Genomic DNA, 56,623 nt, shown 5'->3' with positions numbered 1-56,623 from the left:
CAGGCGCATCACTTCGGCGGCGATCTCAATCCGGCGCAGCGCCAGCGGCTCGGTGCCCTCGAGCAGCGCGACATGTTCGGGAGTGTCGCGCACGCTGCGCTTGAGATCGGCGAGTGCCGGTGCGATCCGGGCGTGCACCGCCTGGAATTCTTCGCTGAAGCTCGGGTTGCGATAGATCTCGTAGCCGCGTGCGGCGCTCTCGGCACTGCGCATCAGCACGCGCAGGTCGGAGATCTTCTTCAGCACCTCGACTGTATGATTGACCCAGGCCGCATCGGACCGTGACTTGACGTCGAGGCCAATCGAGGCTGCGGTGATGATCAGGAGGATGGCAAGTCCAGCACCGAGAATGACGCGCTGCGTTGGGATCAAGGGGCTTCTTTCTTGTCCTTCGGCTGTGAGCCATCGCCCGGCTCGGCGATGCATTCCCGGATCGTGGTCAGCAGCGCGTCCGGCGTGAACGGCTTGCGCAGGCAGCGGGTCGCGCCGAGCTCCAGCGCCATCCGGAGGAAGTCGGGAGAGGGCGAGGCGGACGACGCGAAGGCGTAGCCGGACATCGCGATCAGCGGAACCGCCGGCGCGCGCTCGTGAAAGATGCGAATGGACTCGAAGCCGCGCATGTGCGGCATGAAGATGTCGACCAACATCACGTCGAAATTCTGAGTTTCGAGCGCAGCCAAACCCGTTTCTCCGCCGTCAGTCAACGTGACGTCGAAGCCCTGACGTTGGAGGAGGACCTCGATGGTCGCACCGACCATCGGATCGTCATCAACCACGAGAATGCGCGGCATGACACTTCCCAGTCATCGAAGTCCCCACAGCCAAGTTGATACAGGTGAATCGCGCGTCGGGTCAATTTGGGATTGGATAAGGGTAGATATGCACGGTGCGGTGAATAGAGGTCCACTCGCATCGATTATGCGCGGCATCGCCGATGACGAATACGAGGCGAGCGACACAGGTGACGTGCCTGAATGAAAAAAGCGCCGCATCGCTGCGACGCCTTCTTCTTCAAGTGCTGCAGGTCGTGTTACGGGCAGGGATGACGCTGGCCGTCATAGCCGAGATAGGTGCCCGACGCCGGATCGTAGGACTTGTAGCGCTGCGCGCAGTAGCCCGCGGAATCGCCACCGCTGTCGGGCACGACTGCCACTGACGGTTCGTCATAGTAGCTGTCGCCATAGTAGTAGGGATCGTCATAATACCCGCCGCCGTAATAGGCGTAGGAGCCGAGTCCACCGATCGCAGCACCCGTTGCGAAGCCGGGCCAGAAGCCGCCGCCGTGACGATGATGCCACGGACGACCACTCCAATTGCCGCTACCGCCCTGCCAGTTGCCCGCAGTCGCGACGCTGCGTGTCCCGCTGTAGGACGGCGAGAAGGCCGGTCGGCTCGCCATGCCGCCTACGAAGCTGCCACCGCCGGGACGTACCGCTGCGCCGGCGGCGAAATTGCCACCGCCGCCGCCGATCCTCGCGCCGCCGAAATTGCCGCCGCCCATGCGGGCACCGCCACCACCAAAGTGAGCCCCGCCACCACCGAAGTGAGCGCCGCCGCCGCCGAAGTGGGCACCGCCACCTCCGCCGCCAAAGTGTGCTCCGCCTCCGACCGCTGCAGCCCGACTCTGGGCGAAGCTCGGCGTCGCCAACGGGAGAACCAACGCCACTGCCGCAGCCGCGCTCAAGACTTTCAGACTTTTCATGATCAAAACTCCTTTTCCCGGAAGCAAACCCCATGAAAGGGCCGGAGTTCCTGGGATCACGGGGGTTTGCGTGCGACGAAAAGTTCTCATGGCGACGCTGTATCCGGCATGAACGGATCGCGTCCGATTTGCGGCAGCGTTCCGTGCCGGTAGACCGCATCTGCAGCGGGGCACCGCCGCCCGCGCCGAACTGGACATTTCGCCGTCCGGATGGCATCAGGACCCGACGAAGCAGGGCCCTTGCCGCATGAAACAGTTCTTCCTCAAGTTTTTCACCTGGTGGAATGGCCAGACGTTTGGCACCCAACTCTGGACCAAGCGCTATGGCGAGCTGGTCGGCCAGGACGAGCAGGGCAACCTCTATTATCGCACCCGTGGCGGGGTGATCGACCCGACGCTCGGCTTCGAGCGGCGCTGGGTGGTCTATAACGGCTACGCCGAGGCCAGCCGTATTCCGCCGTCCTGGCACGGCTGGATGCATCACACCGTCGACGTGCCGCCGACGCAGGACAATTACCAGCCGCGCGAGTGGGAAAAGCCGCACCAGCCCAATCTCACCGGCACGGTCAACGCCTACCGTCCCTCGGGCTCGACGCTCGTCAGCGGCAAGCGGCCGAAGGCGACCGGCGACTACCAGCCCTGGACGCCCAGCTAGGCTTCCGATCCCCTCTGACTCCTTGTCGTGGGAGTGGATGCACCCGCATCCGCCTCGCTTTGCTGTGGACAGCGGGAACAGCGGGGATGAGTCCCGCGCGCTGATTGCAGCCACGCGAGCGATGCGGCTCAATGGTCGCATCTTACGGAGATGGGAGACCATCGCGTTCGGTTCGGGCAACAGTTCGCGACTGTCCCGAAATGCAGCGGCCGCCGACCAGGACTCGATCGGGAGATAGGCCCCCGGTCTGGAAGCTCCGAAATCGCCCGATGAAATGTGCAGCCGCCGTAAGACAGGAAAGGCCGCTCGGGAAACCGGGCGGCCTTTTTCTTTGATCTGCTTTTCGGCTGGCGCGGCCGCTCAAAGATAAAGCCGCGGTGAGTTGCCGACCGGCATCATCTGATAGGGGGCCTTCCAGCCAGGCAATTCGGCGATACGCCGGCGCCAAGCATCAATGGCCGGAAATGCCGTGGCAAGATCAAAACCTGTCTCCTCGGTTGGATAGTATAGGTAACCAAACAGTGAGAAGTCGACGATGGTCAGCCGGTTGCCCAGCATGAAGCTGCGGTCGGAGAGGTGCCTGTCCACGATCGAGAAGGCGCTTTCGGTCCGAGTTCGCAGATAAGCGAGCACTACGGGATGAGCGGGCTCCGGCATGAAGCAGCGCTGAAACCGGTGCTGCGCAAAGCTCGACGTGAATTTGTGGTTGTCAAACAGCAGCCAGCGCGTCGCCTCGAATGCTTCCTCGGGCGTCGGGCCGTACATGTCGTGAGTCTCGGCAAGCCAAGCCAGGATCGCACCCGACTGACTCATTCGCCGGCCATCGACCTCGAGGACGGGGACTTCGCCCATGACGTTGGTCGCGGTCCGCCAGTCCGGTGTGCGGGTTTCGCCGCCGGCGAAGTCGACGCCGACCGGCTCCCAGTCGAGCCCGGCGCAGTTGAGGAACAGTGCGACCTTGAAGGAATTGCCGGAGGCTCCGACGCAGTGCAGCCGGTATCGGGCCATGGTCAGCTCCTCCTGTGCGCGCGGCCTGGGGCGGCCGTGGCTGTCAATCGCAGTCCGGATCGTCGCACCAGGCTCCTGACAGAGTCGTGTCAGCAGTGCCGCGCGCTGGCGACATGACGGCAGAGGCTAGTTCAACCGTTCCGCCGCCCGTTGGACGGCTTCGAGACGGCGGACCTGGTTCGGCGCGATCCGTTGCTTGACCTGCTCCAGCACGCCGGCTGACGCAGTATCCGGCGAACCGGAATTGAACGGAGGCGCCGGATTGTATTCGATCCCGAGCTGGATCGCTTCCGCCGTGGTGCGGTCGACCAGGATCGACACCAGCGTCAGCGCGAAATCGATTCCGGCGGTGACGCCGCCGCCCGTAACGCGATTGCGGTCGATGCAGACGCGCGTCTTGGTCGGCGTCGCGCCGAACTGGCCCAGCATCTCTATCGCGCTCCAATGGGTGGCGGCGCGGTAGCCCTTCAGGAGGCCGGCAGCGCCGAGCGCCAGCGATCCCGTGCAGACCGAGGTGACATACTTGGCGCCTTCGGCCTGCCCGCGCAGGAAATTGAGCACCTCCTCGTCATTGAGCAGATCGTCGGTGCCGCGGCCGCCGGGCACGCAGATCACATCGAGCTGCGGGCAACCGGCGAACGTCATGGTCGGTGTCAGCGTCAGCACGGTATCGCTCGGCACCGGCTCGATCCGTTTCCAGATCAGATGCAGCTTCGCGCCCGGCAGAGACGAGAACACCTGCAACGGGCCGGTGAAGTCGAGCTGGGTGACGCGCGGAAACACCAAAAGACCGATCTGGAGCGGGGACGACATGCGAGCCTCCAATTATGAGCTTGACGGACGCAGCCTCTCATGATGCCCTTCCGTCCAAAATGGCATATTTCCCTCGCTTTCGGACATGACCATGATCGGCATCCTAATCTTCCCGGACTTCCAGTTGCTCGATGCGGCCGGCCCGATCTCGGTGTTCGAGATCGCGGCGCGCTGCACGGGAAAGACGGTGACCGGGATCCGCGTGCTGGCGGTGAACGCGGGGCCCGTGCGCAGCTCGTCCGGCGTGGAGATGATGGCGCGCGATTTCAAGTCGGCGAATGCGATCACGACGCTGGTCGTGGCGGGAGGCGCGGGGGTGACGGATGCCGCGCGCTGCGAGGTCACGCGCGCCTTCGTGCAGCGGCTGGCGCGGCGCGGCGTGCGGGTCGCCAGCGTCTGCTCGGGTGCCTATGTGCTGGCCGAAGCGGGTCTGCTCGACGGCCGTCGCGCCACCACGCATTGGGGACGCACGCGGGATTTCGTCGCGCGCTATCCCAAGGTGAAGTTCGAGCCGGACCAGATTTCACGCGCGACGGCAATGTGTGGACGTCGGCAGGCATCACGGCGGGCATCGACCTTGCGCTCGCGATGGTCACGGAGGATCACGGCGAGCAGATCGCGCATGACACCGCGCGGCAGCTCGTGCTGTATCATCGCCGCAGCGGCGGCCAGTCGCAGTTCTCGTCACTTCTGGAACTGAAGACGCCGAACGGCCGCTTCGGTGCGCTGCTGTCCTGGGCGCGCGAGAACCTCGACGCCCGCTTGACGGTGGAAGATCTCGCCGACCGCGCCGGCATGAGCGCGCGGCATTTTGCCCGCGCCTTTGCCGCCGAGACCGGCACGACGCCCTCGAAGGCCATCGAGCGCTTGCGCATCGAGGTCGCGCGCGAGCGCGTGCAGTCCTCGCGCGAGGCGATCGAACTCGTCGCGGAGGCGACCGGTTTCCGCGATCCCGAGCGCATGCGTCGTGCCTTTATCCGCGCCTTCGGTCAGCCGCCGCAAGCGCTGCGGCGCGCGGCAAGGGCCGGGTAGGGAGAATCCCCCGATTTGGAGAGACCGCTTGAGCGGGTGAGCAGACTTGCATATTGCGCGGCATTCCGCCTTTTGGCCCGGAACGGACCTCGTCAAGCGAATGCACCCGTTGTAGACGATCTGTACAACACGTACCGTCGCCGACACCTATGCAAGGAACTCCAATGACCGATCGAGAAAAGATTCTGATTGCCCTTCGCGAAAAACCTCTGAAGACTTTCGAAGTCATGAAGCGCGTCAACATCAAGAATCAGGACGACTGCCAATCGCTCCTGTTGAAGATGCGTGACGAAGGCGCCGTGAAGTTCGATATTCACAAGGGCCATTGGCGCGCTGCGTGACGACATTCGCTTGGTCACCAGCGGCCTCGCGATGGCAGAGCTGACAAGACTTGCGTGTTGTTCAGCCCGATGCGGCCTTGCCGCCGGTCGCCGCGGCGCCCGAGGCCTGTGCGCGCGCCGTCAAGCGCCGCGCGATCGGCATCAGCATGTAGGGCGCCAGGTGAATGGGAAACTGCGTCATCGCGAAATAGAGCCAGGTGGTGGGCGGCAGCGTGCCGGCGGTCGCGGCGAGCATCAGGCCCAGATTGCGCTGTGACACCATCAGCCCGAGCGCCAGCGCGCGCTCATAGCCGATGCGGCGGAACAGCAGCGTGGTCACGGCGAGCAGCGTGAAATAAATCGCGAAGGCGAGCGCTGCGAAGCCGATGGTGGAGACCGGCCGGGCGACGAGATCGCTCGCGACGTCGCCCATGATCGCGGTCGCGAAGACCAGCAGGATGACGATGTTGAAGCCGTCGATCGGCTGCCTGTGGCGCTGGATCGCGGCCGCACCGAAGATGTGTCGGATCACAGTCGCCGCCAGCAGCGATGCTGCGAGGATGCCGAGCAGCTTCAGCCCCAGCGCAGGCGGCGAGATGCTGAGCATGCCATCGAGGAACAGGCTTGCGAACAGCGATGCCGTGAACGGCACCAGCGCGGTCGCGATCACCAGCGTGACCAGCACCAGCGTGGCGTCGAGGCCCATCAGCGCGGCCAGCGCCGGCGCGGCCATCATCGGCGAGGCCATGCTCTGCAGCATCAAGGCCAGCGCAAGGTCGGGCGCGCGCGCCGTGAGCCCGGTGACGTGGACGATCAGCCCGACGATCACAGGCACGCCGATCATGGTCCAGACGGTCGCGGCCGCCACCAGCGCCGGCCGGCGCAGATGGCCGGTGAGCGCGGCGAGATCGACCCGCATGAAGGAGATGCAGAGCAGAACGAAGATCGCCTCGGTGACGTAGGGGCGCAGCAACGCCCCGAGCGGCGGCACGGCGAGCGCGATGAACACGACGGCCGCCACCGCGCGGGTGCCCTGACCGCCAAGCCATGTCAGCCCGCGCAGGGGGAGGGCGAAGATGCTTTGAAGAGCGGGCGTCATCGGGAATGGCGTCTCAGCCCAATCCTTTCAGCCACGTGCCGATCTCGCTCACGGCGACATTGGCCTCTCGCAGCAATTTTCCCATGGTGAAGAAGCCGTGGAACTGGCCGGGATAATGCTTGGTAGCCACGGGCACACCCGCTTGCCTCAGCCGCTCGGCATATTCGTTGCCTTCGTCGCGCAGGGGATCGGCACCGGCGGTGAGCACATAGGCCGGCGGCAGGCCGGCCAGGTTCGTCGCCCGTGCCGGCGAGGCGCGCCAGTCGTGGATATCGGCGGCGCCGTTGAGATAATGGTCGCGGAACCAGCGGATCACCGAATGTGTCAGCAGCACGCTGGTCTCGGCCTCGCTGTGGGAGCCATGCGTCATGGCGAAATCGGTCGCGGGGTAGATCAGCAACTGGCCCGCGATCTCGGGACCGTTGCCATCGCGCGCGGCGAGCGCGACGACTGCGGCGAGATTGCCGCCGGCGCTGTCGCCACCGATCGAAAGCCGGGAGGCGTCGATGCCGAGTTCGCGCGCGTTGGCAGCGACCCATTTGGTCGCGGCGATCGCGTCATCAATGGCGGCGGGAAACTTGTGCTCGGGCGCGAGGCGGTAGTCCACCGAGATCACGATCAGCGCGCCGGCGTCGGCGAGCTGGCGGCAGACGACGTCATGGGAGTCGAGATCGCCGATCACCCAGCCGCCGCCGTGGAAGAACACCAGCGCCGGGGACAAGCCATCATGCCGGCGCGGCTCTTTCGGAACATAGAGGCGTGCGGGAATGGCGCCGTGCGGTGCCGGGATCGACAGCGGCGTGATGCGTGCGAGGTCCGGTGGCTCGGGATTGGTCGCAAAGCGCGCCTGCGCGTAGTAGGCCCGCGCTTCCGGCGCGGTCAGGCTCTCGTAGGCGGGCGGGCCGGCCTCCTGGAAGGCCTTGTAGACGGCGGCGGCATCGGGATCGAGCACAACGGGCATGGGAAGCGACCTTGCGGGTTTCTGATTGTTCGTTGGACGTCGTTTTCGGGGGCGATGCCCGCCTGACCCCTGGGAGGAGTGCTCGACTATCCCATCCGGCGGCCGATCTGGCCAGACCGGGCCGGGAAGGGCAGGGGTGCCGCCCTTCCCCCGCCGTATTCGCCGTGTTAACCGGATGGCCTGCGAGCGGCGGTATCCCCTGTAGAATGTCCAGCAAGCCCGATTCGCTGTTGAAGCCGCGCGAGATGTTTCGAACATTTACTCTGACAGGTCTTGCGGCGCTTCTGGCCGCCACCGCACTGACGGCTGCGACGCCGGCGCAGGCGCAGATCGGCACGATCTTCTCCGATCCGCCGCCGCTGCGGCCGCCCGGTAACATTCCGCGTGGCCAGCCCCAGCCGCAGCCGCAGATTCCCGATGACGACGAAGAGGTGCCGGAGCTGCCGCCGCAGGGCCGTGTGCTGCCATCGCGTCCGATGGCGCCGCCGCCGGGTCGGCAGGGCAATGTGATGCCGGGGCCTGTCGAGACCCAGCCTCTGGCGCCGCCGCCCGGTTCTAGCGCCGCTCCGCCAAACCAGCCGCCGCCCGTCGCGGTCGCTCCGCCCAATCCGCAAGGCGCCCCGGGTGCGCCCGGTCAGCGCCAGCCACAGCAGAAGGGCGGGCCGGGCGGCGCTGTCCCGCAGACGCCGGCGAGCCTTCAGCCGGGCGACGAGGTCGTCACCGAGCCGCCGGCCCAGAAGATCGTGAACAAGAAGGCGACCTTCTCCGGTCTGGACAAGATCACCGGGCGCATCATCAATTTCGACGAGGAGATCGGCGAGACCGTGCAGTTCGGTGCGCTGCGCGTCAAAACCGACGCCTGCTACACGCGGCCGGCGACCGAGGCCGCCAACACCGACGCCTTCGTCGAGGTTGACGAGATCACCTTGCAGGGTGAGGTGAAGCGCATCTTTTCGGGCTGGATGTACGCGGCAAGTCCGGGCCTGCACGGCGTCGAGCACCCGATCTACGATATCTGGCTCACCGACTGCAAAGAGCCGCAGCAAACGATTGCGACCGCGGCACCGGATCCCGGCACCAAGCCGGCAGCACCGCCGCCGCCCGCGCAGAAGAAGGCCGCGCCCAAGCAGGTGCAGCAGCGTCCGCCGCAGCAATTGCCGCCGATCCAGCAGCAGCAGCCGGCACCGCCGCCGCCACCTCCGCCGCCCGAGCAGCGGCCGGGTCTGTTCGGTATTCCCGGGTTTGGCCGCTAGGCCAAATCCCCAGCGTTTGGTCGCTAGGCCAATCGCCCCGGGTTTGGCAGGCAATTGCTGATTATTGCCGCGCGGCGATGATCTCGAGCGCGCGTGCACCCGGGATCGCTTCACCGGCGGGGAGCCTCAGGAAATCGCCGGGCTCGCCCGCGAGCGCCTTGTCGAGCAGCGCGGTGTAGCGCCGCCGCGAAATCTCGGCCGCGCCGAAACTCTTCAGGTGCTCGGTGACGTACTGGGTGTCGAGCAGCTCGAAGCCGCCATGGATGAGCCGCGCGACCAGATGCACCAGCGCGACCTTGGAGGCATCGCGCACGGTGTGGAACATGCTCTCGCCGAAAAAAGCCCGGCCCAGGCTGACGCCGTAGAGCCCGCCGACGAGGTCTTCGCCCTGCCAGGCCTCGACGCTGTGGCAATGGCCGAGCTCGTACAGCCCGCCATAGAGGTCGCGGATGCGCTTGTTGATCCAGGTGTCCTCGCGCCCGGCCTGCGGCGCGGCGCAGCCGGCGATCGTGGCCTTGAAGGCGGTATTGACGGTCACACGAAATGAATCCGAACGCACGGTGCGTGAAAGCCGCGAGGCCACGCGAAATCCGTCGAGTGGGATGACGCCGCGCAACTCGGGCTCGACCCAGAACAGGGTCGGATCATCGGCGCTTTCGGCCATCGGAAAGATGCCGCAGGCATAGGCGCGCAGCAGCACGGCTGGCGTGATTTCAGATGGGGCAGAGTCGCGCGAAGTCATGGCTCGCGACAATAGCAGGATCGCAATGCGGTTGCGATGGGCGGGAGCGGATCAGTTCGCTGCGGCAGCAGCCGGCTTGTCGGCGGCAGCCGGGACACGGCGGAACCTCAACATGATTCGGGTTCCGGAATGGGTGGGGTCGCGCTCGACCGAAGCGTCGAGCTTGCTGGCCATGGCGGCGACGATACGCTGGCCCATGCCGGTGGAACGCGGATCGGCCTTGACGTTGTCGCCGACGCCATCGTCGCTGATCGACAGCAGGAGATCGTCGCCCTGCGAGGTCAGCTCGACATGGATCGGGCCGGCGCCGTCAGGGTAGGCGTATTTCACCGCGTTCATCACCAGCTCGTTGACGATGATGCCGACGGCGACCGCACGGTCCGGATCGATCTCGATCGGTTCGGCCTTCAGCGTCAGGCGCGACATCCGGTTGCCCTCGGCCGAGCGGCGCAAGTCCTCGAGCAGCGAGTCCAGATACTGGTTCAGGACCACGCTCTTCAGGTCCTGCGAGGTGTAGAGGCGGCGGTGCACCTGTGCGACCGCGGCGACGCGGCCCATCGCATTGGTCAACGCAGCCTTGACCTCGTCCTGCGCGGCGGAGCTGGCCTGCAGGTGCAGCAGGGAGGCGATGATCTGCAGCGAGTTGCCGACGCGGTGGTTGACCTCGCGCAGCAGCAGCTCGCGTTCGGCCGCAAGAGCAGCGTAGCGGTCGCGCGAGGCATGGATCTCGGCTTCGGCTTCCTCGCGGGCTTTCTGCAATTCGGCCTGGCGCAGCGCGCCCTCGGCCGCGACGTGAAGCAGGGGGATGAAGTCGCCCTTGACGTCCTTGACGAGATAATCGGCCGCGCCCGCCTTCAGCGCCGTCACCGCGATGCTGGAATCCTGCGACGCCGTGACGAAGACCACTGGCGGCGCGCCCGGGATCGCCATGATCTGCTCCAGCGTCTCCAGTCCGTCGAGGCCTGGCATGTACTGATCGAGCGCGACGACGTCGATGCCGCCGTCAATGCTGTCCTGCGCACCCGCGCGGCGGATGAGCTCGAGGCCTTCCTCGCCGCTCGCGGCGTGAACGACCTTGAAGCCGCGCCGTGTCAGGCCGCGATCGACCAGGCGCGCAAGCGCCCCGTCGTCGTCGATGTAGAGCAATGTGGGCATGCGCTGGTTCATGAGGCGGCGGGCGGGACCTGGATGACCGAGAAGAACAAGCCGAGCTGCCGGATGGCATTGGCGAAATTCTCGTAGTTCACGGGCTTCGTGATGTAGACGTTGCAGCCGAGCTCGTAGCAGCGTTTGATTTCCTGGGAATCGTCGGTGGTGGTCAGCACCACCACGGGCGAGGCCTTCAGATATTTGTTCTCCTTGATCTGCTTCAGAATGTCGATCCCGGTCATGTCGGGGAGGTTGAGATCGAGCAGGATCAGGAGCGCATTGCCCTTCTGCACGAGCCCGCTGCCATCGGGGCCGAACAGATGTTTCATCGCGTCCGTGCCGTTGGCAAAGGAGATGATCTCGTTGTTGACGCCGGACCTGCGGATGTTCCGCTCGATCAGCCGCGCGTGTCCTTCGTCGTCCTCGATCATGATGATGCTGACGGGTTGGGTCATTGATCCGCGTTCCGGTTGCTGGCGTTCCAGGTGATGGGCAACGTGATGGTGAAGGTACTGCCCGTATTCAGTTCCGATGATACCGACATGGTGCCGCCGAGGCGACGCACAAGTGCACGCACATGCGCAAGACCGATGCCCTGACCGGGCTTGTCCTGGGTTCCGGCGCGGCGAAACAGGTCGAAGATCCGCTGGTGGTCCTTGGGGTCGATGCCGCGGCCGTTATCGCTGATCTCGAAGATAGCGTAGCCGAGCTTGGTGCGCCCGCGAATTCTGATCTCGCCGGCGACGCCGGGCTTGAGATATTTGATGGCGTTGTCGATCAGATTGGAGAAGATCTGCTCCAGCGCTAGGCGGTCGCTGACGAGATCCGGCAGCGGCGCGACATGGATGTCCGCCTGCGCCTCGGCGGCCTGATGCGCCAGCGTCGACACGATCGCTTCGATCAGTTCGCGCGTGTCGATCTTCTGCGGCTGGAACTCGCGCCGGCCCTCGCGGGTGAGATTGAGGATCGCCGAGATCAGGCGGTCCATCTTGGCGATCGACGACTTGATGAAGCCCAGCGCTTCGGAAAAATCCTCTGACAGCTGCTTGTCGGGACCTTCGAGCGCGATCTCGCCGTCCGGCAACGGCGGCCCGTCGGCCGGGACATGGGTGAGGCTGCCGATACGGCGGAAAATGTCGCCGCCGAGCTCTTCGAGCTCGCTGGTGAAGCCCATGATGTTGACGAGTGGCGAGCGCAGATCGTGGCTGACGATATAGGCAAAGCGCTGGATCTCGTTGTTGGCTTCGCGCAGATCGCCCGTGCGTTCGTCGACCACGGCCTCCAGATTGACATTGGCATCGCGCAGGCGTCCCTCGGCATCGTCGCGGGCAAGGGCCGAGCGCCGCACCAGCCAGATCGAGATCAGGGCCAGCAGCACGACGAGGCCGGAGCCGATGCCGGTCATCGACGCGGCCAGGGTCTGGCTGTGGTCCGAATTGACCGTTCGGAGCCGGAACAGCCGTTCTTCTTCCTGGATCATCCCGGTCGCGACATTGGCGATCGCAGCCGTGGTGTCCGTGGAGGCGATCTCGCGGACCAGTGCTGCGGCCTTCTCCGGCTCGCCCTTCCGGATGAAATCCATCTCCTGCACGAACTGGCCGAGCCTGGTCTCGATCGCCGCGCTCAGCTTCTCGATGCTTTGGCGTTGCTCCGGATTGTCGCCGATCAGGCGCGTGAGCCTGTCGAGAGCCGGGATGATCGCTGCCACGGCCTTGTCATGGTCGACCTTGAAATCCTCGCCTTGTGTCAGAAGGTAGCCCCGGGCGGTGCTCTCGGCGCGGCGGATTTCCAGCAGGAGCGCGTTGATCTGGTTCTCCGCCTCGATGGTGTGAATCACCCATTTGCTGTCGTCTCTCGCCTTGTTGACGAGGTAGACGGAGCCGGCGCTGATCACGGTCAGCACCAGCAGTCCCGCTGCGAACAGCAGGATCTGCCAAAATGTACGCCGTCGCTGCGCGTCAGCGATCACGACGGTCTCGCTCGATCAGGATTGCGGACTTCAAAATGCCCCCTCGGAACTGTCCCCATCGTGCCAAACGCGATTGGGGCCAAAGGGTTCCATAGGCAGGGACGGCTACTTCGGGGCGGGTTCCGCCTTGCCGGCAAGATATTGTTCCAGCCAGTGGATGTGATAGTCGCCGTTGATGATGTCGTCTTCGCGCACCAGAGCGCGGAACAGCGGCAGGGTGGTCTCAATGCCCTCGACCACCATCTCGTCCAGCGCCCGGCGCAGCCGCATCAGGCACTCGCCGCGGGTCTTGCCGTGCACGATCAGCTTGCCGACCAGCGAGTCGTAATAAGGCGGGATCGTGTAGCCCTGATAGACTGCGGAATCGATCCGCACACCGAGCCCGCCGGGCGGGTGATATTGCGTGATGCGGCCGGGCGAAGGACGAAAGGTCTCCGGATTCTCGGCGTTGATGCGGCACTCGATCGCGTGGCCGATGACCTGGACCTCTTCCTGCTTCGCCGGCAGGTCGCCGCCGGCGGCGATGCGGATCTGCTCCAGCACGAGGTCGATGTCGGTGATGCTCTCGGTGACGGGATGCTCGACCTGGATGCGCGTGTTCATCTCGATGAAGTAGAACTCGCCGTCCTCGAACAGGAATTCAATCGTGCCGACGCCGAGATATTTCATCTCGCGCATCGCCTTGGCGCAGGTCTCGCCGATCTTGGCGCGTGCAGCCGCGGTCAGCACGGGCGAGGGGCCTTCCTCCCAGACCTTCTGGTGGCGTCGCTGCAGCGAGCAGTCGCGTTCGCCAAGGTGGATCGCGCCGCCGCGGCCGTCGCCGAGGATCTGAATCTCGATGTGACGCGGCTTCTGCAGATATTTCTCGAGGTAGACAGAGGCATCGCCGAAGGCGGATTTGGCCTCGTTGGCCGCCGTCGACAGCGCGACCTGAAGATCGGCCTCGCTCTCGGCCACCTTCATGCCGCGACCGCCGCCGCCTGCCGCGGCCTTGACCAGCACGGGGAAGCCGATCTTCCTGGCGATCGCCATCGCGTCGTCGTTGGGGCCGACCCCTCCGTCGGAGCCGGGCACCACGGGAATGCCGAGCTTCTTGGCCGTCCTCTTGGCCTCGATCTTGTCGCCCATCAGGCGGATGTGCTCGGCCTTCGGGCCGATGAAATGCAGATTATGCTCGGCGAGGATTTCGGCGAAGCGCGCGTTCTCCGACAGGAAGCCGTAGCCGGGATGCACGGCATCGGCCCCGGTGATCTCGCAGGCCGCGAGCAGCGCGGGCACGTTGAGATAGCTGTCCTTGGACGCCGGCGGCCCGATGCACACGCTCTCGTCCGACAGGCGCACATGCATGGCATCGGCGTCGGCCGTGGAGTGCACGGCGACGGTCGCGATTCCGAGCTCCTTGCAGGCCCTGAGGATGCGAAGGGCGATCTCGCCGCGATTGGCTATGAGGATCTTGTCGAACATGGTGTCCTTATTGGACTGACGCGCGGAAAGCGGCGAGGGCGATGAGACCGCCCTCGACCGTCACTCAATGATCACGAGCGGCTCGCCGTACTCGACCGGCTGGCCATCCTCGATCACGATCTGCGTCACCGTGCCGGCGCGCGGCGAGGGGATCTGGTTCATGGTTTTCATGGCTTCGATGATCAGCAGCGTCTGGCCGACCGAGACCTTGCTGCCGACCTCGATGAACGGCTTGGCGCCGGGCTCCGGCGCCCAATAGGCGGTGCCGACCATCGGCGAGGTCACGGCGCCGGGATGCTTCGACAGGTCGGCAGCGGCAGGTGCGGCGGCAGCTGCGGTCGCCGGGAGGGCGGCGGGGGCGGCCGCCGTCTGCATCGGCATGGTCGCGGCGACGCTGATGTTGCGGGCGACGCGCAGGCGCAGGCCGGCACGCTCGATCTCGATTTCGGTGAGGCTGGTCTCATCAAGCAGCAAGGCGAGCTCGCGGACGAGGGCGGAATCCTCGCTGGAAAACTTTGCGGCTGCTTTGTCGTCTGGCTGGCGCGCCATGTTGTTTGATCCGAATGTTCTGTGTGAAGGGGGAGCGTCAGGCTTTGGGCTTGATGCCGAGCTTGGCGGCAAGGCCCTGGATGGCGAGGCGGTAGCCCTCGATGCCGAAACCGCAGAGCGAGGCGAACGCCGCGCGCGCGGTGTAGGAGTGATGCCGGAAATTCTCGCGGGCGTGGATGTTGGTGACGTGCACCTCGACCGTCGGGATCTGCACCGCCAGCAGTGCGTCGTGCAGCGCGATGGATGTGTGCGAATAGCCGCCGGCATTGATGATGATGCCCTTCATCTTGCGGGCGTGTGCCTCGTGGATGAAGTCGATCAGCTCGCCTTCGCGGTTGGACTGCCGGCAGTCGGCCTTGAGGCCGAACGTGGCCGCCGTCTCCCGGCACAGCGCCTCAACGTCGGCCAGCGACGCATGCCCGTACTTCTCGGGCTCGCGCGTCCCCAACATGTTGAGGTTCGGCCCGTTCAGGACAAGGATCGTGTCGGTTGCTGGTTCGGCCATTCCAATCCCGCAAGAGGTGCTTCGGCGTGGCGGGGGTTATAGGTAACAAAGCGCGTGAGGGGAAGCCTTGAAGGACCTCCGAGGTGGCTTCAGATGCCTCATCCGGGGTGCAAAAATCTGTGCGCAAGCTACGGAAATTGCTTGTTAACCAGTCCGAAGCATGGCTGCCGGCCGAACGGCAAAGGGGCGGGCATTGCTGCCCGCCCCCGATGGTTGCCGGGTATCGTCTTACGTGTTCAGGACAGCCACGATCTCATAGGTGTCCGGATTGACGATCACGATCTCGTCCTTGACCAGGACGTAGCGATAGGTCCGCCATTCCGGATAGATCGTCACGACACGGGACGGCAGGGTGTGCAGCTCGACGCCCTCGCGCGGAATGCGAGTGCCGACCGAGATCGAGAAGTTCACGTTCGTCACCGGACGCACATGCTCCTCGCGGATCACCGAGGTGATCTGCGTGCGTTGCTCGGTCGAGAGCTTGGCGCCCGCGCCGGCCTGACCGACCGTCGTGTTGGTGCTGCTCTGACCCTGCGCATTCTGGTTGGTGCTGGTGCCGGTCTGGCCCTGAGCGTTCTGGTTGGTGCGCGTCTCGGTACCCTTCTGGTTCTCGGCATTGTTGGTGCTGCTGGTGCCGCTCTTGGCGCCCTCAGCCTTCATGTCCTTCTGGTCCTTGGCGCCGGTCTTGCTCGAGTCCTTGCTCGTGTCCTGACTCATGCTCTTGGACTTGTCCTGCTGACCCTGCGCGCGTTCGTCGGTGCGCTGGCCCTTGGTAGCGCCGGACTTGTCCTCAGCCGCGTTCTTGTTCATCTCGCGGCCGGAGTGCTCGTCCTTGGTCGCGCCGGAGGATTTGTCCTCGGCGGACGCGCCGGACTTCATGCTGCTGGAGCCGCCGGCCTGGCCGACGGTGCCCTTCTCATGGGCGGATTCCTTACCCATCGAGCCGCCGCGTTCGGCGGCGCCGCCGGAAGGCTGCGAATGCTGCATCTGCGCACCACCGGCGCCGCCACCGCTGTCGCGGTTCATGGTGCCCTGTGCGTTCGCCAGACCGGTGCCCGCGACGAGCGCGAGTGTGGCAACCGAGATCATAAAGCGGTTAGACATGGAATTCTCCTCACGTGTTCGTTTGCGTCATTGCCCGCGCCGACAACGAAAGGAGATTTGAGTTGTTCCGGAACTTCGGTGGTTCCGAGGCTTTTGTTTGTTGAATGCCAGATGAATGCGCGCGCCAGATTTCGGCGCAATGAAAAGGCCGGCGTTTCAGCCGGCCTTTTGCGTGCGTGAGTTGTAGAGCAAATCGCTTATTAGCAAGTCGCTTTGCCGCAGCGGGCCACAGCGATCTTTTCCTTCAGGCTTTCGACACCGACGGCGCCGACAACGATCTGCTTGCCGATGACATAGCTCGGCGTGCCGTTCATCCCCATCGCTTCGGCGAGCTTGAAGTTCTCCTCGATGGTGGTGCGTACCTCGGCGCTGCCGATGTCCTTCTCGATCTTCGCGACGTCGAGGCCGGCTTCCTTGGCCGCCTGAAGTGCGCGCGCCTTGTCGGCCGCACCACGACCGCCGAGCAGCTTCTGGTGGAAGTCGAGGTACTTCTTGCCGGAGGGATCCTGCATGCGCACGGCGACCGCGACCTGCGCTGCTTCGACCGAGCCCTGGCTCAGCACCGGAAACTCCTTCAGCACCACTTTCAGCTTCGGATCGGCCTTCATGAGGTCGAGCATGTCGCCCATCGCGCGCTTGCAGTAGCCGCAATTGTAGTCGAAGAACTCGACGAAGGTGACGTCGCCGTCCTTGTTGCCGAGCACGACCTGGCGCGGCGAGTTGAAGATCGCATCGGAATTCTGGGCGACGCTGGCTTCGTGCTTCTGCGTCTCAGCCGCGGCCTGGCGCTTGGTGAGCTCGGTCATCGCTTCCTCGAGCACCTCGGGATGGGTGACGAGATAGTTCTTGATGATCGCCTCGATGTCCGTGCGCTGGGCATCGGAGAAGCTGTCGGCCGACGCGGGCACGGCTGCGCCGAACATGGCGAGCGCAAACAGCGCGGGAGCAAGCAGGCGCAGCGAAGGCATAGGCAAATCCTCTTATCCAAAGCAGGTTCGGAAAACGTCCCGGCGGACTTAAGCTCGGTGTCGTGACGTCGTGGTGCAAGGCGTCGTAGCGTAAGGCGTCGTTCTGGTCTTGTCAGTTGCGCGGCGGTTTCGACGCCACGATGTCGTCGGCCTTGACCCATCCGGGCGTGCCGACGGCGAAACGGGTTTTCGCGCGCGTCGCAAGCTCGCGGGCGGTCTTGTTGTCGCCGCGCAGATAAGCGGCCTGGGCCGACGCCAGATCGGCCTCGGCATAGTCGCCCTTCCGGCCATAAGCCATCGCGAGCTGCATGTAGCCGAGCACGGCCTCCGGTTCCCGTGCCACCGCGGCCCGGAGAATCCGAACGGCGTCATCGGTGTAGGCCTTATTATCGGACCCAACCAGAGCCTGCCCAAGTAACATCTCGATGAGGGGCGCGTTGTTCGAAAGTGCGACAGCCTTGCGCAGGGCCGGAATCGCCTCGGCCGGCTTGCCGCCCTCCAGCAGGGCCTGGCCGCGCACCTCGTAAAAATACGCATTGTTGGGCTGGACCTGGATCAGCGCGTCGATCTGGGTGAGCGCGCTACGCAAATCCCCGTGCAGATAGGTGCTGATGGCGCGGGCGTAGCGCGCCGGCAGGCTGTCGTTGGTCAGGGGATAGCGACGGTACACCGTCTCCGGCCGCTCCATGAAGGCGGAGATCTTGGCGCGCACCATGTCGTGGCGCAGCTGAAGCGCGGGATCGTCCTTCTTGTCCCAATAGGGGCTGGCGCTGGCGAACTCCTGCAGTGAAGCGACGCGCTCGGCGGGCATCGGGTGCGACTGGAGATAGGGATCGGCGCCCCGTGCTGCGAACAGGCTCTCGCTGGTGAAGCGCTTGAAGGTCTCGTACATGCCCTTCGGCGACTGCTGGGTCGCAGTCAGGAATTTCACGCCGGCGCGATCGGCGTTCTCCTCCTGCTGCCGCTGGTAGGACAGCAAGGTACGGCGGATCATCTCCTGCGGGCCGGCGAGGGCGGCGGCTCCGGCATTGGCAAGGCCATTGTTGCCGGCGCTGCCGCTGCCGCGGGTGCTGCCCACGGCCATCGCACCGGCGCCGAGCAGCATGGCGATGATCATCTGGGTCTGGGCATTGGCGAGCTGCTCGCGCAGCTTGGACAGATGGCCGCCGGCCAGATGCCCGGTCTCGTGCGCGAGCACGCCGATGATCTGGTTCGGCGTCTCCGACTGGAGGATCGCGCCGTAATTGACGAAGATGCGGCGGCCGTCGGCGACGAACGCGTTGAACGAGCCCTCGTTGACGATCACCATCTGGATGTTCTGCTTCTCCAGACCGGCGACGCGCAGGATCGGGCGGGTGTATTCGCGCAGCAGCTGCTCGGTCTCGGTGTCGCGCAGGACCGGCGGCCCCTTGGCCTGCGCATGCGCGGCCGAGAACGGCGTCAGCGCGATCGCAGCCGCCGCGAGGAGGGAGATGAGGGCGGTGGCCTTCTTGCGCAATGCGATCTGGAACAACATCAAGCGGTCTGGGTCAAAGGGTCTTGTCAGCAGGCTGGTCGAGCAGTTTCGTGATTGGTTTTGACGATTGGCGGCGGACCGGATACGCGATATGCCCTTTTGAGCCGTTCCCCTTATGAGCCGTACAATGCGGCCAGTCTGGGGCGCAAGAACCCCGTTCTCAGGCCGGACGGATCAGTCCGCCAGCGAATAGCAGAAATCGATGCACGATGCGACCTTGAGGAACCGGTTGGGGCAGTGGCTTGAGCCCTCCCGCCGTAGCGATGTTCCCCCGTTCATGGTGATGGACGTCATGGCCGCGGCGGCCCGGATCGAGGCGGCCGGGGGCCATGTCATCCACATGGAGGTTGGCCAGCCCGCCGCCGGCGCGCCGAAGACCGCGATTGCGGCCGCCCATGCGGCGCTCGAGGCAGGGCGGATCGATTATACCTCCGCGCTGGGCATCCCCTCCTTGCGCGCGCGCATCGCGCGGCATTATCGCGATGCCTATGGCTGTGACGTCAGCCCCGAGCGAATCGTGGTGACCACCGGCTCCTCCGGCGGGTTCATTCTGGCTTTCCTGGCGATGTTCGAGCCGGGCGACCGCGTCGCCGTGACGGTGCCGGGTTATCCGCCGTACCGTCATATTCTCACCGCGCTCGGCTGCGAGCCGGTGCTGATCGAGACTACGAACGAGACGCGCCATGCGCTGACCGGCGAGGCGCTGCTGGTCGCCCATCGCAAGGCGCCGCTGAAGGGCGTGCTGGTCGGCAGCCCGGCCAATCCGACCGGGACCATGATGTCCCGCGAGGCGCTCGCAGGCCTGATCGCTGCGGCGGAAGACGCGGGCATCCGTTTCATCTCGGACGAGATCTATCACGGGCTCGACTACGCGTTTCCCGCGGTGACGGCTGCGGCGCTGTCGGACCACGCGCTCGTGATCAACTCGTTCTCGAAGTATTTCTGCATGACCGGCTGGCGCGTCGGCTGGATGGTCGTGCCCGAGATTCTGGTGCGGCCGATCGAGCGGCTGCAGCAGAACCTGTCGATCTCGGTGCCGTCGCTGTCGCAGATCGCAGCCGAAGCGGCCTTCGACGGCGCGGCCGAGATGGAGGAGATCAAGCACGGCTATCAGGAAAACCGGCGCATCCTGATCGAGGGATTGCCCAAGGCCGGCCTGACCAGGTTTCTGCCGGCCGACGGCGCGTTCTATCTCTATGCGGACGTCTCGGACTTCACCTCAGACAGTTTCGACTTCGCCAAGCAGATGCTCGAACAGGCCCATGTCGCGGTCACGCCGGGGCTCGATTTCGATCCCATCCATGGCCGTTCATTCATACGGCTCTCTTATGCGCGTTCGGCTGCGGAGATGCGGGAAGCAGTTGACCGGATCGCTCACTGGCTTAAATAGCCGCCAGTTTTCGACAGCCTTCTGGAGTGCAACTTGTCTGACCGTTCCGTCCCGTCTACCGCCACGCATTCTCCTCTCGCCGCATTGATGTGGCCAGTCCGGCCCGGTGAAACCGTCGGCGCCTTGCGCGCTGTCGTGCTGATTGCGCTCGGCACCGCCTTGATGGCGCTGTCAGCCAAGGTGAACCTGCCGCTGCCTTACGTGCCCATGACATTGCAGACGCTGGTCGTGTTGATGATCGGCGCCGCCTATGGCTGGCGGCTTGGCAGCGCAACCATGATTGCCTACCTCGCCGAGGGCGCAATGGGCCTGCCGGTGTTCGCCGGTCCCGTTGGTGGAATCGCACCGCTGGTCGGCCCGACCGCGGGCTATCTGTTCGGCTTCATTGGCGCCGCCTTCGTCACCGGCTGGCTCGCCGAGCGCGGCTGGGATCGCAGCGTCATGCTGCTGTTTGCGGCCATGGCCGTCGGCCACATCCTCATTCTGGCCGCGGGCTTTGGCTGGCTGGCCTTCGGCCTCGGCCTTGGCGCCGCAAAGGCTTGGCAGGTCGGCCTGATGCCGTTCGTTGCGGCGTCGTTGGTCAAGAACGCGCTGGGCGCGACGTTGATGCCGGCGATACGCCGGGTGGTCGATCGCGGGTAAAGCGCGCAATAACGAGCAGTTCCGATTGACAGGGCCGGCCAAGTTGATCTTGGCTGGCCCGGCGTTTGAGGGGGAGTGAAACAATGACGACGACAACGATGGTGGGGGCGCCGGTCGCGCCGCCCGCCGCCAAGCCGTGGTACAAGGTACTTTATATCCAGGTGCTGATCGCGATCGTGCTCGGCGCCATCGTCGGCTGGCTCTGGCCGTCAATCGCCACCAACGAGTGGATCAAGGCACTCGGCGATGGCTTCATCAAGCTGATCAAGATGGTGATCGCGCCGATCATCTTCTGCACCGTGGTCTCGGGCATCGCCCATATCCAGGACGCCAAGAAGGTCGGCCGCATCGGCGTCAAGGCGCTGGTCTATTTCGAGATCGTCTCGACCTTCGCGCTGGTGATCGGACTCATCATCGGCAATCTGGTGAAGCCGGGTGCGGGCTTCGGCGGCGCCGCCGCCAACGCGCAGGCCGTCGCCAACTACGCCAAGCAGGCCGAAGGCCAGAAGTCGGTCGACTTCGTGCTGCACATCATTCCGGACACCGTCGTCGGCGCCTTCGCGCAAGGCGAGATCCTGCAGGTGCTGCTGTTCTCGGTGCTGTTCGGCTTCGCCATCATGGGGCTCGGCGAACGCGGCCACACCATCCGCAGTTTCATCGACGACGCCGCGCATGCGGTGTTCGGCGTCATCTCCATCGTGATGCGCGCGGCGCCGATCGGCGCCTTCGGCGCGATGGCCTACACCATCGGCAAGTTCGGCACCGGGGCGATCCTCAACCTGATCGGCCTGATAGCGACATTCTACCTGACCGCGGCGCTGTTCGTGTTCGTCGTGCTCGGTATCATCGCGCGCTTCGCGGGCTTCTCCATCTTCAAGTTCCTCGCCTACATCAAGGACGAGCTGCTGATCGTGCTCGGCACCTCGTCCTCGGAAAGCGCGTTGCCGTCCTTGATGGAAAAGCTCGAGCGCCTCGGCTGCTCGAAGTCGGTGGTCGGCCTCGTGGTGCCCACGGGCTATTCGTTCAATCTCGACGGCACCAACATCTACATGACGCTGGCGACCTTGTTCATCGCGCAGGCGCTGGGCTTCGATCTCACCTTCGGCCAGCAGCTCACCATCCTGGTGGTGGCGATGCTGACCTCGAAGGGCGCCTCCGGTATCACGGGCGCAGGCTTCATCACGCTGGCGGCGACGCTCGCCGTGGTCGATCCGCGCCTCGTGCCGGGCATGGCGATCGTGCTCGGCATCGACAAGTTCATGAGTGAGTGCCGCGCGCTGACCAATCTGTGCGGCAACGGCGTTGCCTGCGTGATCGTCGCCTGGTGGGAGGGCGAACTCGATCGCGACAAGCTCAACGCCAACCTCGCCAGGCAGATCGATCCGACCGACATGGAAACGGCTGTCACGACGGACTGATCTGCATTTGACGGTGCCGGGCGCCGTCAGATCTTGAAGTAATAGGGCTGGTCGAGATCCTCGATCAGCCCTTTTTCTTGCGGCGACCAGCCGAGAGCAGCACGCGTCTTCGCGCTCGAGGTCGGAACGTCGGCGCCCGCGAACTGTGCGAACCAGCCGAAATGCGCGGTCGCTTCCTCGGGCGATTGGGACACCACGGGCACGCCGAGCCGCCGGCCGATCACTTCCGCAATCGCCTTGAACGGCACGCCTTCCTCGGCGATCGCGTGATAGTGCTTCGCGGTTGCGCCTTGCTCCAGCGCCAGCCGGTAGACGCGCGCGGCATCGAAGCGGTGCGCGGCGGGCCAGCGGTTGCTGCCATCGCCGACATAGACCGATACGCCTTTCTGGCGCGCGAGGTTGATCAGGATCGGAACGAAGCCGTGGTCGCCCTCGCCATGCGTGGAGGGCGGAAGACGCACAACGGCGGCGCGGACGCCGGCCAGGGACAGCGCGGTCGCTTCCGACACGCGCGGAAAGCGCTGCGCCGACACATCGTCCTCGGTGGCGAGGCGGCCGGGCGCAAGCAGCGCGACGCCGGAGGTGACGATGAGAGGGCGACCGGAGCCCTTGAGCTCCTCGCCGATCGCCAGGATCGCGTGGCGGTCGAGCTCGCAATTGTCCAGAAACTTCGAGAAGTCGTGGTTGAAGCCGAGGTGCAGGACGCCGTCGGAGGCGGCCGCGCCGCTGCGCAAGGACGCGTGATCCTCCAGCGAGCCGCGGTGGATCTCGGCGCCCATCGCGGCGAGCGTCGCGGCTCCCGCGTCGGAGCGGGCGAGGCCCGTGACCCGGTGGCCGGCAGCGATCAGGTCGCGAACGACGGCGGAGCCGACGAAGCCGGTGGCGCCAGTGACGAAAACACGCATGAGTATCTCCAGGGTTGGTGGAGACGACCATCCGCGCTAGGATTATCCGGGTAAAGTAGTGACATTATCGGGGTATAATAGCTAACAGGATGAGCGAGACCGCTTCAGCCGAAAACCTGCTCGGGGCCTACCTCAAGGACCGCCGCACCCGGCTCGATGCCACCGCGTTCGGCTTCGCGGGTAGCCGCAGGCGTACGCCGGGACTCCGCCGCGAGGAGGTGGCGCAGCGCGCCAATATCAGCCCGACCTGGTACACTTGGCTCGAGCAGGGCCGCGGCGGCGCGCCGTCGCCCGATGTGCTCGACCGCATCGCGCGAGCGCTGATGCTGACCGATGTCGAGCGCGAGCACCTGTTCCTGATCGGCCTCGGCCGTCCGCCCGAGGTGCGCTACCAGGCGAGCGAAGGCGTCTCGCCGCGGTTGCAGCGGGTGCTCGATGCGTTCGCGTTCAGCCCGGCGCTGGTGCGGACCGCGACCTGGGACGTCGTCGCCTGGAATCGTGCCGCAAGCGCCGTGCTGACCGACTACGGCGCGATCCCGCCGGGACAGCGCAACATCCTGCGCTTCATCTTCTGCGATCCGCGCGTGCGCGCCGCGCAATACGATTGGGACAGCGTGGCGCGCTTCGTGGTCGCGGCTTTCCGGGCGGACGCCGCGCGGGCCGGCGCAGTCTCGCATGTCGCCGATTTTGTCGACGAGCTGTGCCGGACCAGCCCGGAATTCGCCGCGCTCTGGCGCGACAATGACGTGCGTTACCACGGCGACGGCACCAAGCGGCTGCGGCACCCCGTTCACGGCACGATGTCGTTCGAATATTCGAGCTTTATCGTCGAGGGACGCTCCGATCTCAGCATGATCGTCTACAACCCCGCGACTCCCGACGACGCCGAACGCATCAGGACACTGCTCGCCGAGCGCGCCGACTGACGGAAGTTGCGAACTCGCGCGTTCAACCTGCATCTGGCGACGCGCACGCGGTGCTTGCCGTCAACCCTGATCTAGAACCGCTCCGGCCGGTACGGCGTCGGATCGATCGCCGGTGTTTCGCCGCTCATCATCTCGGCGAGGAGGCGCCCGGTCGCGGGTCCCAGCGTAAAGCCCTGGTGGCCGTGGCCGAAGTTCATCCAGAGGCCGGGATGGCGTGGGGCGGGGCCGAGCACCGGCAGCATATCGGGCGTGCAGGGGCGGGTGCCGAACCATGGGTCGGGCTCGACCCGCTTGCCGAGGTCGATCAGCTCGCGCGCGGAGGCTTCCGCGCTGGCGAGCTGCACGGGCGTTGCGAGCGCGTCCAGGCCGGTCAGCTCCGCGCCGGTGGTGATGCGAATGCCTTTGGCCATTGGACCCATGGCGTAGCCGCCGGCCTTGTCGACCAGCGGCAGATCGAGCGAGGCGCCGCCGCTGTAATGCATGTGGTAGCCGCGCTTGCGCACCAGCGGGATGCGATAGCCGAATTTGAGCAGGAGATCGGGCGACCACGGCCCGAGCGTCACGACGGCGTGGGCGGCGTCGACGCGCCCATGGTCTGTCTTGACCGACCAGCCGGTGGCGGTCTGCTGCAGGCTTTGGGCATCACCGAGCACGATGGTGCCGCCGAGGCGCTCGAACAGATCGGCATAGGCCGTAACCAGAGCGCCGGGATCAGACACAGTCCAGGTGTCGAGCCAATGGATCGCGCCGGGCAGGTCGTCGCGCAGGACAGGTTCGGCCTTGGCAAGCTCGATGCCCGAGAGCGCACGAAACCTCACGCCGAATTCGCGCTGGTCCGCTTCCGCCGCCTTGACGGCGAGATCGAACGAGGCAGCGTCGCGATGCAGGTGCCGGTATCCCGCGCGGCGGATCAGATTGTCGGCATGGGCTTCGCGAATGAGGATGTCGTGCTCCGCCGTCGCGTAGGCGATCAGCCGCGCCCAGGCGTCGATCGCCTCGCGATGCCGCTTCGGCGCCGAATGCCACCAATAGCGGAGCAGGGGTTCGATATGAAGATGAAGAGATGACAGGCTGTAACGCACGTCGTTGGTGCGGCCGGTCGCGATCTTCAGGAGCGTGGCGAGGTCGCGCGGCATCGGATAGGGGCGCACCGCTTCCGCCTGGATCATCCCGGCATTGCCGTAGCTGGTCTCACGGCCCGGCTCCCTGCGGTCGATCAGCGTGACGGACCAGCCGCGCTGCTGGAGGTGCAGCGCCGCGCTGACGCCGATCATGCCGCCGCCGAGGACGATCGCGCTTTGCATCGGAAGAAATTCTCCTGTCAGGCCGTCTGCGGCATGAGCTTCGGCTGGGCCGTGTTGATGGTTGCGGCGACCACGACTGATAACGCCGTCATCGCCACGAGAAAGCCGAAGGCTGCATCGAACGATCCGGTTCCGGTCACGATGAAGCCGATCGCGACGGGGGCGACGAAGCCCGCGCTCTGGCCGCCGAGGTTGACCATGCCGATGCCGGATCCGATCTGGTCGTCGCGGAGCAGCTTGGTCGGGAGCGCAATCACCGAGGCCAGCACGAAGGATTTGAAGAAATAGACCACCGACTGGTAGGTGATCAGCATCGCGATCGTCTCCGCCTTGTACATGGCGTAGAGGAAGATGCCGGTCAATGCGGAGGCGCCGATTAGCAGATATTTTTCGCGCTCGGCGAAGAAGGTCGTCATCACCCAGCCGCCGATCGCGGTCGCGATCGTCGCCATCACGAACGGGATCGGCGCCACGATGCCGACGGTCTTGAGGTCGAGCCCGCGCTGCTGGAGCAGATAGAGCGGCATCCAGGAATCCAGGCCCTTGTTGACGCAGCTGAGGCCGAACCACACCACCATCAGCTGCCACAGCAGCGGATTCTTCATGAGCTCGCGCATCGGTGCACGGTTCTCGGCTTTCGTCCCGGACAGGTTCGGATCGTTCGCGCCCGGGCGGCCCAGATACGGGACGAAGACGAAATAGGCGACCGCGAAGACGATGCCCGCAATGCCGATCGCGTTGAAGGCATGGCGCCAGCCGAGCCAGAGGATCAACGGCGCCATGATCAGCGGCGCGATCATGCTGCCGGCATAGTTGGATGACAGCAGCAGCGCCGACATCTTCGGCCGGCTGTCCTTCTTGAACACCTCCGCGACGGCGCGGATGCTCGCCGGCGGGAAGCCGCCCTCGGCGATGCCGAATAGGAAGCGGATCGCGATCAGCGAGGTGAGCGACCAGGCCAGACTCGTGAACGCCGTGAACAGCGACCACATCACGATGGTGATGATCACCACATATTTCGATCCGAAGCGGTCGGAGAGCCATCCGCCCGGCACCTGCATCGCGGCGTAACCGAGGAAGAACGCGCTGATGACGATGCCGAGATCTGCGGCCTGGAGGTTGAAGTCCTTGCCGATCTGCGCCAGCGCCAGCGAGATCGCCGCGCGGTCAACATAGGAGATGCAGTAGGCGACGTAGAGCAGGACGAATGCGATGACGCTGGTCTTCCTCGGCAATTCCGTCATCCTCGTCTCCATCGCGCCGCCAGGGCTGGTATCGGTCGTTGCCGAGTTCAGGTCATGCCCGAGTTCTGATCATTCCCACGTTCTTCATTCCCAAGTCAGGAAGCCGGGTGCAGCCGAGAGCGGCGGCGCCACGGCAAGCCGGGCCAGATCGGGCGCCGGCCGGCACAATTGCGCGTCGCCGGCGAACGCTGCTTCGAGGCTCGCGGCCACCGCGAGCACGGCGGCGTCGCCGCCACGCTGACCGACGATCTGCAGGCCGAAAGGCAGCCCGGCTTCATCGAGGCCGAGAGGAATGCTGATGGCGGGATGGCCGGGAAGCGTCACGGCATAAGCGAGCGCCAGCCAATGGAAGTAGGATTTCGTTGCTACCCCGTCGATCTCCGCGGGATGCGGCTCCGACCACGGCCGCGGACTAAGCGTGATGGTGGGGCTGATCAGCACGTCGCAGCTTTCGAAGAAGCTTTGCCAGGCGCGATAGATCCGCGTCTGCGTCGTTGCGGCGCGCGCGTGATCTTCGAGCGTGTAGCCGAGGCCTTCCTCGACATTGGCACGGACATTGGGCCCGAGCATCTCGGGCCGCTCCTTGTAGTTCTTGCCATGCGTCGCCAGGAACATGCCGGCGCGCAGCACGGCGAAGGCGTCATCGGCGCCGGAGCAATCCGGCGTCGCCTCGCGGCATTCGGCGAAGAGAGGTGCAAGCTTGCTCACGTGCTGACGGAACACGCGCCGGATCGCCTGCTCTGTCGGGGCAAAGCCGAAGTCTTCGGTGAAGGCCAGGCGCAGCCTGCCGAGTTCTGCGGGGCGCGGCGCGGCCCAGCGTTCGGCATGCCCGCGCACGGGCTCGCCGGGCAGCGTATAGGCGAGCGGATCGCGGGCATCGTCGCTCGCCATCACCGACAGCATCAGCGCGGTGTCGGCGACATTGCGCGCCATCGGCCCGTCGGTCGACAAATTGGACCAGCCGAACACGCGCTTCTCGCTGGCGACGAGGCCGAAGGACGGGCGCATGCCGACAATGCCGGCGAAGCCGGCCGGATTGCGCAAGGAGCCGCCGGTGTCCGAGCCCGAGGCGAGCGGAGCCATGCCGCAGGCGAGCGCCACCGCCGAGCCGCCGGAGGAGCCGGCCGCCGAGCGCATCGGATCGAACGGATTGCCGGTCGCCCCGAACACGGGGTTGCGGGTGTTGCCGCCGGCCGCCCATTCCGGTGTGTTGGTCTTGCCGAAGATGATGGCGCCAGCCGCGCGCAGCCGTGCCACCGAGCCCTGGTCAGCGAGTGGGACGTTGTCCCTCAGCAACGGACTGCCATAGGTGGTGCGCAGTCGAGCGGTGTCCTGGGTGTCCTTGATGAGAACGGGGAGCCCGTGGAGGGCGCCATGATCCTCGCCGCGCAGGATGGCGGCCTCGGCTTCCTTGGCAGCGGCGCGAGCGCCAGGCTCGTCCAGTGTCACGACGGCATTGACGGCGGGATTGACGGTGGCGATCCGCGACAGGCACGACTCCAGCAGCTCGACGGGCGAGATGTCCCGGGCGGACAGGCGGCGGCGCAGCTCAACGGCGCTGGAATCGCAAAGGTCGGACAATGCCAATCCCTTTCAAAATTTGAAAACGATTTAGCATATCGGAAAGTGGAGGCCGCGCACCAATATTCGTCAGAACCGGCCATTTCATGCACAAATGCTGGTTTGCCTGCCCAAACGGCGACCAGATGCGGAACCCAGGGCCGGCTTCAGTCGAAAAGATTAGGTGGATCGATCAAACATTTTTCTGCCGCCGTGATAGCCTCGCTGGATGAGCGAGATCGTGACGACGCCGGAGGGCGCCAACTCCCAGCTGGGCCAATGCCTCAAGGCTGCCCGCCAGGCGCGGGGGCTGACGCTCAAGCAGGTGGCGGAGCGGACCGGCATGGCGCTGTCGACCCTGTCCAAGGTCGAGAACGGTCTGATGTCGCTGACCTACGACAAGCTGCTCCAGCTCACCTCCGGCTTGAAGATGGAGATCGCCGAGCTGTTCAATCCGGTGCCCCCGCGTCCCGAGCAGAGCAGACCGGTCACGGCGCGACGGAGCATCAGCCGCGCCGGGCAGGGGCAGGTGATCACGACCGGATTCTACACCTACACCTATCAATGCACCGATCTGATCGGCAAACGCATGGTGCCGATCCTGGCCGAAGTCAGGGCGCGCTCGCTGGAGGAGTTCGGTCCGCTGCTGCGCCACGCCGGCGAGGAATATTTCGTGGTGACGAGCGGACGCGTTGCCGTCCACACCGAGTTCTACGCGCCGGAGATCCTGGGCGAGGGCGACGGCATTTATCTCGACAGCACCATGGGCCACGCCTACCTCAACGCCGGCGAAGGGCCTGCTGCGACAGGCGTCTGCCTTTGCACCAGCGAGGCGCCTGACCTCTACGATCAGCTCCGCAGGATCGCATCGCGCGACGTGGCGCCGATCGAAGGCGATCCACCGTCGCTCTGAACAGCAAAGAGAGCGTGGAACGAAAAACGCCCGGCCGAAGCCGGGCGTTTTTGATTGGGGCTCGTCTATTCGCCGCCGCCGAAGCGGCGCGACCACCAGCCGGCGCGACGCGGTGCGGCCGAGGTTTCGCTTGCCGCTGCGGGCGCGGGCTCCGGAGCCGGTGCGGGCGGGGCAACCGGCTCGGCCGCCTGCGTGACCGGTGCCGGTTCACTCTGGCTGCTCGACAGGAAGCTCACCTTTTCGCGAACCGTCGAACGGCGTCGTGCGGCCTTGTCGTCGGCGTGCTCTTCGTCCGCGGCAGCAGGAGCCGGCTCAGGCCTGGCCGTTGCCTCAATCCGTGCTTCGGCCCGCGGCTCAGGCTGGGTGACCTGAGGTTCCGACGTGTGCTCGGCCTGCGCGATCGAGGGCGCAGCCTCGCCGCTAAAACCGTCGAAATCGGCGACTGCATCGGTCGCTTCCGACGGCGCACTGGCCGCGAGCTCGTCGCCGATGGAGCCGGCGAGACCTTCCTCGCCAGGACCACGACGCCGACGTCCGCCACGGCGACCACGCCGGCGACGGCGATCGGCGCTGCCCTGCTGCTCGCCACGGGCTCCCTGTTCCTCGCCTTCCTCGCCATCCGGCTCGGCCTCGGCATCCTCTTCGCCTTCGCCGGCCGCCATGGCCGTCTCGGCAAGAGCGGGAGCGCCATCCTCGCGCGTCTCCTCGTCGCGCGGGCCACCGCGACCGCGGCGGCGACGGCGACGCTTGCGGCGCTGGCCGTCCTGCTCGGTAGCGGCGTCGCCTGCGGTTTGCTCCTCGGCGAGACCTTCGGTCTCTTCGGTCTCGACCTCGGATTCGGTCTCCGGATCGAATTCCTCGTCTTCATAGGCCTCTTCGACCAGGGGCGGCGGGCTTGCGGCCGCCTGCGCCGCCAGCAGAGCCTTGGCGGCTTCCAGCGTATGCACCTGCTCGCCGCGGTCGATGACATAGGCCTGCGGCCCGTTGACGCTCGGGTCGGCGATGACCGACAACGTGACCTTGAAGCCGTTCTCGAGGTCGCGCAGATGGCCGCGCTTGTGGTTCAGCACATAGAGCGCGACGTCGGTGCGGGTGCGGACCACGAGGTTGTGGGTCGCGCCCTTCATCAGGATCTCTTCGAGGCCGCGCAGCAATTGGAGCGCAACCGAGGACACCGAGCGCACATGGCCGGTGCCGCCGCAATGCGTGCAGGGATCGGTCGAGGACTCCAGCACGCTGGCGCGGATGCGCTGGCGCGACATTTCGAGCAGGCCGAAATGCGAGATGCGTCCGACCTGGATCCGCGCGCGGTCCTGCCGGAGGCAATCGGACAGCTTGCGCTCGACCGCGCGGTTGTTGCGCTTCTCGTCCATGTCGATGAAGTCGATGACGATCAGACCGGCGAGGTCGCGCAACCGAAGCTGACGCGCAACCTCCTCGGAGGCTTCGAGATTGGTCTTGAGCGCGGTGTCCTCGATATGATGCTCGCGCGTCGAACGACCGGAGTTGACGTCGATCGAGACCAGCGCTTCGGTCTGGTTGATCACGATGTAGCCGCCGGAGCGCAGTTGCACGGTCGGCGAGAACATCGCATCCAGCTGGCTTTCGACGCCCATGCGCGAGAACAGCGGCTGGCCGTCACGATACTGCTTCACCGCGCTCACATTCGCCGGCATCAGCATCTTCATGAAGTCGCGCGCTTCACGGTAACCGGATTCACCGGCAACTGAGATCTCGTCGATCTCCTTGTTGTAGAGGTCGCGCAGCGAGCGCTTGATCAGCGAGCCTTCCTCGTAGACGAGGGTCGGGGCCTGCGACTTCAGCGTCATATCGCGCACCGTCTCCCACATCCGGATCAGGTACTCGAAATCGCGCTTGATCTCGGGCTTGGTGCGGGCGGCACCCGCGGTGCGCAGAATGATCCCCATGCCCTCGGGCACGTCGAGATCCTGCACCACTTCCTTCAGGCGCGAACGGTCCTGCGCGCTCGTGATCTTGCGGCTGATGCCGCCGCCGCGTGCGGTGTTCGGCATCAAGACGGCATAGCGGCCGGCGAGCGAGAGGTAGGTCGTCAGCGCCGCGCCCTTGTTGCCGCGCTCTTCCTTGACGACCTGCACCAGCATCACCTGGCGGCGCTTGATGACTTCCTGGATCTTGTATTGGCGGCGGGGACGGAAGGTGCGCTCCGGCACTTCTTCCAGCACATCGTCGCCGCCGACGGATTCAACGACGTCCTCTTCGGCTTCCTCGTCGTCCTCGTCTTCGTCGTCATCCTCGGCCGTCGCTTCGGATTCGTGATGCGGAGCCTGCGCATTCTCGCCGGAGGCGTATACGGCGTCGGCAGGTTCAGTAGCCGACGTCACGGCCTCGGCAAGATCGTCGGCGTGTGGGTCGGAGGCAAACTCCTGCGGCTCGGCAACGGCTTCGGTGGCGACCGCGGGCTCGGCGCCGATCGCTGCGACAGGCGCCGGTGTCTCGTCGGCATGATCATGGTCGTGATGGTCGTGCTCGCCATGATGATCGTGGTCGCCATGGTCGTGGGCGTGATGATCGTCACCATGGGCATGATGATGGTCGTCGTGGTCATGCCCTTCGTGGTCATGTGCTTCGTGGCCGTGATGATCGTGGCCTTCGTGCTCGCCGTGATGCTCTGCGCCGGCGTGCAGGTGCTCGCCCTCGTGCGAAGCGCCTTCGGGCAGGGCCTCGCCCTGGACCTGCCGGGCCGCGGGATCGGTGCCTTCGACGATTTCGCTGCGGACGCGCTCGCCATGGCTACGGCGGCGGGAATTGCGGTGGCGGGAACGGCGGCGGCCCTGAGAGCGGTTCTCGCTCTCTTCCTCGGCCTCGCGATGGGCCTGCTCTTCGGCTTCGATCAGAGCCTGCCGGTCGGCAACCGGGATCTGGTAGTAGTCGGGATGGATTTCGCTGAAGGCGAGGAAGCCGTGGCGGTTGCCGCCATATTCGACGAAAGCGGCCTGGAGCGAGGGTTCGACCCTTGTGACCTTGGCGAGGTAGATATTCCCGCGCAGTTGCTTGCGTTGCGCGGTCTCGAAATCAAACTCTTCGACGCGATTGCCGCGGACCACGACGACCCGGGTCTCTTCCGGGTGGGTGGCATCGATCAACATCTTGTTGGGCATGTCTTAACTCTTGGCGGCGGCGGGCGCGATTCACCGGGGGCGCCATCAGCGCTGCCGGGTGACGCGACGGTCCACCTGATTCGGGGGTGAGGGGAAGGCCGAAACGCCGTCTCTCGCGCCTTGCCGAACCGGAAGCCGGAGCACCAAAGTGGCGCGCGGAATTTTCACTCCGCAGCGTCGCGAATGGTCCTTCAGAATTGGTCGGCACAGTCTGGCGCATCAAGCGTCGGCCCGTATGAAACATTGGGCGGCGGGGCCGCCCCTCAATCAGTTGCTGTTGGCCAGGCATGGCGCGAGCGCGCTCGCCTTGGGTATTACGAACCGCTCCCTTGGGATTAAGGGACCGGGTAACGGGTCGCGCCGCTGTCAGAACCGTCCCGGAAACGTGGTGGTAACCGGGAACCGTCCGCCGCCGGGGCTTGCCCCGCTCCACCTTGCTGCCGCGCACCGCGCTGGACTTAGAGGGGAACGGAAAAACGCTGGAATTCCCAAACCTTGAGAGTTCCGGCGCTGCACCGGGAGGCTGAATGCGACACAACCGGAAATATCGGCCGTCAGCATTCCGTACATACGTGGATTGGGCCATCCGTGCAAGGAGCGTCGCACGGCGGTCACAGTCAGCGAGTTTCGCGTGTCCGTCATTAAGGATCGTTTAACCCTGTGGTTCTATTGCGTTAAAGAGGCTGCTCGGAGGCACGGAATCGGTGGCGAGCCGCGCAAATCAAAGGATCTTGCTGGGATGCGTGCTGCTCTGCGCGGCAGCATTGCCCTGTGCTGATTCCTCGCGCCTGAAGGCTGCGGAAAGTCAGCCTCAACCCGCTGTTGCATCAGCGAATTTTCCGACGGCCTCGGCCGCCCGGCTGGCCGGTGACGGCAGGCAAACCCGCTTTGTCCTCGACATCGACCAGACCGTTAGCTTCCGCGCCGTCACCTTGGCCGACCCGTATCGGGTGGTGGTCGACGTTCCCCAGGTCAATTTTCAACTCCCCGCCGGCACCGGGTCCGGCGGACGGGGACTGGTCAAGGCCTTCCGCTATGGGCTGGTGATGCCCGGCGGCTCCCGAATCGTGTTCGACCTGACGGGCCCGGCCAAGATCGCCAATTCCTACGTGGTGGAGGCTGCCAACGGTCAGCCCGCGCGACTGGTGCTCGAACTGGAGGAGGTCGAGCGCACCGCCTTCGTACCGTCGCTGGCTCCGGAAAACCGTCCTGAGCTGCGGCCGGCAATTGCCGATCCGCCGCCCGCGACGGTTCCCGCATCTGCACATCCTGAAGCCGGGCAGAAGGCCGATGGCCGCGCGGTGGTCGTCATCGATCCCGGCCATGGCGGCATCGACAACGGCACCCAGTCGAGCGGCGAGAGCGAGAAGAATCTGGTGCTGGCCTTTGGCCTGGCTCTGCGCGAACGGCTGGAAAAGACCGGCAAATATCGCGTGGTGATGACACGCGACGACGACACCTTCATCCCGCTCAACGACCGGGTCAAAGTCGCCCGCAGCCTCAAGGCGGCGTTGTTCGTCTCGATCCATGCCGACGCGCTGCCGCGCGCCGAGGGCGATGCGCAGGGCGCGACCATCTACACGTTGTCCGACAAGGCCTCCGACGCCGAGGCGCAGCGGCTGGCGGACGCGGAAAACCGGGCGGACGCCATCGCCGGCTTCAACCTCGCGGAGGAGCCGACCGATGTCGCCGACATCCTGATCGATCTCACCCAGCGGGAAACCCGCACCTTTTCAAGTCGTTTTGCCCACCTGTTGATGGGCGAAATGAAGTCGACCGTGCGGATGCACAAGCATCCCCTGAAATCGGCCGGCTTCCGGGTGCTGAAGGCGCCCGACGTGCCGTCGGTCCTGGTCGAGATCGGCTATGTCTCCAACAAGGGCGACCTCGAGCATCTGGTCTCCGAGGGATGGCGTTCGCGTGCCGTGGGCTCGATGGCACAGGCGATCGACGGGTTTTTGGCGAAGCGGATGGCCACGGCCGGATCGTCAAATTGACGACCGGGGGATCGCCGAACTGACGATCGGGATCATCCAATTGAGAGTGATTTTCCGTCCCGCCGCAAAAGCCCTAGTTTGGCCACAGCGGGCGCTCTATAAAAACGCCGCAGGGGGTTCCGGAATCGGCGAGAATCCCGCTCGGCAAGCGTCTTGGGTCCGGCACTGATAGTATTGAGTAAGGCCGGTGAATTCGCGATGGTTTGGCGCCTGTTTCGGGCGCCAGGGCTGATCTTTGGGCTGATCCAGAGTTTGAACGGATAAACAGATAATGCGCTTGCTGGTGCGGTTCATGGGCTTCCTGTTCGCCGCGGGAACGGTGTTGTTCCTTGTCGGGGTCGGTGCCGTCGCAGGCCTGATCTGGCATTTCTCCAAGGACTTGCCGGACTACTCTCAGCTTCAGGATTACGAGCCGCCGGTGATGACCCGCGTGCACGCGACCGACGGCTCGCTGCTCGGCGAATACGCCAAGGAGCGGCGGCTGTACCTGCCGATCCAGGCGGTGCCGAAACTCGTGATCAACGCCTTCCTCGCGGCCGAGGACAAGAATTTCTACGAGCATGGCGGCATCGACTACACCGGCATGGCGCGCGCCGGCGTGGTCTACATCCAAAACTACGGCTCCAACCGCCGGCCGCAGGGCGCTTCGACGATCACCCAGCAGGTCGCCAAGAACTTCCTTCTGACCAACGAGGTCTCCTTCGCGCGCAAGATCAAGGAAGCCTTGCTGGCCATGCGGATCGAGAAGACCTACTCGAAGGACAAGATCCTCGAGCTGTATCTGAATGAAATCTATCTGGGTCTCGGCGCCTACGGAATCGCCGCTGCGTCGCTGGTTTATTTCGACAAATCAGTGAACGAGCTGACGGTGGCGGAAGCGTCCTATCTCGCGGCGCTGCCGAAGATGCCTGCGACGCTGCATCCCGTCCGCAACCGCGACCGCGCCATCGAGCGCCGTAACTACGTGATCGATCGTCTCGTTGAGAACGGCTGGGTCAAGCAGGCCGACGCCGACAAGGCGCGCAAGGAGCCGCTGGTCGTTACCAGCCGCTCCAATGGCGCCCACACCTTCGCCGGCGAATATTTCGCCGAGGAAGTGCGCCGCGACATCTTCGAGCGCTATGGCGAGAAGAAACTTTACGAGGGCGGCCTCTCGGTCCGCACTACGCTCGATCCCAAGATTCAGGTCATGGCGCGCAAGACCATGGTCGCCGGTCTCGTCAACTATGACGAGCAGCAGGGCTATCGCGGCGCCATCAGCAAGCTCGACATTTCGGGCGACTGGGGCGTGAAGCTCGCCGAGATCAAGTCTCTTTCCGATATCTCGCCATGGCGCATGGCCGTGGTGCTGGAGACCAGCGATCAGTCGGCGCGCATCGGCTTCCAGCCGAGCCGCGAGCTCGGCGGCGCCATCAGCAAGCAGCGCGAGACCGGCCTCATCACGCTCGACGGCATCAAATGGGCAAGAGCGGCCTCCGGGGCAGCGAAGGGTAGGGCGGCAAGCGCAGTGTCGCAGGTGCTCCAGCCCGGCGACGTGATCTACGCCGATCCGCTGTACAAGGACGCCCAGCCCGTCGAAGGTCAGTACCGGCTGCGCCAGATCCCCGAAGTGTCCGGCGCGATGGTGGTGATGGACCCCTGGACCGGTCGCGTGCTGGCGATGGTCGGCGGCTTCTCGTTCGACCAGAGCCAATTCAACCGCGCCACGCAGGCCTATCGGCAGCCCGGTTCGTCGTTCAAGCCGATCGTCTACTCGGCCGCGCTCGACAACGGCTATACGCCTTCGACTGTCGTGCTCGACGCCCCGATCGAAATCGACCAAGGCCAGGGCGCGGGCGTGTGGCGGCCTGAAAACTTCTCCTCGGGCAAGTTCCAGGGGCCGGTGACGCTGCGCAACGCGCTGCGGCAGTCGCTCAACACGGTGACGGTGCGCCTCGCCCAGGACATCGGCATGCCCCTGATCGGCGAATATGCCCGCCGCTTTGGCGTCTATGACGAACTGCCGAACTATCTGTCCTACGCGCTCGGCGCCGGCGAGACCACGGCGATGCGCATGGTCACGGCCTATTCGATGCTCGCCAATGGTGGCCGCCGGGTGAAGCCGACCCTGATCGACCGCATCCAGGATCGCTACGGCCACACCATCTTCAAGCACGACCAGCGCGAATGCCGCGGCTGCGACGCGCCGGGTGGTTGGAAGAACCAGAACGAGCCGCAGCTGATTGACCGCCGCGAGCAGGTGCTGGATTCCATGACCGCCTATCAGATCACCGAGCTGATGGAAGGCGTGGTCCAGGCCGGTACCGCGACCGTGGTCAAGCAGGTCGGCAAGCCGATCGCCGGCAAGACCGGCACCACCAACGAGGCCAAGGACGCCTGGTTCGTCGGTTTCTCGCCCGACGTCGCCGTCGCCATCTACATGGGCTACGACAAGCCGCGTCCGCTCGGCAAGGGTAACGCCGCGACCGGCGGTCATCTCGCAGCTCCCATCGCACGCGACTTCCTCCAGCTCGCGCTCGCCGACAAGCCCGCGGTCCCATTCAAGGTGCCGGCCGGCATCAAGCTGGTGCGCGTCGTCGCCAAGACCGGCATGCGCGCCGGTCCGGGCGAGACCGGCGGAACCATCCTCGAAGCCTTCAAGCCGGGCACGGCGCCGCCGGATAATTATTCGGTCATCGGCGTTGCCGATGCCGACGGCCGGATGCCGGCGTCGCAGCAGCAGCAGCCGGATTCCGGTTTCTTCATGCGGCCGGGCACCGGCGGGCTGTACTAAGGCTTAGGACAAGACAGACGTTCGTCGCCGCGGCGGTTGCGCTTTTCAGCCGCCGCCGCTACATCCCGTTGTCATTAGACGCGGAACAATTCCGCGAGACCAGAGAACCACATGCGCGCCGAAATCGAACGGTTGGTAGAAGAGATCAAGCAGTCGGTCGGGCTGCTGAGGAGGCATCTTTGACGTCGAGAAATCGACGGCGCGCCTCGCTGAGCTGAACAAGCTCGCAGAAGATCCCAACCTCTGGAACGATCCCCAGAAAGCCCAGAAATTGATGCAAGAGCGCACCTCGCTTGAGGACTCGCTCTCCGGCATCGGTAAGGTCGAGCAGGAGCTCGAAGACGACATCGGCATGATCGAGCTCGGCGAAGCCGAGGGCGATGAGGGCGTCGTCAAGGAAGCCGAAGCCGCACTGAAGAGCCTCAAGAAGGAAGTCGCCCGGCGCGAGCTCGAGGCGCTGCTGTCGGGAGAGGCCGACGGTTTCGATTCCTATCTCGAAGTGCATGCCGGCGCCGGTGGCACCGAGAGCCAGGACTGGGCGCAGATGCTGCTCCGCATGTACTCGCGCTGGGCCGAAACCCACGGCTTCAAGGTCGAGGTGCTGGAAGAGTCCGAGGGCGAAGAGGCCGGCGTCAAGTCCGCGACGATCCAGGTCTCCGGCCACAATGCCTATGGCTGGCTCAAGACCGAGGCGGGCGTGCACCGCCTGGTGCGGATCTCGCCATTCGATTCCAACGCGCGGCGGCACACCTCGTTCTCGTCCGTCGCTGTGTTTCCGGTGATCGACGACACCATCAAGATCGACATCAAGGAATCCGACGTCCGCGTCGACACCATGCGCTCAGGCGGCGCCGGCGGCCAGCACGTCAACAAGACCGAGTCCGCGGTACGGCTGACACACATTCCGACCGGCGTCGCGGTGGTCTGCCAGGCCGGCCGCTCGCAGCACAAGAACAAGGCGCAGGCCTGGGACATGCTGCGCGCACGGCTTTACCAGATCGAGCTGAAGCGGCGTGAAGAGAAGGCCGCCGCCGACCAGGCCGCCAAGACCGACATCGGCTGGGGCCACCAGATCCGCTCCTACGTGCTCCAGCCCTACCAGATGGTGAAGGATCTGCGCACCGGTGTGCAGACCTCCGATACATCAGGCGTGCTCGGTGGTGATCTCGACGACTTCATGGCCGCGACCCTGGCGCAGCGCGCCTTCGGCACTCCCGGCGCCGACATCGAGGACGTCGACTGATGCCCCGGATCGCCTTCATCGGGCTTGGGCGGATGGGCCATGGCATGGCCGGCCGCTATCTCGATGCCGGCTTCACGGTGACGGTTTGGAATCGCAGCAAAACAAAAGCGGAAGACCTGATCGCGCGCGGCGCGCTGTGGGCGACCTCGCCTGAGGACGCGGCGATCGACGCCGACGCGGTCGTGACGATGGTCGCCGATGACGAGGCCTCGCGCGCGGTCTGGCTCGGGCCCGAGGGCGCAGCCAAGACGGCGAAATCAGGCACCATCGCGATCGAATGCTCCACCGTTTCCTATGACCACGCCCGCGAGATGGGCCGCGAAATGAATGCGCGCGGGCTAATCTATATCGATTGCCCCGTGACGGGATTGCCGGATGCGGCAGCGAGCGGAAAGCTGACGCTGCTCGTTGGCGCCGATCCCGCCGATCTCGAACGCGCGCGGCCCTATCTGACACCGATCGGCTCGACCATCCGCCATTTCGGCGCGGTCGGTGCCGGCACCGTCTACAAGCTGATCAATAATCTGATGGGCGCGATCCAGATCGCCGGCCTCGCCGAGGGACTCGCCATCGCCGAGCAGGCCGGGCTCGACATGAATCTGGTGCTGGAATCAATTCAGGCGGGCGTCGCCGCAAGCCCGCAGGTGCAGCGCCACTCCAAGCGCATGGTCGCCCGCGATTTTTCCGGCGCAACGTTCACGGCGGCGCTGCGGCACAAAGATGCCGCCTACGCAGTGAAGCTCGCCGAGAGCCTGCTGGCCGACAAGCCGTTGGTCGCGCGCGCCGCCGTCGAGGCCTACGCGCAGGCGAAGGCTGCGATGCCTGACGACGATGAAGGCAAGATGATCGAGCTGGTGTCGCGGCCGAAGAAGCCGTCCTAACTGGCCGTATCACATGGGGCAGCCTCGATCAGAACGCGGTCTCGGCATTGCTCTCGTCGTCGCCGCCGCCATTGCCTGGAGCACCGCGCCATTCTTCACACGTCTGTTGCCGTTCGATCCCTGGACCATCCTGTTCTGGCGCGGCCTGTTCGGCGGCAGTCTGATCTCGGTGTTTCTCGTTGTGATGCAGGGACGCGGCGCGCTGCGGCAATTGGTGGCGCCGGGGCGCGGCGGCTTGCTCGTCGCCTCGTTGTCCACGCTTGGCATGGTTTCCTTCATCCCTGCGCTTCAGATAACCAAGGTGATGAACGTGGCCGTCCTGATCGCCACGCAGCCGTTCGTCGCCGCGGCGCTGGCGTGGCTGTGGCTTGGCGAAGCCGCGACATGGCGTACCCTGGTCGCAAGCCTCGTTGCCTTTGCCGGCGTTGCCATCACGGTCGGAGGCATCGAAGCCGGGCCTGATGTTGGAGGCGTGGCGCTGAGCTGCCTCATGGTGCTCGCCATCTCGGCTATGACGGTTGTGATCCGACGCTACCGGGAGACATCGATGGTGGCAGCGGCGGCGTTGTCGAATTTCCTGGGAAGTCTCGTCAGCCTTCCTTTCGCGCACGACATCGCCCGTGTCGACGGCGCCAACCTCGCGATCCTCGCGATGTTCGGCTGCTTTCAGGTGGCGCTGGGGCTGACATTCTACATGCTCGGCTCGCGCCTTCTGCCGTCGAGCCAGGCTTCCCTGGTCGCGACGCTGGAAACGCCGCTGATGCCGTTCTGGATCTGGGTTGCCTTTCGGGAGGTACCGCTCGTGCATGCGCTCGTTGGCGGGGCTCTCGTGATCGGCGCGGTCGTCGCCGATATTGCCGGCGATGCACGTTCGCGCGAGCGGTCGTAAACGCGTCGCGTCGCGCAAGTTCCCGGTCCACACTTTCACTCCACGGAATATTGCGCGGCTTGCCAGCCGCCGCTCCCCTTGCGACACTCTCGGCAAAACAAGACTACAAAACAGGGGAGAGAACGATGCCGGGTCGTCGCGAAAGCCTTGCTGCCCTCGCCATTCTTGTTGCCGGAGTGCTCGTCACGACACCAGCCCTGGCGCAGAAGAAATACGATCCCGGCGCCACCGATACCGAAATCAAGCTCGGCAACATCATGCCCTATAGCGGGCCGGCGTCGTCCTATGGCGTGATCGGCAAGACCGAGGCCGCGTTCTTCAAGATGATCAACGACCAGGGCGGCATCAACGGGCGCAAGATCAATTTCATCAGCTATGACGACGCCTATTCGCCGCCAAAGGCGATCGAGCAGGCGCGCAAGCTGGTCGAGAGCGACGAGGTGTTGCTGATCTTCCAGCCGCTCGGCACGCCTTCGAACTCCGCGATCATGAAATACATGAACGCCAAGAAGGTACCGCAGCTCTTCGTCGCCTCCGGCGGCACCAAGTTCGGCGACCCCAAGAATTTCCCATGGACCATGGGATTTCAGCCGAACTACCAGAGCGAGGGGCGGATCTACGCAAAATATATCCGTGACAACTTTCCAAACAGCAAGATCGCGGTGTTCCGGCAGAACGACGACGCCGGCAAGGACCAGTTCAAGGGCCTGAAGGATGGGCTCGGCGACAAGGCCAATATGATCATCGCCGACAAATCCTATGAGGTCAGCGATCCCTCGATCGACTCGCAAATCGTTGCGCTTCACGATTCCGGCGCCGACATCTTCTTCTCATGGGCTGCGCCAAAGGGATCGGCACAGGCGATCCGGAAGGTCGGCGAGCTCGGCTGGAAGCCAAAATTCTTCCTCGCCAATACGGCTACGTCGATCGCCTCGGTGCTCAAGCCCGCCGGGCTCGACTACTCCAAGGACATCATCTCGACCGCATATTTGAAGGATCCGACCGACCCGACCTGGGACAAAGATCCGGCGGTCATCGCGTGGCGTACCTTCATGGACAAGTACTATCCCGAAGGGGACAAGACCAACGCCAACAATCTTTACGGCTACGTGCAGGCCGAGGCGATGGCGCAGGTGCTGAAGCAGTGCGGCGACAATCTCACGCGTGACAACGTGATGAAGCAGGCCTCGAACCTGAAGGATTTCCACACCGACCTGATGCTGCCCGGCATCATGGTCAACACCTCGGCCGACGATTATTTCCCGATCGAGCAGATGCAGCTGATGCGCTTCAACGGGCAGGCCTGGGAGCTGTTCGGCGACGTCATCACAGGAGAGGTCGGCCACGAGCGCGGCCAGTAGAATGCGAAAAGCGCGGGCCTAGCCCGCGCTGAGCCGCACGCCGGCGCGCAGGAATTTCTGCGGATCGACCGCTTCGCCGTCGATCCGGGTTTCGTAGTGTAGATGCGGGCCGGTGGAACGGCCGGTCGAACCGACGAGACCAACGACCTGGCCGATTCTCACGATCTCGCCGACCCTGACGTTGATCTCGGAGAGATGGCCGTAGCGAGTCGCAAGGCCATTGCCGTGATCGACCTCGATCATGCGGCCGTAGCCGCCGGACCAGCCGGCGGAGACGACCTTGCCGTTGGCGGTGACGCGAACGGGATCGCCGCTCGCGGCGCGGAAGTCGAGCCCGGTGTGCATCGCGGGCCGGCCGAGGAACGGATCGCTGCGCACGCCGAAGCCGGAGGTGAACTCGACCTCGCCGATGACGGGCTTGCGATAGGGCACGAGTGCGAGGGTGCGATTGAGCCGGTCCATCTCGGCGCGGGTGCTGTTGATGCGATAGAGCTGCTTTTCGAACGGCCCCGAACTGGCGGTGAGTTTTACGGGTACGAAAGGCCCGCCCATCGCCGTGCGCGGCACGGCGGCTTCGAGATTTGCGAGGTTCAGGCCGAGATCGCTGACGACGCCGCGCATCCGGCGCATGCGTGAGTCCATGCCTTCCTCGACGGCGTTGAGCGCCGCCATCTGGCGACGCTCGACCTGGTCAAGCGAGGTCGTGAGCCGAACGACGACGTTGTCGAACCCTTGATTCTTGGCGAACTGATTGACGGGCGGAGCTGCGAGGATCGGCGCGCGCGATTCGAGCCGCGCTTCGCGATCCGGCGGCGCCACGAAGATCACGGTGTCGCTGATCGGCGAGGGTTTTGGCGTCGTCTGGCTGGCATCGCCACGCTGCGGGGTGGAGCGGGGAATCGATCCGGTCACGTCCGGCATGGACCCGAGCGCCGTGGCACGGGACTCCAGCGCCGTCTGGCGCTTCATGATCTGGTCGAGCTTCTGGTCGAACTGCTCCTGGTCGAGCAGTTGCCGGCTGGTGGTGCGGTCCACCTTGGCGCGCAGCTCGGCGATGCGGTCCTCATAGGCGTATTGCATCTCGGCCTGCCGGGCGATCAGCCGGGTGAGGACGTCGTCGCGGAAGGCGAAATAGGTCGCGGTTGCGGCGGACCAGAGCCCGAGCAACACGACGGTGCCGACCACGATCCAGAACACCACAGGTCCCAGGCGAACCTGCTTGCCGTGATGCACGATGGTGTAGGCGTCGTCGGTATCCGGAAGGGGAAGCGCTGTTGCCACAGCGGCGGCACGGCGATGAAAGGCTCGTCCGTGGTCGTGGGGGTGATGTTGGGGGTACTGCGAGAATTGGGCAGAACTTTTCGACATCGGCACTCCCGCGCCGGTCGGATGAGTCCGTACGGCCTAATTGCCGCGGCAATCTGGGCCAGTCATGGTTAATTTTCCGGAAACGGAACCGCTTGAATTTAAAGGATTGGTTAAAGGCTTCTTGCGGCCTCCAGCACCTCGTCGGCGTGGCCGTCGACCCGGACATTGCGCCAGATCCGGGCGATCTTGCCGTCGGCGCCAAGCAGCATCGTGGTACGAAGAACTCCCAGGAAGCTCTTGCCATACATGGACTTTTCGCCCCAGACGCCGTAGGCTTCCAGCATCTCGTGTGTCTCGTCCGAGATGAGGGGCACTCCGAGACCATGCTTGTCGCGGAACTTGTCCTGAGCCTTGACTGGATCAGCGGAGATACCGAGCACGGCGGTGCCAGCCGTGGCGAAGGCGCCGGTCAGCCGGGTGAAATCGATGGCCTCCCTGGTGCAGCCCGGCGTGTCGGCGCGGGGGTAGAAGAACAGGACCAGCTTCTGGCCGGTATAATCCGACAGCGCGACGACACCGCCACCGTCGCGGGGCAGGCGGAAGGCGGGAGCCTTCTGCCCCTCGGCCAAGCCGGCCTTCGCCGCCGTTTCGGGCGCGGACGCCGATTTGGAAGAATTTAACCGTTTCGATGCGGCCTTATGCGATGCTGTCTTTGCTATGGTCCCAGTTGATTTGCTCGCCGGTGTCCGCTGTGTTTTCGCGGACTTGGTTTGAGTCGCAGCCCGCGCTTTCACGGGCGTCTTTTTAGCCGTCGGACTGCCGGAGGGCGTTTTGGACGATTTCTTTCGGGATTTCTTGGACATACGCCTTCCTTTCGTCGCTTTCGGCGGGTCAACCAAAGCGGTATTGCAGCCCTCTTCCGGTCTACCGGAATCGTGCCCTCGGCTGGGCGAGTCTGACGACGCCGGAGTCTGGTTACAAGGAATTCCACGCACCACCCCACTGCTCGTTGAACGCGCTCCCGGGGCGACATGACGAACAGAAGGAATATTCGAGGTATGGCGGCAATGCCGGCGCAGGGAGCTTCGCTTCCCGTCGACGGCTGCGGCCCCGGCGGCGCTCAATCCCACGACGGGCGCCTGTATCGAGAGGCAATGGCAAGGAATACGTCGCCCCAGGATTACAATCGGGATTTGGATCGGCGCGGCAGCCAACCAGAGCAGCAGCAATGGGACGACGCCGATTGGGATCCGGATCAGGAAGCGGCGGCGGGCCATCGAGCGCGCCGGCTGTTGTCGCGTTCCAATTCGGGCTTCCATCGGTTCGCTGACGGGTTTGGGCCGCTGCGCCGCTGGATGGGCGGCGGTCGCTGGCTGAAGCGCGTGGCCGTGGTCGTCGGTGCCCTGGTTGTCATCTTCGTCGGCTGTTTCGGCGCACTGTGGTGGCGGCTCGGTGCCGGTCCCATCAATCTCGACATTGCGACGCCGTGGCTCGCCGCCGCGATCGAGGACAATATCGGTCACGGCAACACCGTGGAGGTCGGCGGCACGCAGATCGAACGGGCCGGGCGGATCCGCATCGCCGTGCGTATCCGTGATATCGTCGTGCGCGACCACGATCACGTCATTGTCGCCACCGCACCGAAGGCCGAGGTGAAGCTGTCGGGTGCAGGCCTGCTGATGGGGCATCTGCGCGCCGAAAGCCTCAACCTCGTCGATGCCGAGCTCGCGATCCGGATCGCGCCTGACGGGACGGTCACAGTGTCGGCTGGCGACACCGCAAAGCCGCTCGCCACCGGCGTCGCCTCCAAGAAGGACGCGGGGCTGCCGCCGACTTTCCCGCGCAACGGTGTCCCACCGCCGCCATTCGCAACCGAGCCTGCGACCCCCGACACATCGCAAGCCGCGACCCAGGTCACGGCCCCGACCGGCATTCTTCAGGGCCTCGACTGGCTCGACAGTCTGAGCATGACCGGCCTCGACGGCCAGAACCTCAATGAGATCGGTCTGAAGAACGGCAATCTGATCGTCGACGACCAGCAGCGCGGCAGCAAATGGACATTCGAGAACATCACGCTCAGCCTGCGCCGGCCGAGCCATGGCGGCGTCGCGCTCAGCCTCGGCGAGGAGGGCGCGCGTCCGTGGTCGCTGCGTGCCACGATCGGACCCACCGAGAACGGCGTGCGCTCGGTCGATATCCGCGCCGACAAGGTCTCGACCGCCAACATCCTGCTGGCGCTGCGGGTGAAGGACCTCACCTACACCGCCGACCTGCCGCTGACCGGCGAGCTCAAGGGCGAGCTCGGCCGCGACGGCGTGCCGACCTTCTTTCGCGGCAAGATCACGGTGGGTGCGGGCAACATCATCGACACCGATACGCCCGACTATCCGATGGCGATCGACTCGGCCGAGATCAATGTCGAGTGGGACGCCAATCGGCGCGTGTTGGTGGCTCCGTTCAAGATCCTCTCGGGTGCGAACCGCCTGACGCTTCTGGCTCATGTCGAGCCGCCCAACGGCACCGTCAACGACTGGCAGCTCGGTTTCAGCGGCGGTTCGATCCTGCTCGGCGGCATCGACAACGAACCGCCCCTGGTCTTCAACCGTATTGCGATCGGCTTCCGCTTCGATACCGACCACAAGAGGCTGCTGTTGACGCAGGCCGATATCTCCAACGGAGAGGTCGGCGTCGCCGGCACCGGCGCTATCGACTATTCGGGCGAGCCGCGGCTGACGCTGGGCTTTGCGGGAACGCCGATGTCAGCCTCCGCGCTCAAGCGGATGTGGCCGACGCTTGTGGTTCCCGAGTTGCGCGAATGGGTGATCGAGCGGATCGAGCGTGGAACGCTCCAGCGCATCGAGATCGGCGTTAATTCGCCGACGAAGAATCTTCCGCGCAAGGGGCCCCCCATTCCCGACGACGGTCTGTCGGTCAACATCGTGGCGAGCGGTGTCACGGTTCGCCCCGTCGATGGCCTGCCGGTGGTGCACGATGCAGATTTGAAGGCGCGCGTGACCGGCCGCACCGCGACCGTGAATATCGGGCAGGGCATCGCCGATACGCCAGCGGGCCGCAAGATCACGATTTCCGACTTCGTCTTCGAGGTGCCCGATATGGCGCCCAAGCCGTCGCCGTCGCGGACCAGGTTCCGTGTCGAAGGCCCGGTGCCTGCTGCCGCCGAAATGCTTTCCAACGATCGCCTGAGCGATCTGTCGTCGACCGTCATCGATCCCAATACGAGCAAGGGGACGTTCTTGGCGAACGTCCAGCTTGGGCTGCCGGTCAAGGGCGAGCTGACCAAAGCCGACACTACCTACAGCGTTACCGCCGATCTCAACGGTTTTGGTGCCGACAAGCTGGTGATGAACCAGAAGCTGGAGGCCAACAACCTCAAGATCGTCGCGAGCAACCAGGGCTATCAGGTCAAGGGCGACGTCAAGATCAACGGGCAGGCGGCCTCGCTCGATTATCGCAAGCCGGCCGAGGGCGATGCGGACGTCAAATTGCAGACCACGCTGGACGATGCGAGCCGCGCGCGCCTCGGGTTCGATCTGGGCCCCGCCGTCAGCGGATCGGTGCCGATCAAGCTGTCAGGCAAGATCGCCGGGGGACCCGACCAGACGACGAAGCTCGGCATCGAGGCCGACCTGACCTCGGTCAAGCTCGACAACATCCTGCCCGGCTGGGTCAAGCTGCCGGGCAGAGCGGGCAAGGCCAGCTTCAAGGTGGTGCCGACGGCGCAATCGACGCGCCTGGAGGACATCGTCATCGAAGGCGGCGGCGCCTCGATCAGGGGGGCTCTCGAGGTCGATGCCAATGGCGATCTCATGAACGCGAACTTCCCGACCTACGCGCCGTCCGACGGCGACAAGGCGTCGCTGAAGGTGGAGCGCAGCCAGGAGGGCGTGCTGAAGGGCACGATGCGCGGCGACGTATTCGACGGCCGCGGCTTCCTGAAGTCGGCAATCTCCGGCAATTCCAAGGACGATGCCAAGAGCAAGACGAAGAACGTCGATTTCGACATGGACGTGAAGCTCGGCGCCGTCATGGGGTTCAACGGCGAGGCGATGCGCAGCGTCGAGGCCAAGATGTCGCGGCGCAATGGCGCGGTCAAAGCCTTCACGCTGAGCGGCAGGATCGGAAAAGACACGCCTGTGGCCGCCGATTTGCGCGGCGGCCGCGCCCAGGGCAACCGCGAGGTGATCTATCTCCAGACCAGCGATGCCGGCAACTTCCTGCGCTTCACAGACACCACCAACAAGGTCTTCGGCGGCCAGATGGTGGTGGCCATGGAGCCGCCGACGTCAGAGCCTACGACGCGGGAAGGCCTGATCAACGTGCGCGACTTCTCGGTCAAGGGCATGGATCAACTCGATCGCGTCGCGGCGGGCGCTCCCAACGGCGCGCAGAGCGGCGTGGCCTTCACGGCGTTGCGCGCGGAGTTCACGCGGCAGAACGGCGCGCTCACGATTCGGGATGGCGTGGTCAAGGGCCCCATGATCGGCGCCACCATCGAGGGCTCAATCGACTTTCCCGGCAATCAGGTCTGCATGAGCGGCACCTTCGTGCCGATGTATGGCGTCAACAACATCTTCGGCCAGATCCCGTTGTTCGGCATCTTCCTCGGCGGCGGCAACAATGAAGGATTGATCGGCGTGACCTACGAGGTCGTCGGCACGCCGGCCGCACCCGTGATGCGCGTCAATCCGATTTCGGCGATGGCGCCCGGTCTGTTCCGCAAGATCTTCGAATTCAACACCGGCAAACAGAACTCGCCGTTCGAGGAATTTCCGTCGCAGTCGAGCGATGGCTCGACCGGAACGACGCGCCAGCTCTCGAGCGGCTGCACCCTCGCGCGGCGATAGCGGCGAGCTACGCCCTTCACGTCTCCGAGAATGAATGCGGATGGTGGTTTGCGCGCGGCCATCCTTCGAGACGCCCGCTCCGCGGGCTCCTCAGGATGAGGTCCTGTTCCACGGATAAATCTTGGATCCTCATGGTGAGGAGCCCGCGGAGCGGGCGTCTCGAACCACGAGGCCCGTGCGCCGCCTTACGCCGCGCGCACGCCTGCCAGGAAGGTCCCGACTTCGCCAGAGAGCTGCTCTGCCTGCTTGGAGAGGTTCGAGGCTGCGGCGAGCACCATGCCTGCGGCATTGCCGGTCTCGTTCGCTGCCGTGCTGACGCCGCCGATATTGGTGGTGACCTCCTGGGTCGCCTCGGCCGTCTGCGAGACACTGCGGGCGATCTCGGCGGTGGCGGCGCCTTGCTCCTCGATCGCGGCGCCGATCGAGGTGGCGATCCGGCTGACCTCTTCGATGGTGGCGGTGATGCCGCCGATGGCGTCCACCGCTTCCTTGGTCGCGCCCTGGATCTGGGCGATCTTGTCGCCGATCTCGCGGGTGGCTTCCGCGGTCTGGCTCGCCAGCGACTTCACCTCCGAAGCGACGACAGCAAAGCCGCGGCCGGCTTCACCGGCGCGTGCGGCCTCGATAGTGGCGTTGAGCGCGAGCAGGTTGGTCTGCGCCGCGATGCTGGAAATCAGCTCGGCGACATGCTCGATCTGCTGGGCGCCGTCCGAGAGCGCGCGGACGATGGTGTCGGTGCGGCGCGCGCTGTCCACGGCGCGGCCGGTGACCACGGCGGACTGCGCGACCTGACGGCTGATCTCGGTGATGGAGGAGGACAGCTCCTCGGCGGCGGCCGCGACCGTCTGGACGCGCTGGCTGGCTTCGGTGGCGGCCGAGCCGACGACGGCGGCGCGGCGGTTGGTCCCTTCCGCGGTCGACGACATCGACTTGGCGGTGACCTCCAGCTCGCCGGAGCCCGAGGCCATCAGGCCGACGAGCTGGCCGACGGAGGCATCGAACCGGTCGGCAAGCGAGATCAGCGCGTCGCGCTTCTCCTGTTCGCTGCGGGACTTGGTGGCGACCTGCTCGGCCTCCAGCTTGCGCGCCGTCAAGGCGGTCTGCCTGAGCACTTCGAGGGTCTCCGCCATGCGGCCGATCTCGTCGCCGCGACCGGTCTCCTCGACCGCCGTGTCGATCGCGCCTTCGGAAATGGCCTGCATGCGGTTCTTCTGGCGGTCGAGCGCGCCGAGCACGTCGCGGGCGATCAGCCAGGACAGGGTCGCCATCAGCAGCATCAGGCCGATGCCGATCGCCCCCAGCTCCAGCGTCAAGGCTCGCACGTCGGCGTCGATGTCGTCGACATAGAGGCCGTAGCTGATCGTCGCGTTCCAGGGCGCGAATTTGCGCGCGAACACGGTCTTGCGGACGGGCTCCGTCTGCCCGGGACGGGGATAGAGATAGGAGGTCACGCCACCCTGTGCGGTCTCGGCGCCGGCCTTGATAATGGCGTCGGCAATCAGGACGCCATTGGAGTCCTTCGCACCGGTGATCTTGCCTTCGAGCTGCTGGTTGGCGCCGTTGACGATGAGGGACGTATCGGCGTTGTAGACCACCGGATAGCCTTGGCCGCCATTGAAGCTCATGCGGCGACCGCGCTGGTGGAACTGGATTTTCGCTTCGGCCTGCGTCAGCTTGCCGGCGCCGACTTCCTCTTCAAGTGATTGGGCGAAGTTGTGGAGCATATCGACCGCGGTCCGCATCTGCTGGACACGGTCCTCCAGCATGCGGCTCTTGCTGAGCACGGACGACACCCCGATGATGGCCGTGACCGTGAGTGCCGAAAGACAGACCATGCTGGCGAGCTTGGTGCGGATCTTGAGGTGACTCAGCAGCTTCATCACGGCCTCGACGGAATGATTATTGTTGCTCGCGTCGGTAGCATGAAATTCTTACCAATCATGAATGGACGCGTGCGACGGCTGCCGCGCAAGCGGCGTCCGCGAGCTGCATGCGCAAACATCCATGCGGAAATGCGCCGCGTGGGCGCATGGCAAGTCAACTGGGAGAAAGATTGTGTGGGTCTTCAGTCCCGACCGAATCCGGTGGGAGCGGACATGAACCGATTCGTCCACCGCCTCATCATGTCGATGCTGCTGGTCGCGGTCCTCGTCCTCGTCTGGAACGTGCTGGGCTCGCGCTGAGATGGCACCCGCAAATGTACGGGTGCCATCTCTTTATTCGCGGATCAATTGCTGACGCCTCAGCGCCGCGCGAACGCGCCGCCGGTTGTGCCGCTAGTCCTTGCCTATCGCCGCATCGGCGCTGACCGAGCCGCCGCCGGCTGCCGAGAGGTAGAGGCAGGCGAAGCAGAACAGGATCGCCGCGGTGCCACCATTGAGCAGCGGCAGGAACACCGGCGTTTCGCCCTTGAACATGTGCCCCATGAAATAGGCGAAGGCCATCTCACCCGAGAGGATGAATGCCGCGAGGCGGGTGAACAGGCCGATCATCAGCAGCGCGCCAAGCACGAGCTCAAGCGTACCGGCTGCGTAGATAATCGGCGGGATGTTTGCGAAGTAGGGAAGCACCGGAAACTTGAACAGCTTGGCGATGCCGTACTGGAACAGCAGCAGGCCGGTGACGAAACGAAACAGGCTCAAGAGAACCGGTTGAAAGCGAACGAGATAGGGAAAGTTCATTGGTTTGTGCCCTCCATCCAATGCTGCGACTAGGACCGCATTCAGTTCTGCGCTGCAAGCCGCCCAAGGGCAATTTGCGCTGACATTTTTGTCATGTCGGACAAAACACCGCGGGAGGGACTTTCAGCCGCGCGCCATCCACATCTTTTGCAGCTGTTCGCGCCATGCCCATCCGTAATTTCCCGGTGACGCGAATGCCCGCAGGTTACCTCTGAGACACCTACCGCCGCAAGGCGGGCACGACCAGGAACGGGATCATCCCGAGCACCACGCTCGCAAGCGCGAAGGCGAGCAGCGCGTTGTAGCCGTGGGTCGCGTCGTGGATCAGGCCGCCGCTCCAGGAGCCGAACGCCGAGCCGAGTCCGCTGCCGATCGAGATGGTGCCGTAGATGGTGCCGACGCGCTTGCCCCCGAAGATCTTCATCGCAGTCGCCGTGATCAGCGGTCCACGTGAGCCCATCATGCTGCCGAAGCAGACCACGAATCCGGTGAGCAGGAGGAGATTGGCGGAGTATTGCAACAGCCACAGCAGGAAGATGCCGAGGATCGAGACCGCGTAGCTGAGCAGCACCGACGGCCGGCGTCCGATCAGGCCGTCGAGCGCTGACACGCCGAGCATGCCGAACACCAGCACGACGCCGGAGAAGCCCCAGGCCGTCGCGGCCTGCAGCGGTGGAAAGCCGGCGTCGATCAGATAGGCCACGATCTGTGCGGCGATCGCGTACATGCCGACCGCGGTGAAGAAGAAGGTCGAGAACAGCGCCCAGAAGGCGTGATGGCGCATCGCGCTCGGAAGGGTCCAGCCGTGATCGACGAAATCCGGATCGGTCTTCTTCGCGATATGGGGCGAGCCCGAGGCGAACAGCCGCCATGGCAGCAGCATCAGCGGAACCAGCAGGCCGAGCGCGGCGAAGCCGAACAGCTGGTAGGTTTCGCGCCAGCCGAGATGATCGATCAAAAGCTGCGAGGCCGGCAGCAGCGCCAGCACGCCGCCCCCCATGGCCGAGTAGACCACCGCCATCGCGGTCGGCAGCTTTGGGCCGAACCAGCGGCCCAGCAGGATCGAGTTCGGCACATTGCCGATGAAGGCGACACCGATGCCGACGCAGAGTCCGATCGAGAGCTGGAACTGCCAGAGTGACTGCGCGTGGCTTGCGATCAGGAAGGCCGAGCCGAGCAGCAAAAGGCCCAGTGCATAGACGATGCGCGGTCCGGAATGATCGAACAGGCGCCCGACCAACGGCGCCATCAGTCCGCTGACGAGCCAGGTCAGCGAATAGATCGAGACCACCTGGGCGCGATCCCAGCCAAAGTTTTCCGAGATCGGCTTCAGGAAGACGGTGAAGCTTTCGCTGAGGCCGCGGCCGAGCACGGCGAGTGTGAAGCAGAGCGCGAGCACCACCAGCGCGGTGCGCACGACGCCCTGCGGCGTCGCCGTGACGCGTTCCCTGGTCGCTTGCTTGGACTGTTCCTCTAGCGCGTTCTGGTCCATTGCCGATCAGGGAGCGCGCTTCAGCGCGCCCTGACAAGCAGCGAAAAGCTCATACGCCTATGCAGGCCTGAGGAGGATGTGCTTCTTCTTGCCGAACGACAGTTTGACCACGCCTTCCGGCGTCAGGTTGGCCGCCGACAACGCCATCTTCTCGTCCGTGACAGGCTCGTCATTGACGCGCAGGCCGCCGCCCTTGATCTGGCGCCGTGCTTCGCCATTGGAGGCAACGAGGCCCGCCTTGACGAAGGCATTGAGCACGCCGAGGCCGGCGTCGAACTCGCCGCGCGGAATTTCCACGGTCGGGAGACTCTCGGCCAGCGCGCCTTCCTCGAAGGTGCGGCGCGCGGTCTCGGCCGCCTCGTTCGCGGCGTCGCGGCCATGCAGGAGCGCGGTCGCCTCGGTGGCGAGTACCTTCTTGGCCTCGTTGATCTCGGAGCCTCCGAGCGCCTCGAGCTTCCTGATCTCGCTCATCGGCAGCGTCGTGAACAGCTTGAGGAATTTGCCGACGTCGGCATCCTCGGTGTTGCGCCAGTACTGCCAGAAATCATACGGCGAGAATTGGTCGGCGTTGAGCCAGACCGCGCCTTGCGCGGTCTTGCCCATCTTGACCCCCGATGCCGTCGTCAGCAGCGGCGTCGTCAGCGCGAACAGCTGATGGGTGCCCATGCGGCGGCCGAGATCGACGCCCATGATGATGTTGCCCCACTGGTCGGAGCCGCCCATCTGCAAGTTGCAGCCGGTCCGCCTGGCGAGTTCGACATAGTCGTAGGCCTGGCAGATCATGTAGTTGAACTCGATGAAGCTCATCTCCTGCTCGCGTTCGAGGCGCAGGCGCACGGAGTCCATGGTCAGCATACGGTTGACCGAGAAGTGCCGGCCGACGTCGCGCAGCATCTCGATGTAGTTGAGCTTTGTCAGCCACTCGGCATTGTCGAGCATGATGGCGTCGCTCTTGCCGTCGCCATAACGCAGCACTTTTGCGAACACGCCGCGGATCGATTCCTTGTTGGCCTCGATCTCGGCGACAGAGCGGATTGCACGCGTCTCGTCCTTGCCGGAGGGATCGCCGACCATGGTGGTGCCGCCGCCCATCAGGGTGATCGGCTTGTTGCCGGACTGCTGCAGCCAGTGCAGCATCATCATGGTCAGGTAGTTGCCGATGTGCAGCGAGCGGGCGGTGCAATCGTAGCCGACATAGCCGGTCACCTCGCCCTTGGCGGCGAGTGCGTCCAGCCCCTCGAAATCGGAGCACTGATGGACGAATCCCCGTTCCTGCAGCGTGTTGAGGAAATCCGATTTGAATGCAGTCATTTGTCGGCGCGCCTGACAATTCTTGGTTTACTGTTTTGGGAGCAATTTAAGGGTCTTCTATGGGAACTCGATTGCTGCCCGCCACTTTGGCCTGTGGCATTATAAGATGTGTCCCTCTGGCACAAGATCGGCATGCCGGAAGGGTCTCTTGAGGACGCTGATCCATGATGTTGACGGCACTCGGTTTGATGAGCGGCACCTCGCTGGACGGGGTGGATGTCGCGCTGATCGAAACCGACGGAAAGCAGGTGAAGGCATTCGGGCCCTCCGGCTACCGGCCGTATAGCCCGGCGGAGCGCAACCTGCTGCGCCAGGCGCTGAGCGAGGCGGTGCACCTGCCGCAGCGCGATGCCCGGCCGGGGATTTTGGCCGAGGCCGAGCGCGCGGTGACCCAGGCGCATGCTGAGGCGGTCGCCGCCTTTGTCGCCCAGAATCGGATGAGGCCGGAAGACATCGACATCGTCGGCTTCCACGGCCAGACCGTGCTGCATCGCCCCGAGAAACGGCTGACGGTGCAGATCGGCGATGCGCCGGCGCTGGCCAAGGCGATCCACATCCCCGTGATGCATGATTTCCGCGCCGCCGACGTCGAAGCTGGCGGGCAGGGCGCGCCATTCGTGCCGGTCTACCACAGGGCGCTCGTCCAGTCGCTGGAGCGCGAAGGGCCGATCGTTGTCGTCAATATCGGCGGCGTCTCCAACATCACCTATATCGACGGCAACGACACGCTGATCGCCTGCGATACCGGGCCCGGCAACGCGCTGCTCGACGATTTCATGTACCGCACCATGAACCAGGCGTTCGACGCGGACGGAAAGTTCGCCGCCCTCGGCAAGGCGGACGAAGCGTGTATCGCGCGGGCGCTGGAGTTGCCGTTCTTCGCAAGCCCGCCGCCGAAATCGCTCGACCGCAACGATTTTGCCGCACTAAAGCTCGGCGAGGTGCAGCCGGCCGACGGCGCCGCGACTCTGACCGCCTTCACCGCGGCGGCCATCGCCCGCATCATCCCGCTGCTGCCACGCAGGCCGCGAAGCTGGATCGTCTGCGGCGGCGGCGCCCGCAACCGGACCATGCTCCAGATGCTGCGGGAGCGCGTGGGGTCCGCCACTGTCGAGGCCGCCGCGACAGTCGGCTGGGCCTCCGATGCCATCGAGGCGCAGGCCTTCGGCTTCCTTGCCGCGCGCGGCCTGAAGGGCCTGCCGCTGTCTTATCCCGCGACCACGGGCGTGCCGATGCCGATGACGGGCGGGGTGATCGCGCGGCCTTGAGGTAATCCTGAGATCGAGACCGGTCGATGCAAATGCATTGAACTTGACGAGTGCATGCAAATGCATCTATCTTGGATGCAGTTGCATCCAACTACCGGGATCGTGCCATGACCGCTTCCCTCAAACTGATCAGCCATAAGCTTTGCCCATACGTGCAGCGCGCGGTGATCGCGCTCAAGGAGAAGGGCGTTCCGTTCGAGCGGGTCGACATCGATCTCGCCAACAAGCCGGACTGGTTTCTCAAACTGTCGCCGCTTGGCAAGGTGCCGGTGCTGGTCGTGACGAGCGAGAAGGGCGAGGTCGCGCTGTTCGAGAGCAACGTGATCTGCGAGTACACCGAGGAGACGCAAGGCGGTGTGAGGCTGCATCCGGCGGATGCCTTGAAGCGTGCCGAGCACCGGGCGTGGATGGAGTTTGGTTCAGCAGTGCTCGGCGACCTCTGGGGTCTGGAGACCACGACCGATCCGGCGACGTTCGAGAGCAAGCGCCAGGCGCTCGTTGCAAAATTCGCGCGGGTCGAGGCGGCGCTCGGCGCCGGTCCTTATTTTGCCGGCGAAGCGTTCAGTTTGGTCGACGCAGTGTTCGCGCCCGTCTTCCGCTATTTCGATCTGTTCGACGAGCTGACCGAGCACGGCATTTTCCGCGATGTGCCGAAGGTCCGCGCATGGCGCGCCGAACTGGCGAAGCGTCCGAGCGTCCGCACCGCGGTCGGCGCGGACTATCCGCAATTGCTGCGCGCCTTCCTGGTGCGGCATGACGCGCATCTGCTCAAGCTCGCGGCTTGAGCCCTCGCCGATGTCGCAATCCATGGCCTGGCTGATGCTGGTGATCGCCGGCCTCCTCGATGTCGGCTGGGCGATCTCGATGAAATATGCGGAGGGCTACACGCGTGTGAGCTGGAGTATCGTCTCGCTGGTGCTGCTCGCCGCCTTTGTGTTCCTGCTCGGACGCGCCTTGAAGGTGCTCGAGGTCGGCGTCGCCTATTCGGTGTGGACGGGCATTGGCGCCGCCGGCACCTTCATCATGGGCGTCGTGCTATTCGGCGAGACCCTGAGCGCGATGAAGATCGCGGGGATCGTGCTGGTGCTGACGGGGATCGCGGCGCTCAAGCTGGCCTAGAGCTCTGCGGCCATTTTCGCGAGCGTCGCGATCGTGTTCATGTTGCGCGCGGTGCCGGTCTTGGCGGCGGGGATGACCAGCTTCGACGTGCCCATGCCGTCGCCGTAATGCACGTAGATCTCGCGGTGGCCGAGGCGGACCTCCTCCTTGTTCTGGCCGCGAATGCCGGCGAGCGCATCCGCCGGCGGCGCCTTGTCGAGGAAGATCGCGACGGTGCGGTTGGGTGCGGCCTTTGGAAACGGATTATCGGCCAAGACCTGCGCCATCTCGGTGGCGCTGCGCACGAGCACGCCGACCGGCGCGCCGGCATAGGCGTGCAACCGCTTTTCGAGTGCGGTCTTGATCGCAGATTGCGACTTGCGGCTTGTGAAGACGACGTTGCCGCTTGCAATATAGGTGCGCACAGCGGCGTAGCCGAGCTCCTCGCAAATGGCCTTGAGTTCGCTCATCGGCAGTTTGCCGGTGCCGCCGACATTCACGGCACGCAGCAATGCGATGAACGCGCCCACGGAAAGCTCAGCGCACGTTGGCGAGGCGCATGTCGAGATAGGCGGTGATGGTTTCCATCAGCGGCTCGAGCTTGGCGTCGAAGAAGTGGTTGGCGCCGGGGATGACCTGCTGGTCGATCACGATGCCCTTTTGCGTCTTCAGCTTCTCGACCAGCGTGTTGACGTCCTTGGGCGGCACCACCGCGTCCTTCTCGCCATGCACGATCAGGCCAGAGGACGGGCAGGGCGCGAGGAACGAGAAGTCGTAGAGGTTGGCGGGCGGCGCGATCGAGATGAAGCCCTCGACCTCCGGGCGGCGCATCAGCAACTGCATGCCGATCCAGGCGCCGAAGGAGAAGCCGGCAACCCAGCAGGCGCGCGCTTCGGGATTGATGGTCTGCGCCCAGTCGAGCGCCGCGGCCGCGTCCGACAATTCGCCGGTGCCGTGGTCGAACGAGCCCTGGCTGCGGCCGACGCCGCGGAAATTGAACCGCAGCACGGAGAAGCCGCGATGCGCGAACGCATAGTAGCACTGGTAGATGATCTGATGATTCATCGTGCCGTGGAACTGCGGATGCGGATGCAGGACCATCGCGATCGGCGCGTTCTTCTGCTTGGCCGGATGGTAGCGGCCTTCGAGACGGCCGGCGGGGCCGGTGAAAATAACTTCAGGCATGATGATCTCTTGATTGATCC

At 65.0% G+C, this 56,623-nt stretch carries 49 protein-coding genes and 1 pseudogene (1 of these 50 running past the window's edge); 20 read left to right on the top strand and 30 right to left on the bottom strand.

The window, feature by feature from the left end:
• The 3 genes from ABIB91_RS08110 to ABIB91_RS08100 all read right to left on the bottom strand — a co-directional run.
• Positions 1–372, bottom strand: partial view of a CHASE3 domain-containing protein gene (locus ABIB91_RS08110; protein WP_354167561.1) — the 5' end (the start) only. Its footprint begins 1,881 nt before the window's first position; the window shows 372 of its 2,253 coding nt (coding positions 1–372); its start codon is at positions 370–372; its stop codon lies off the left edge, out of view.
• Positions 369–791: a response regulator gene (locus ABIB91_RS08105; protein ID WP_007591637.1), complete on the bottom strand. Its 423-nt coding sequence runs from the start codon at positions 789–791 to the stop codon at positions 369–371. Before ABIB91_RS08105 ends, ABIB91_RS08110 begins: the two co-directional genes overlap by 4 nt.
• A 239-nt stretch (positions 792–1,030) precedes the next feature.
• Positions 1,031–1,702, bottom strand: a complete 672-nt coding sequence (locus ABIB91_RS08100) for a BA14K family protein (protein ID WP_354167565.1) — start codon at positions 1,700–1,702, stop codon at positions 1,031–1,033.
• Positions 1,703–1,949: 247 nt separating this feature from the next.
• On the opposite strand from ABIB91_RS08100, the gene ABIB91_RS08095 reads away from it, so the two are divergent.
• Positions 1,950–2,357: an NADH:ubiquinone oxidoreductase subunit NDUFA12 gene (locus ABIB91_RS08095; RefSeq protein WP_354167568.1), complete on the top strand. Its 408-nt coding sequence runs from the start codon at positions 1,950–1,952 to the stop codon at positions 2,355–2,357.
• Positions 2,358–2,717: 360 nt separating this feature from the next.
• Here ABIB91_RS08095 and ABIB91_RS08090 read toward each other — a convergent pair whose 3' ends face one another.
• Together ABIB91_RS08090 and ABIB91_RS08085 are read right to left on the bottom strand one after the other, a co-directional pair.
• Positions 2,718–3,365, bottom strand: a complete 648-nt coding sequence (locus ABIB91_RS08090; protein ID WP_354167571.1) for a glutathione S-transferase family protein — start codon at positions 3,363–3,365, stop codon at positions 2,718–2,720.
• 126 nt (positions 3,366–3,491) lie between these two features.
• A complete protein-coding gene (locus ABIB91_RS08085) occupies positions 3,492–4,178 on the bottom strand; it encodes a DJ-1/PfpI family protein (RefSeq protein WP_354167574.1) in 687 nt (228 codons plus the stop codon).
• 91 nt (positions 4,179–4,269) lie between these two features.
• On the opposite strand from ABIB91_RS08085, the pseudogene ABIB91_RS08080 reads away from it, so the two are divergent.
• A pseudogene (locus ABIB91_RS08080) lies at positions 4,270–5,210 on the top strand (GlxA family transcriptional regulator).
• Between the two features lie 164 nt (positions 5,211–5,374).
• Entirely contained in the window at positions 5,375–5,551 is a 177-nt protein-coding gene (locus tag ABIB91_RS08075; protein WP_018454491.1) for a hypothetical protein, read from the top strand.
• Positions 5,552–5,612: 61 nt separating this feature from the next.
• Here ABIB91_RS08075 and ABIB91_RS08070 read toward each other — a convergent pair whose 3' ends face one another.
• Together ABIB91_RS08070 and lipP1 are read right to left on the bottom strand one after the other, a co-directional pair.
• On the bottom strand, positions 5,613–6,629 hold the full coding sequence (locus tag ABIB91_RS08070) for a Na+-dependent transporter (RefSeq protein ID WP_354167577.1): 1,017 nt from the start codon (positions 6,627–6,629) through the stop codon (positions 5,613–5,615).
• A gap of 13 nt (positions 6,630–6,642) precedes the next feature.
• On the bottom strand, positions 6,643–7,590 hold the full coding sequence (gene lipP1, locus ABIB91_RS08065; protein ID WP_354167580.1) for a LipP1 family hormone-sensitive lipase: 948 nt from the start codon (positions 7,588–7,590) through the stop codon (positions 6,643–6,645).
• 206 nt (positions 7,591–7,796) lie between these two features.
• Between lipP1 and ABIB91_RS08060 the strand changes: the two genes are divergently transcribed.
• Positions 7,797–8,843: a DUF2155 domain-containing protein gene (locus ABIB91_RS08060; protein WP_354167583.1), complete on the top strand. Its 1,047-nt coding sequence runs from the start codon at positions 7,797–7,799 to the stop codon at positions 8,841–8,843.
• A 61-nt stretch (positions 8,844–8,904) separates the two neighbouring features.
• On the opposite strand, the gene aat is transcribed toward ABIB91_RS08060, so the two are convergent.
• The 10 genes from aat to ABIB91_RS08010 form a co-directional block, all read right to left on the bottom strand.
• On the bottom strand, positions 8,905–9,585 hold the full coding sequence (gene aat, locus ABIB91_RS08055) for a leucyl/phenylalanyl-tRNA--protein transferase (RefSeq protein ID WP_354167586.1): 681 nt from the start codon (positions 9,583–9,585) through the stop codon (positions 8,905–8,907).
• Positions 9,586–9,636: 51 nt separating this feature from the next.
• Positions 9,637–10,752 (bottom strand): sensor histidine kinase, encoded by a 1,116-nt coding sequence (locus tag ABIB91_RS08050; RefSeq protein ID WP_354167589.1) that lies wholly within the window; start codon positions 10,750–10,752, stop codon positions 9,637–9,639.
• The gene (locus ABIB91_RS08045) at positions 10,749–11,189 is read right to left on the bottom strand and encodes a response regulator (RefSeq protein WP_007591617.1); all 441 of its coding nucleotides are present in this window, start codon (positions 11,187–11,189) and stop codon (positions 10,749–10,751) included. The genes ABIB91_RS08050 and ABIB91_RS08045 overlap by 4 nt, the downstream gene beginning before the upstream one ends.
• On the bottom strand, positions 11,186–12,703 hold the full coding sequence (locus tag ABIB91_RS08040) for a sensor histidine kinase (protein ID WP_007591615.1): 1,518 nt from the start codon (positions 12,701–12,703) through the stop codon (positions 11,186–11,188). Before ABIB91_RS08040 ends, ABIB91_RS08045 begins: the two co-directional genes overlap by 4 nt.
• Before the next feature lie 105 nt (positions 12,704–12,808).
• Positions 12,809–14,167, bottom strand: a complete 1,359-nt coding sequence (gene accC, locus ABIB91_RS08035; protein WP_007591613.1) for an acetyl-CoA carboxylase biotin carboxylase subunit — start codon at positions 14,165–14,167, stop codon at positions 12,809–12,811.
• Between the two features lie 60 nt (positions 14,168–14,227).
• Positions 14,228–14,716 carry an acetyl-CoA carboxylase biotin carboxyl carrier protein gene (gene accB / locus ABIB91_RS08030; protein ID WP_354167593.1) on the bottom strand — a complete coding sequence of 163 codons (489 nt, stop codon included), beginning with the start codon at positions 14,714–14,716 and terminating at the stop codon, positions 14,228–14,230.
• 37 nt (positions 14,717–14,753) lie between these two features.
• Entirely contained in the window at positions 14,754–15,221 is a 468-nt protein-coding gene (gene aroQ / locus ABIB91_RS08025; protein ID WP_007591609.1) for a type II 3-dehydroquinate dehydratase, read from the bottom strand.
• Positions 15,222–15,449: 228 nt separating this feature from the next.
• The gene (locus ABIB91_RS08020) at positions 15,450–16,325 is read right to left on the bottom strand and encodes a DUF1236 domain-containing protein (RefSeq protein ID WP_354167596.1); all 876 of its coding nucleotides are present in this window, start codon (positions 16,323–16,325) and stop codon (positions 15,450–15,452) included.
• A 200-nt stretch (positions 16,326–16,525) separates the two neighbouring features.
• Positions 16,526–17,293, bottom strand: coding sequence for a DsbA family protein (locus ABIB91_RS08015; RefSeq protein ID WP_354167599.1), 768 nt, complete (start codon positions 17,291–17,293; stop codon positions 16,526–16,528).
• A gap of 112 nt (positions 17,294–17,405) precedes the next feature.
• Complete coding sequence (locus ABIB91_RS08010; RefSeq protein WP_007591606.1) at positions 17,406–18,809, bottom strand: M48 family metalloprotease; 1,404 nt, start codon at positions 18,807–18,809, stop codon at positions 17,406–17,408.
• 202 nt (positions 18,810–19,011) lie between these two features.
• On the opposite strand from ABIB91_RS08010, the gene ABIB91_RS08005 reads away from it, so the two are divergent.
• The 3 genes from ABIB91_RS08005 to ABIB91_RS07995 all read left to right on the top strand — a co-directional run bounded on the left by ABIB91_RS08005 (position 19,012) and on the right by ABIB91_RS07995 (position 22,259).
• A complete protein-coding gene (locus ABIB91_RS08005) occupies positions 19,012–20,199 on the top strand; it encodes a pyridoxal phosphate-dependent aminotransferase (RefSeq protein ID WP_219682597.1) in 1,188 nt (395 codons plus the stop codon).
• An 87-nt stretch (positions 20,200–20,286) separates the two neighbouring features.
• The gene (locus tag ABIB91_RS08000; RefSeq protein ID WP_063992558.1) at positions 20,287–20,841 is read left to right on the top strand and encodes a biotin transporter BioY; all 555 of its coding nucleotides are present in this window, start codon (positions 20,287–20,289) and stop codon (positions 20,839–20,841) included.
• Positions 20,842–20,924: 83 nt separating this feature from the next.
• Complete coding sequence (locus ABIB91_RS07995; RefSeq protein ID WP_354167604.1) at positions 20,925–22,259, top strand: dicarboxylate/amino acid:cation symporter; 1,335 nt, start codon at positions 20,925–20,927, stop codon at positions 22,257–22,259.
• 26 nt (positions 22,260–22,285) lie between these two features.
• Here the strand turns inward: ABIB91_RS07995 and ABIB91_RS07990 are convergent, their stop codons facing one another.
• Positions 22,286–23,164, bottom strand: a complete 879-nt coding sequence (locus tag ABIB91_RS07990) for an SDR family oxidoreductase (protein ID WP_007591600.1) — start codon at positions 23,162–23,164, stop codon at positions 22,286–22,288.
• An 89-nt stretch (positions 23,165–23,253) separates the two neighbouring features.
• On the opposite strand from ABIB91_RS07990, the gene ABIB91_RS07985 reads away from it, so the two are divergent.
• Positions 23,254–24,090 (top strand): helix-turn-helix transcriptional regulator, encoded by an 837-nt coding sequence (locus ABIB91_RS07985; RefSeq protein ID WP_354167607.1) that lies wholly within the window; start codon positions 23,254–23,256, stop codon positions 24,088–24,090.
• Positions 24,091–24,161: 71 nt separating this feature from the next.
• On the opposite strand, the gene ABIB91_RS07980 is transcribed toward ABIB91_RS07985, so the two are convergent.
• From ABIB91_RS07980 to ABIB91_RS07970, 3 genes are all read right to left on the bottom strand, one after another.
• A complete protein-coding gene (locus tag ABIB91_RS07980; RefSeq protein ID WP_354167610.1) occupies positions 24,162–25,394 on the bottom strand; it encodes an NAD(P)/FAD-dependent oxidoreductase in 1,233 nt (410 codons plus the stop codon).
• 17 nt (positions 25,395–25,411) lie between these two features.
• On the bottom strand, positions 25,412–26,638 hold the full coding sequence (locus ABIB91_RS07975; protein ID WP_354167613.1) for an MFS transporter: 1,227 nt from the start codon (positions 26,636–26,638) through the stop codon (positions 25,412–25,414).
• Positions 26,639–26,722: 84 nt separating this feature from the next.
• Positions 26,723–28,219, bottom strand: coding sequence for an amidase (locus ABIB91_RS07970; protein ID WP_354167616.1), 1,497 nt, complete (start codon positions 28,217–28,219; stop codon positions 26,723–26,725).
• A 208-nt stretch (positions 28,220–28,427) separates the two neighbouring features.
• On the opposite strand from ABIB91_RS07970, the gene ABIB91_RS07965 reads away from it, so the two are divergent.
• Complete coding sequence (locus ABIB91_RS07965) at positions 28,428–29,111, top strand: helix-turn-helix domain-containing protein (protein WP_007591591.1); 684 nt, start codon at positions 28,428–28,430, stop codon at positions 29,109–29,111.
• A gap of 65 nt (positions 29,112–29,176) precedes the next feature.
• On the opposite strand, the gene ABIB91_RS07960 is transcribed toward ABIB91_RS07965, so the two are convergent.
• Entirely contained in the window at positions 29,177–32,251 is a 3,075-nt protein-coding gene (locus ABIB91_RS07960; RefSeq protein ID WP_502916954.1) for an Rne/Rng family ribonuclease, read from the bottom strand.
• A gap of 704 nt (positions 32,252–32,955) precedes the next feature.
• Between ABIB91_RS07960 and ABIB91_RS07950 the strand changes: the two genes are divergently transcribed.
• The 6 genes from ABIB91_RS07950 (at position 32,956) to ABIB91_RS07925 (ending at position 41,395) form a co-directional block, all read left to right on the top strand.
• Complete coding sequence (locus ABIB91_RS07950; protein ID WP_354167625.1) at positions 32,956–34,248, top strand: N-acetylmuramoyl-L-alanine amidase; 1,293 nt, start codon at positions 32,956–32,958, stop codon at positions 34,246–34,248.
• 271 nt (positions 34,249–34,519) lie between these two features.
• On the top strand, positions 34,520–37,021 hold the full coding sequence (locus ABIB91_RS07945) for a penicillin-binding protein 1A (RefSeq protein WP_354167628.1): 2,502 nt from the start codon (positions 34,520–34,522) through the stop codon (positions 37,019–37,021).
• A gap of 111 nt (positions 37,022–37,132) precedes the next feature.
• Positions 37,133–38,264, top strand: a protein-coding gene (gene prfB / locus ABIB91_RS07940; RefSeq protein WP_354167631.1) for a peptide chain release factor 2 whose coding sequence is annotated in 2 segments (ribosomal slippage) — positions 37,133–37,201 and positions 37,203–38,264 — 1,131 coding nt in all. Because the reading frame shifts where the segments join, the coding sequence is not laid out codon by codon here.
• Positions 38,264–39,145, top strand: a complete 882-nt coding sequence (locus tag ABIB91_RS07935) for an NAD(P)-dependent oxidoreductase (RefSeq protein ID WP_007591584.1) — start codon at positions 38,264–38,266, stop codon at positions 39,143–39,145. The genes prfB and ABIB91_RS07935 overlap by 1 nt, the downstream gene beginning before the upstream one ends.
• Positions 39,146–39,158: 13 nt before the next feature.
• A complete protein-coding gene (locus tag ABIB91_RS07930) occupies positions 39,159–40,034 on the top strand; it encodes a DMT family transporter (RefSeq protein WP_354167635.1) in 876 nt (291 codons plus the stop codon).
• A gap of 125 nt (positions 40,035–40,159) precedes the next feature.
• Complete coding sequence (locus tag ABIB91_RS07925) at positions 40,160–41,395, top strand: ABC transporter substrate-binding protein (RefSeq protein WP_354167638.1); 1,236 nt, start codon at positions 40,160–40,162, stop codon at positions 41,393–41,395.
• A gap of 18 nt (positions 41,396–41,413) precedes the next feature.
• Here ABIB91_RS07925 and ABIB91_RS07920 read toward each other — a convergent pair whose 3' ends face one another.
• Entirely contained in the window at positions 41,414–42,763 is a 1,350-nt protein-coding gene (locus ABIB91_RS07920; RefSeq protein ID WP_354167641.1) for a M23 family metallopeptidase, read from the bottom strand.
• A gap of 110 nt (positions 42,764–42,873) precedes the next feature.
• Positions 42,874–43,566 carry a peroxiredoxin gene (locus ABIB91_RS07915; RefSeq protein ID WP_354128187.1) on the bottom strand — a complete coding sequence of 231 codons (693 nt, stop codon included), beginning with the start codon at positions 43,564–43,566 and terminating at the stop codon, positions 42,874–42,876.
• A gap of 204 nt (positions 43,567–43,770) precedes the next feature.
• Between ABIB91_RS07915 and ABIB91_RS07910 the strand changes: the two genes are divergently transcribed.
• A complete protein-coding gene (locus ABIB91_RS07910; RefSeq protein ID WP_354167788.1) occupies positions 43,771–47,568 on the top strand; it encodes a YhdP family protein in 3,798 nt (1,265 codons plus the stop codon).
• Positions 47,569–47,753: 185 nt separating this feature from the next.
• Here ABIB91_RS07910 and ABIB91_RS07905 read toward each other — a convergent pair whose 3' ends face one another.
• On the bottom strand, positions 47,754–49,448 hold the full coding sequence (locus tag ABIB91_RS07905) for a methyl-accepting chemotaxis protein (protein ID WP_354167644.1): 1,695 nt from the start codon (positions 49,446–49,448) through the stop codon (positions 47,754–47,756).
• Here ABIB91_RS07905 and ABIB91_RS07900 point away from each other — a divergent pair.
• Positions 49,431–49,751: a hypothetical protein gene (locus tag ABIB91_RS07900; RefSeq protein ID WP_219682609.1), complete on the top strand. Its 321-nt coding sequence runs from the start codon at positions 49,431–49,433 to the stop codon at positions 49,749–49,751. The genes ABIB91_RS07905 and ABIB91_RS07900 overlap by 18 nt on opposite strands.
• A gap of 93 nt (positions 49,752–49,844) precedes the next feature.
• Here ABIB91_RS07900 and ABIB91_RS07895 read toward each other — a convergent pair whose 3' ends face one another.
• The 3 genes from ABIB91_RS07895 to tyrS all read right to left on the bottom strand — a co-directional run bounded on the left by ABIB91_RS07895 (position 49,845) and on the right by tyrS (position 53,052).
• Positions 49,845–50,249 carry a DoxX family protein gene (locus tag ABIB91_RS07895; RefSeq protein WP_007591572.1) on the bottom strand — a complete coding sequence of 135 codons (405 nt, stop codon included), beginning with the start codon at positions 50,247–50,249 and terminating at the stop codon, positions 49,845–49,847.
• 220 nt (positions 50,250–50,469) lie between these two features.
• On the bottom strand, positions 50,470–51,741 hold the full coding sequence (locus ABIB91_RS07890; RefSeq protein ID WP_354167648.1) for an MFS transporter: 1,272 nt from the start codon (positions 51,739–51,741) through the stop codon (positions 50,470–50,472).
• Between the two features lie 57 nt (positions 51,742–51,798).
• On the bottom strand, positions 51,799–53,052 hold the full coding sequence (tyrS, locus tag ABIB91_RS07885) for a tyrosine--tRNA ligase (protein ID WP_007591570.1): 1,254 nt from the start codon (positions 53,050–53,052) through the stop codon (positions 51,799–51,801).
• Positions 53,053–53,216: 164 nt separating this feature from the next.
• On the opposite strand from tyrS, the gene ABIB91_RS07880 reads away from it, so the two are divergent.
• The 3 genes from ABIB91_RS07880 (at position 53,217) to ABIB91_RS07870 (ending at position 55,439) form a co-directional block, all read left to right on the top strand.
• Entirely contained in the window at positions 53,217–54,320 is a 1,104-nt protein-coding gene (locus ABIB91_RS07880) for an anhydro-N-acetylmuramic acid kinase (protein ID WP_354167652.1), read from the top strand.
• 107 nt (positions 54,321–54,427) lie between these two features.
• On the top strand, positions 54,428–55,105 hold the full coding sequence (locus tag ABIB91_RS07875; protein WP_354167655.1) for a glutathione S-transferase family protein: 678 nt from the start codon (positions 54,428–54,430) through the stop codon (positions 55,103–55,105).
• A 10-nt stretch (positions 55,106–55,115) separates the two neighbouring features.
• Positions 55,116–55,439, top strand: a complete 324-nt coding sequence (locus ABIB91_RS07870; RefSeq protein ID WP_354167658.1) for a DMT family transporter — start codon at positions 55,116–55,118, stop codon at positions 55,437–55,439.
• Here the strand turns inward: ABIB91_RS07870 and ABIB91_RS07865 are convergent.
• Positions 55,436–55,948: a DUF1697 domain-containing protein gene (locus tag ABIB91_RS07865; protein WP_354167661.1), complete on the bottom strand. Its 513-nt coding sequence runs from the start codon at positions 55,946–55,948 to the stop codon at positions 55,436–55,438. The two genes, ABIB91_RS07870 and ABIB91_RS07865, sit on opposite strands and share 4 nt — an antisense overlap.
• 7 nt (positions 55,949–55,955) lie before the next feature.
• Positions 55,956–56,603: an alpha/beta hydrolase gene (locus tag ABIB91_RS07860; protein WP_007591562.1), complete on the bottom strand. Its 648-nt coding sequence runs from the start codon at positions 56,601–56,603 to the stop codon at positions 55,956–55,958.
• Positions 56,604–56,623 lie beyond the last annotated feature (20 nt).

The sequence above is a fragment of the Bradyrhizobium sp. JR4.3 genome (assembly GCF_040547695.1).
Lineage (GTDB): Bacteria > Pseudomonadota > Alphaproteobacteria > Rhizobiales > Xanthobacteraceae > Bradyrhizobium > Bradyrhizobium canariense.
The sequence above is the reverse complement of the archived record's forward strand: the minus strand, read 5'-3'. Positions and strand labels throughout refer to the sequence as shown.

Excerpts from the sequence above, each read along its gene's own strand:
- ABIB91_RS08105 (WP_007591637.1), bottom strand. The coding sequence starts at position 791 with ATGCCGCGCATTCTCGTGGTTGATGACGATCCGATGGTCGGTGCGACC.
- ABIB91_RS08100 (WP_354167565.1), bottom strand. The coding sequence starts at position 1,702 with ATGAAAAGTCTGAAAGTCTTGAGCGCGGCTGCGGCAGTGGCGTTGGTT.
- ABIB91_RS08095 (WP_354167568.1), top strand. The coding sequence starts at position 1,950 with ATGAAACAGTTCTTCCTCAAGTTTTTCACCTGGTGGAATGGCCAGACG.
- ABIB91_RS08090 (WP_354167571.1), bottom strand. The coding sequence starts at position 3,365 with ATGGCCCGATACCGGCTGCACTGCGTCGGAGCCTCCGGCAATTCCTTC.
- ABIB91_RS08085 (WP_354167574.1), bottom strand. The coding sequence starts at position 4,178 with ATGTCGTCCCCGCTCCAGATCGGTCTTTTGGTGTTTCCGCGCGTCACC.
- ABIB91_RS08075 (WP_018454491.1), top strand. The coding sequence starts at position 5,375 with ATGACCGATCGAGAAAAGATTCTGATTGCCCTTCGCGAAAAACCTCTG.
- ABIB91_RS08070 (WP_354167577.1), bottom strand. The coding sequence starts at position 6,629 with ATGACGCCCGCTCTTCAAAGCATCTTCGCCCTCCCCCTGCGCGGGCTG.
- lipP1 (WP_354167580.1), bottom strand. The coding sequence starts at position 7,590 with ATGCCCGTTGTGCTCGATCCCGATGCCGCCGCCGTCTACAAGGCCTTC.
- ABIB91_RS08060 (WP_354167583.1), top strand. The coding sequence starts at position 7,797 with ATGTCCAGCAAGCCCGATTCGCTGTTGAAGCCGCGCGAGATGTTTCGA.
- aat (WP_354167586.1), bottom strand. The coding sequence starts at position 9,585 with ATGACTTCGCGCGACTCTGCCCCATCTGAAATCACGCCAGCCGTGCTG.
- ABIB91_RS08050 (WP_354167589.1), bottom strand. The coding sequence starts at position 10,752 with ATGAACCAGCGCATGCCCACATTGCTCTACATCGACGACGACGGGGCG.
- ABIB91_RS08045 (WP_007591617.1), bottom strand. The coding sequence starts at position 11,189 with ATGACCCAACCCGTCAGCATCATCATGATCGAGGACGACGAAGGACAC.
- accC (WP_007591613.1), bottom strand. The coding sequence starts at position 14,167 with ATGTTCGACAAGATCCTCATAGCCAATCGCGGCGAGATCGCCCTTCGC.
- accB (WP_354167593.1), bottom strand. The coding sequence starts at position 14,716 with ATGGCGCGCCAGCCAGACGACAAAGCAGCCGCAAAGTTTTCCAGCGAG.
- aroQ (WP_007591609.1), bottom strand. The coding sequence starts at position 15,221 with ATGGCCGAACCAGCAACCGACACGATCCTTGTCCTGAACGGGCCGAAC.
- ABIB91_RS08020 (WP_354167596.1), bottom strand. The coding sequence starts at position 16,325 with ATGTCTAACCGCTTTATGATCTCGGTTGCCACACTCGCGCTCGTCGCG.
- ABIB91_RS08015 (WP_354167599.1), bottom strand. The coding sequence starts at position 17,293 with ATGCCTTCGCTGCGCCTGCTTGCTCCCGCGCTGTTTGCGCTCGCCATG.
- ABIB91_RS08010 (WP_007591606.1), bottom strand. The coding sequence starts at position 18,809 with ATGTTGTTCCAGATCGCATTGCGCAAGAAGGCCACCGCCCTCATCTCC.
- ABIB91_RS08005 (WP_219682597.1), top strand. The coding sequence starts at position 19,012 with ATGCACGATGCGACCTTGAGGAACCGGTTGGGGCAGTGGCTTGAGCCC.
- ABIB91_RS08000 (WP_063992558.1), top strand. The coding sequence starts at position 20,287 with ATGTGGCCAGTCCGGCCCGGTGAAACCGTCGGCGCCTTGCGCGCTGTC.
- ABIB91_RS07995 (WP_354167604.1), top strand. The coding sequence starts at position 20,925 with ATGACGACGACAACGATGGTGGGGGCGCCGGTCGCGCCGCCCGCCGCC.
- ABIB91_RS07990 (WP_007591600.1), bottom strand. The coding sequence starts at position 23,164 with ATGCGTGTTTTCGTCACTGGCGCCACCGGCTTCGTCGGCTCCGCCGTC.
- ABIB91_RS07985 (WP_354167607.1), top strand. The coding sequence starts at position 23,254 with ATGAGCGAGACCGCTTCAGCCGAAAACCTGCTCGGGGCCTACCTCAAG.
- ABIB91_RS07980 (WP_354167610.1), bottom strand. The coding sequence starts at position 25,394 with ATGCAAAGCGCGATCGTCCTCGGCGGCGGCATGATCGGCGTCAGCGCG.
- ABIB91_RS07975 (WP_354167613.1), bottom strand. The coding sequence starts at position 26,638 with ATGACGGAATTGCCGAGGAAGACCAGCGTCATCGCATTCGTCCTGCTC.
- ABIB91_RS07965 (WP_007591591.1), top strand. The coding sequence starts at position 28,428 with ATGAGCGAGATCGTGACGACGCCGGAGGGCGCCAACTCCCAGCTGGGC.
- ABIB91_RS07960 (WP_502916954.1), bottom strand. The coding sequence starts at position 32,251 with ATGCCCAACAAGATGTTGATCGATGCCACCCACCCGGAAGAGACCCGG.
- ABIB91_RS07945 (WP_354167628.1), top strand. The coding sequence starts at position 34,520 with ATGCGCTTGCTGGTGCGGTTCATGGGCTTCCTGTTCGCCGCGGGAACG.
- ABIB91_RS07935 (WP_007591584.1), top strand. The coding sequence starts at position 38,264 with ATGCCCCGGATCGCCTTCATCGGGCTTGGGCGGATGGGCCATGGCATG.
- ABIB91_RS07930 (WP_354167635.1), top strand. The coding sequence starts at position 39,159 with ATGGGGCAGCCTCGATCAGAACGCGGTCTCGGCATTGCTCTCGTCGTC.
- ABIB91_RS07925 (WP_354167638.1), top strand. The coding sequence starts at position 40,160 with ATGCCGGGTCGTCGCGAAAGCCTTGCTGCCCTCGCCATTCTTGTTGCC.
- ABIB91_RS07920 (WP_354167641.1), bottom strand. The coding sequence starts at position 42,763 with ATGTCGAAAAGTTCTGCCCAATTCTCGCAGTACCCCCAACATCACCCC.
- ABIB91_RS07915 (WP_354128187.1), bottom strand. The coding sequence starts at position 43,566 with ATGTCCAAGAAATCCCGAAAGAAATCGTCCAAAACGCCCTCCGGCAGT.
- ABIB91_RS07910 (WP_354167788.1), top strand. The coding sequence starts at position 43,771 with ATGCCGGCGCAGGGAGCTTCGCTTCCCGTCGACGGCTGCGGCCCCGGC.
- ABIB91_RS07905 (WP_354167644.1), bottom strand. The coding sequence starts at position 49,448 with ATGAAGCTGCTGAGTCACCTCAAGATCCGCACCAAGCTCGCCAGCATG.
- ABIB91_RS07895 (WP_007591572.1), bottom strand. The coding sequence starts at position 50,249 with ATGAACTTTCCCTATCTCGTTCGCTTTCAACCGGTTCTCTTGAGCCTG.
- ABIB91_RS07890 (WP_354167648.1), bottom strand. The coding sequence starts at position 51,741 with ATGGACCAGAACGCGCTAGAGGAACAGTCCAAGCAAGCGACCAGGGAA.
- tyrS (WP_007591570.1), bottom strand. The coding sequence starts at position 53,052 with ATGACTGCATTCAAATCGGATTTCCTCAACACGCTGCAGGAACGGGGA.
- ABIB91_RS07880 (WP_354167652.1), top strand. The coding sequence starts at position 53,217 with ATGATGTTGACGGCACTCGGTTTGATGAGCGGCACCTCGCTGGACGGG.
- ABIB91_RS07875 (WP_354167655.1), top strand. The coding sequence starts at position 54,428 with ATGACCGCTTCCCTCAAACTGATCAGCCATAAGCTTTGCCCATACGTG.
- ABIB91_RS07870 (WP_354167658.1), top strand. The coding sequence starts at position 55,116 with ATGTCGCAATCCATGGCCTGGCTGATGCTGGTGATCGCCGGCCTCCTC.
- ABIB91_RS07860 (WP_007591562.1), bottom strand. The coding sequence starts at position 56,603 with ATGCCTGAAGTTATTTTCACCGGCCCCGCCGGCCGTCTCGAAGGCCGC.